Annotated in this window: 50 protein-coding genes and 2 rRNA genes (2 of these 52 only partly in view); 27 read left to right on the forward strand and 25 right to left on the reverse strand. The window is 58.4% G+C overall.

The features are described 5' to 3' along the window. The 3 genes from ACTG2G_RS11450 to tcdA form a co-directional block, all read left to right on the forward strand. Positions 1 to 2,003: ribosomal RNA gene (locus ACTG2G_RS11450) — 23S ribosomal RNA — on the forward strand (it extends 887 nt beyond the left edge of the window). Positions 2,004 to 2,121: 118 nt separating this feature from the next. Further along, positions 2,122 to 2,236: ribosomal RNA gene (rrf, locus tag ACTG2G_RS11455) — 5S ribosomal RNA — on the forward strand. A gap of 195 nt (positions 2,237 to 2,431) precedes the next feature. After that, positions 2,432 to 3,268, forward strand: a complete 837-nt coding sequence (tcdA, locus tag ACTG2G_RS11460; RefSeq protein WP_421197034.1) for a tRNA cyclic N6-threonylcarbamoyladenosine(37) synthase TcdA — start codon at positions 2,432 to 2,434, stop codon at positions 3,266 to 3,268. Positions 3,269 to 3,289: 21 nt separating this feature from the next. Here the strand turns inward: tcdA and ACTG2G_RS11465 are convergent, their stop codons facing one another. Together ACTG2G_RS11465 and ACTG2G_RS11470 are read right to left on the reverse strand one after the other, a co-directional pair. Beyond that, the gene (locus ACTG2G_RS11465; protein WP_058056434.1) at positions 3,290 to 3,724 is read right to left on the reverse strand and encodes a SufE family protein; all 435 of its coding nucleotides are present in this window, start codon (positions 3,722 to 3,724) and stop codon (positions 3,290 to 3,292) included. A 13-nt stretch (positions 3,725 to 3,737) separates the two neighbouring features. Further along, a complete protein-coding gene (locus ACTG2G_RS11470) occupies positions 3,738 to 4,958 on the reverse strand; it encodes an aminotransferase class V-fold PLP-dependent enzyme (RefSeq protein ID WP_421388157.1) in 1,221 nt (406 codons plus the stop codon). Between the two features lie 181 nt (positions 4,959 to 5,139). Between ACTG2G_RS11470 and rep the strand changes: the two genes are divergently transcribed. Further along, complete coding sequence (gene rep / locus ACTG2G_RS11475) at positions 5,140 to 7,152, forward strand: DNA helicase Rep (protein WP_005340859.1); 2,013 nt, start codon at positions 5,140 to 5,142, stop codon at positions 7,150 to 7,152. Between the two features lie 2 nt (positions 7,153 to 7,154). Here rep and ACTG2G_RS11480 read toward each other — a convergent pair whose 3' ends face one another. The 5 genes from ACTG2G_RS11480 to ACTG2G_RS11500 form a co-directional block, all read right to left on the reverse strand. After that, positions 7,155 to 9,431 carry a putative bifunctional diguanylate cyclase/phosphodiesterase gene (locus ACTG2G_RS11480; protein ID WP_439985443.1) on the reverse strand — a complete coding sequence of 759 codons (2,277 nt, stop codon included), beginning with the start codon at positions 9,429 to 9,431 and terminating at the stop codon, positions 7,155 to 7,157. Positions 9,432 to 9,515: 84 nt separating this feature from the next. Then, a complete protein-coding gene (locus ACTG2G_RS11485) occupies positions 9,516 to 9,971 on the reverse strand; it encodes a c-type cytochrome (protein ID WP_041234042.1) in 456 nt (151 codons plus the stop codon). Between the two features lie 197 nt (positions 9,972 to 10,168). Further along, a complete protein-coding gene (gene tdh, locus ACTG2G_RS11490) occupies positions 10,169 to 11,197 on the reverse strand; it encodes an L-threonine 3-dehydrogenase (protein ID WP_005340852.1) in 1,029 nt (342 codons plus the stop codon). 55 nt (positions 11,198 to 11,252) lie between these two features. After that, positions 11,253 to 12,443, reverse strand: a complete 1,191-nt coding sequence (locus ACTG2G_RS11495; protein WP_127007235.1) for a glycine C-acetyltransferase — start codon at positions 12,441 to 12,443, stop codon at positions 11,253 to 11,255. Between the two features lie 115 nt (positions 12,444 to 12,558). Continuing rightward, complete coding sequence (locus ACTG2G_RS11500) at positions 12,559 to 13,203, reverse strand: TetR/AcrR family transcriptional regulator (RefSeq protein WP_100644767.1); 645 nt, start codon at positions 13,201 to 13,203, stop codon at positions 12,559 to 12,561. 158 nt (positions 13,204 to 13,361) lie between these two features. On the opposite strand from ACTG2G_RS11500, the gene rfaD reads away from it, so the two are divergent. The 11 genes from rfaD (at position 13,362) to ACTG2G_RS11555 (ending at position 24,872) form a co-directional block, all read left to right on the forward strand. Continuing rightward, the gene (gene rfaD, locus ACTG2G_RS11505) at positions 13,362 to 14,318 is read left to right on the forward strand and encodes an ADP-glyceromanno-heptose 6-epimerase (protein WP_005340846.1); all 957 of its coding nucleotides are present in this window, start codon (positions 13,362 to 13,364) and stop codon (positions 14,316 to 14,318) included. 118 nt (positions 14,319 to 14,436) lie between these two features. Next, positions 14,437 to 16,197: a polysaccharide deacetylase family protein gene (locus ACTG2G_RS11510; RefSeq protein ID WP_421388164.1), complete on the forward strand. Its 1,761-nt coding sequence runs from the start codon at positions 14,437 to 14,439 to the stop codon at positions 16,195 to 16,197. Positions 16,198 to 16,200: 3 nt separating this feature from the next. After that, on the forward strand, positions 16,201 to 17,445 hold the full coding sequence (locus ACTG2G_RS11515; protein WP_421388165.1) for an O-antigen ligase family protein: 1,245 nt from the start codon (positions 16,201 to 16,203) through the stop codon (positions 17,443 to 17,445). A gap of 31 nt (positions 17,446 to 17,476) precedes the next feature. After that, the gene (locus ACTG2G_RS11520; RefSeq protein ID WP_421388167.1) at positions 17,477 to 18,385 is read left to right on the forward strand and encodes a glycosyltransferase family 2 protein; all 909 of its coding nucleotides are present in this window, start codon (positions 17,477 to 17,479) and stop codon (positions 18,383 to 18,385) included. Positions 18,386 to 18,628: 243 nt separating this feature from the next. Next, positions 18,629 to 19,840 carry a 3-deoxy-D-manno-octulosonic acid transferase gene (locus ACTG2G_RS11525; protein ID WP_202003574.1) on the forward strand — a complete coding sequence of 404 codons (1,212 nt, stop codon included), beginning with the start codon at positions 18,629 to 18,631 and terminating at the stop codon, positions 19,838 to 19,840. Between the two features lie 198 nt (positions 19,841 to 20,038). After that, positions 20,039 to 20,860: a helix-turn-helix transcriptional regulator gene (locus tag ACTG2G_RS11530; protein WP_139399884.1), complete on the forward strand. Its 822-nt coding sequence runs from the start codon at positions 20,039 to 20,041 to the stop codon at positions 20,858 to 20,860. 40 nt (positions 20,861 to 20,900) lie between these two features. Further along, entirely contained in the window at positions 20,901 to 21,536 is a 636-nt protein-coding gene (locus ACTG2G_RS11535; RefSeq protein WP_429204467.1) for a LysE family translocator, read from the forward strand. A gap of 57 nt (positions 21,537 to 21,593) precedes the next feature. Continuing rightward, positions 21,594 to 22,724 (forward strand): ABC transporter substrate-binding protein, encoded by a 1,131-nt coding sequence (locus tag ACTG2G_RS11540; protein WP_439985444.1) that lies wholly within the window; start codon positions 21,594 to 21,596, stop codon positions 22,722 to 22,724. A gap of 390 nt (positions 22,725 to 23,114) precedes the next feature. Continuing rightward, complete coding sequence (locus ACTG2G_RS11545; RefSeq protein WP_040069930.1) at positions 23,115 to 23,771, forward strand: DUF3313 domain-containing protein; 657 nt, start codon at positions 23,115 to 23,117, stop codon at positions 23,769 to 23,771. Positions 23,772 to 23,871: 100 nt separating this feature from the next. Further along, positions 23,872 to 24,234: a cystatin domain-containing protein gene (locus ACTG2G_RS11550; RefSeq protein ID WP_439985445.1), complete on the forward strand. Its 363-nt coding sequence runs from the start codon at positions 23,872 to 23,874 to the stop codon at positions 24,232 to 24,234. A 125-nt stretch (positions 24,235 to 24,359) separates the two neighbouring features. After that, the gene (locus tag ACTG2G_RS11555) at positions 24,360 to 24,872 is read left to right on the forward strand and encodes a cupin domain-containing protein (RefSeq protein ID WP_408134098.1); all 513 of its coding nucleotides are present in this window, start codon (positions 24,360 to 24,362) and stop codon (positions 24,870 to 24,872) included. Positions 24,873 to 24,973: 101 nt separating this feature from the next. Here ACTG2G_RS11555 and ACTG2G_RS11560 read toward each other — a convergent pair whose 3' ends face one another. Further along, entirely contained in the window at positions 24,974 to 25,474 is a 501-nt protein-coding gene (locus tag ACTG2G_RS11560; protein ID WP_439985446.1) for a DUF1993 domain-containing protein, read from the reverse strand. Between the two features lie 311 nt (positions 25,475 to 25,785). Between ACTG2G_RS11560 and ydfZ the strand changes: the two genes are divergently transcribed. From ydfZ to ACTG2G_RS11590, 6 genes are all read left to right on the forward strand, one after another. Beyond that, positions 25,786 to 25,983, forward strand: coding sequence for a putative selenium delivery protein YdfZ (gene ydfZ, locus ACTG2G_RS11565; RefSeq protein WP_005342516.1), 198 nt, complete (start codon positions 25,786 to 25,788; stop codon positions 25,981 to 25,983). Between the two features lie 198 nt (positions 25,984 to 26,181). Continuing rightward, positions 26,182 to 26,619, forward strand: coding sequence for a DUF2846 domain-containing protein (locus ACTG2G_RS11570; RefSeq protein ID WP_216952615.1), 438 nt, complete (start codon positions 26,182 to 26,184; stop codon positions 26,617 to 26,619). Between the two features lie 58 nt (positions 26,620 to 26,677). Further along, on the forward strand, positions 26,678 to 26,977 hold the full coding sequence (locus ACTG2G_RS11575) for a hypothetical protein (RefSeq protein WP_439985927.1): 300 nt from the start codon (positions 26,678 to 26,680) through the stop codon (positions 26,975 to 26,977). 45 nt (positions 26,978 to 27,022) lie between these two features. After that, positions 27,023 to 28,003: an IS5-like element IS5 family transposase gene (locus ACTG2G_RS11580; RefSeq protein ID WP_232093577.1), complete on the forward strand. Its 981-nt coding sequence runs from the start codon at positions 27,023 to 27,025 to the stop codon at positions 28,001 to 28,003. A gap of 283 nt (positions 28,004 to 28,286) precedes the next feature. After that, positions 28,287 to 28,981, forward strand: a protein-coding gene (locus ACTG2G_RS11585) for an IS1 family transposase (RefSeq protein WP_270657729.1) whose coding sequence is annotated in 2 segments (ribosomal slippage) — positions 28,287 to 28,533 and positions 28,533 to 28,981 — 696 coding nt in all. Because the reading frame shifts where the segments join, the coding sequence is not laid out codon by codon here. Between the two features lie 302 nt (positions 28,982 to 29,283). After that, positions 29,284 to 29,973, forward strand: a complete 690-nt coding sequence (locus tag ACTG2G_RS11590) for a hypothetical protein (RefSeq protein WP_421231168.1) — start codon at positions 29,284 to 29,286, stop codon at positions 29,971 to 29,973. Between the two features lie 100 nt (positions 29,974 to 30,073). Here the strand turns inward: ACTG2G_RS11590 and ACTG2G_RS11595 are convergent, their stop codons facing one another. Then, positions 30,074 to 30,469, reverse strand: coding sequence for a hypothetical protein (locus tag ACTG2G_RS11595; RefSeq protein WP_439985447.1), 396 nt, complete (start codon positions 30,467 to 30,469; stop codon positions 30,074 to 30,076). 216 nt (positions 30,470 to 30,685) lie between these two features. Between ACTG2G_RS11595 and istA the strand changes: the two genes are divergently transcribed. Continuing rightward, entirely contained in the window at positions 30,686 to 32,227 is a 1,542-nt protein-coding gene (gene istA / locus ACTG2G_RS11600) for an IS21 family transposase (protein WP_059296349.1), read from the forward strand. 14 nt (positions 32,228 to 32,241) lie between these two features. Further along, positions 32,242 to 32,997: an IS21-like element ISAs29 family helper ATPase IstB gene (istB, locus tag ACTG2G_RS11605; RefSeq protein WP_059296348.1), complete on the forward strand. Its 756-nt coding sequence runs from the start codon at positions 32,242 to 32,244 to the stop codon at positions 32,995 to 32,997. A gap of 21 nt (positions 32,998 to 33,018) precedes the next feature. On the opposite strand, the gene ACTG2G_RS11610 is transcribed toward istB, so the two are convergent. Next, a complete protein-coding gene (locus tag ACTG2G_RS11610) occupies positions 33,019 to 33,246 on the reverse strand; it encodes a hypothetical protein (RefSeq protein WP_439985448.1) in 228 nt (75 codons plus the stop codon). A gap of 141 nt (positions 33,247 to 33,387) precedes the next feature. Then, complete coding sequence (gene uvrD / locus ACTG2G_RS11615) at positions 33,388 to 35,559, reverse strand: DNA helicase II (protein ID WP_216952619.1); 2,172 nt, start codon at positions 35,557 to 35,559, stop codon at positions 33,388 to 33,390. Between the two features lie 507 nt (positions 35,560 to 36,066). Here uvrD and ACTG2G_RS11620 point away from each other — a divergent pair. From ACTG2G_RS11620 to ACTG2G_RS11635, 4 genes are all read left to right on the forward strand, one after another. Then, positions 36,067 to 37,065: a BMP family lipoprotein gene (locus tag ACTG2G_RS11620; RefSeq protein WP_005340803.1), complete on the forward strand. Its 999-nt coding sequence runs from the start codon at positions 36,067 to 36,069 to the stop codon at positions 37,063 to 37,065. Between the two features lie 85 nt (positions 37,066 to 37,150). Further along, positions 37,151 to 38,716, forward strand: coding sequence for an ABC transporter ATP-binding protein (locus tag ACTG2G_RS11625; protein ID WP_005342527.1), 1,566 nt, complete (start codon positions 37,151 to 37,153; stop codon positions 38,714 to 38,716). After that, positions 38,716 to 39,834 carry an ABC transporter permease gene (locus tag ACTG2G_RS11630; protein ID WP_005340798.1) on the forward strand — a complete coding sequence of 373 codons (1,119 nt, stop codon included), beginning with the start codon at positions 38,716 to 38,718 and terminating at the stop codon, positions 39,832 to 39,834. The genes ACTG2G_RS11625 and ACTG2G_RS11630 overlap by 1 nt, the downstream gene beginning before the upstream one ends. Positions 39,835 to 39,836: 2 nt before the next feature. Beyond that, on the forward strand, positions 39,837 to 40,802 hold the full coding sequence (locus tag ACTG2G_RS11635; protein ID WP_021230728.1) for an ABC transporter permease: 966 nt from the start codon (positions 39,837 to 39,839) through the stop codon (positions 40,800 to 40,802). 85 nt (positions 40,803 to 40,887) lie between these two features. Here the strand turns inward: ACTG2G_RS11635 and mgtE are convergent, their stop codons facing one another. From mgtE to argS, 14 genes are all read right to left on the reverse strand, one after another. Further along, a complete protein-coding gene (gene mgtE / locus ACTG2G_RS11640) occupies positions 40,888 to 42,312 on the reverse strand; it encodes a magnesium transporter (RefSeq protein ID WP_421387059.1) in 1,425 nt (474 codons plus the stop codon). Positions 42,313 to 42,458: 146 nt separating this feature from the next. Next, positions 42,459 to 43,859, reverse strand: coding sequence for a siroheme synthase CysG (gene cysG / locus ACTG2G_RS11645; protein ID WP_439985449.1), 1,401 nt, complete (start codon positions 43,857 to 43,859; stop codon positions 42,459 to 42,461). A gap of 12 nt (positions 43,860 to 43,871) precedes the next feature. After that, positions 43,872 to 44,684 (reverse strand): nitrite transporter NirC, encoded by an 813-nt coding sequence (nirC, locus tag ACTG2G_RS11650; RefSeq protein ID WP_439985450.1) that lies wholly within the window; start codon positions 44,682 to 44,684, stop codon positions 43,872 to 43,874. 57 nt (positions 44,685 to 44,741) lie between these two features. Then, complete coding sequence (nirD, locus tag ACTG2G_RS11655) at positions 44,742 to 45,059, reverse strand: nitrite reductase small subunit NirD (protein ID WP_041202829.1); 318 nt, start codon at positions 45,057 to 45,059, stop codon at positions 44,742 to 44,744. Next, positions 45,059 to 47,605: a nitrite reductase large subunit NirB gene (gene nirB, locus ACTG2G_RS11660; protein ID WP_439985451.1), complete on the reverse strand. Its 2,547-nt coding sequence runs from the start codon at positions 47,603 to 47,605 to the stop codon at positions 45,059 to 45,061. The genes nirD and nirB overlap by 1 nt, the downstream gene beginning before the upstream one ends. Before the next feature lie 296 nt (positions 47,606 to 47,901). Further along, positions 47,902 to 48,990, reverse strand: coding sequence for an ABC transporter permease (locus ACTG2G_RS11665; RefSeq protein ID WP_421387064.1), 1,089 nt, complete (start codon positions 48,988 to 48,990; stop codon positions 47,902 to 47,904). Positions 48,991 to 48,993: 3 nt separating this feature from the next. Continuing rightward, on the reverse strand, positions 48,994 to 50,103 hold the full coding sequence (locus ACTG2G_RS11670) for an ABC transporter permease (protein WP_439985452.1): 1,110 nt from the start codon (positions 50,101 to 50,103) through the stop codon (positions 48,994 to 48,996). After that, positions 50,100 to 51,869: an ATP-binding cassette domain-containing protein gene (locus ACTG2G_RS11675; protein WP_439985453.1), complete on the reverse strand. Its 1,770-nt coding sequence runs from the start codon at positions 51,867 to 51,869 to the stop codon at positions 50,100 to 50,102. The genes ACTG2G_RS11670 and ACTG2G_RS11675 overlap by 4 nt, the downstream gene beginning before the upstream one ends. Next, complete coding sequence (gene hlyD / locus ACTG2G_RS11680) at positions 51,866 to 52,834, reverse strand: secretion protein HlyD (RefSeq protein WP_439985454.1); 969 nt, start codon at positions 52,832 to 52,834, stop codon at positions 51,866 to 51,868. Before hlyD ends, ACTG2G_RS11675 begins: the two co-directional genes overlap by 4 nt. 85 nt (positions 52,835 to 52,919) lie before the next feature. Further along, complete coding sequence (locus ACTG2G_RS11685) at positions 52,920 to 53,561, reverse strand: TetR/AcrR family transcriptional regulator (protein ID WP_439985455.1); 642 nt, start codon at positions 53,559 to 53,561, stop codon at positions 52,920 to 52,922. A 255-nt stretch (positions 53,562 to 53,816) separates the two neighbouring features. Next, positions 53,817 to 55,145, reverse strand: coding sequence for an HslU--HslV peptidase ATPase subunit (gene hslU / locus ACTG2G_RS11690; protein WP_005340773.1), 1,329 nt, complete (start codon positions 55,143 to 55,145; stop codon positions 53,817 to 53,819). A 66-nt stretch (positions 55,146 to 55,211) separates the two neighbouring features. Beyond that, a complete protein-coding gene (gene hslV, locus ACTG2G_RS11695) occupies positions 55,212 to 55,745 on the reverse strand; it encodes an ATP-dependent protease subunit HslV (protein WP_005340772.1) in 534 nt (177 codons plus the stop codon). A gap of 187 nt (positions 55,746 to 55,932) precedes the next feature. After that, the gene (locus tag ACTG2G_RS11700; RefSeq protein WP_005340771.1) at positions 55,933 to 56,778 is read right to left on the reverse strand and encodes an SPOR domain-containing protein; all 846 of its coding nucleotides are present in this window, start codon (positions 56,776 to 56,778) and stop codon (positions 55,933 to 55,935) included. 3 nt (positions 56,779 to 56,781) lie between these two features. Beyond that, on the reverse strand, positions 56,782 to 57,326 hold the final stretch of the coding sequence (gene argS, locus ACTG2G_RS11705) for an arginine--tRNA ligase (protein WP_267529178.1). 1,201 nt of this gene lie beyond the right edge of the window; 545 of the gene's 1,746 nt are visible here — the last part of the coding sequence; its start codon lies beyond the right edge, outside the window; it ends in the stop codon at positions 56,782 to 56,784.

Consider the following 57,326-nt stretch of genomic DNA (forward strand, 5'->3'; position numbering starts at 1 on the left):
AACCCCATGCAAACTCCGAATACCAGTAAGTAATATCCGGGAGACACACGGCGGGTGCTAACGTCCGTCGTGAAGAGGGAAACAACCCAGACCGCCGGCTAAGGTCCCAAAGTTCTGGTTAAGTGGGAAACGATGTGGGAAGGCTCAGACAGCTAGGATGTTGGCTTAGAAGCAGCCATCATTTAAAGAAAGCGTAATAGCTCACTAGTCGAGTCGGCCTGCGCGGAAGATGTAACGGGGCTCAAACCAGGCACCGAAGCCGCGGATTCACACTTATGTGTGAGTGGTAGGGGAGCGTTCTGTAAGTCTGCGAAGGTGTATCGAGAGGTATGCTGGAGATATCAGAAGTGCGAATGCTGACGTAAGTAACGATAAAGGGGGTGAAAAGCCTCCTCGCCGGAAGACCAAGGGTTCCTGTCCAACGTTAATCGGGGCAGGGTGAGTCGACCCCTAAGGCGAGGCCGAAAGGCGTAGTCGATGGGAAGCAGGTTAATATTCCTGCACGACTTGTAATTGCGATGGGGGGACGGAGAAGGCTAGGTGGGCCAGGCGACGGTTGTCCTGGTGAAAGTGCGTAGGTGGTGTTTCTAGGCAAATCCGGAGACACAACACTGAGACACGAGACGAACGCACTACGGTGCGGAAGCCATTGATGCCCTGCTTCCAGGAAAAGCCTCTAAGCTTCAGATTACAAGTCATCGTACCCCAAACCGACACAGGTGGTCGGGTAGAGAATACCAAGGCGCTTGAGAGAACTCGGGTGAAGGAACTAGGCAAAATAGAACCGTAACTTCGGGAGAAGGTTCGCTCTTGATGGTGAAGTCCCTTGCGGATGGAGCTGTCGGGAGTCGCAGTGACCAGATGGCTGGGACTGTTTATCAAAAACACAGCACTCTGCAAACACGAAAGTGGACGTATAGGGTGTGACACCTGCCCGGTGCCGGAAGGTTAATTGATGGGGTTAGCGCAAGCGAAGCTCTTGATCGAAGCCCCGGTAAACGGCGGCCGTAACTATAACGGTCCTAAGGTAGCGAAATTCCTTGTCGGGTAAGTTCCGACCTGCACGAATGGTGTAACCATGGCCATGCTGTCTCCACCCGAGACTCAGTGAAATCGAATTCGCCGTGAAGATGCGGTGTACCCGCGGCTAGACGGAAAGACCCCGTGAACCTTTACTACAGCTTGGCACTGAACATTGAACCTACATGTGTAGGATAGGTGGGAGGCTTTGAAGGCGTGACGCCAGTTGCGCTGGAGCCGTCCTTGAAATACCACCCTTGTATGTTTGATGTTCTAACGCAGGGCCCTGAATCGGGCTCGCGGACAGTGCCTGGTGGGTAGTTTGACTGGGGCGGTCTCCTCCCAAAGAGTAACGGAGGAGCACGAAGGTTGGCTAATCCTGGTCGGACATCAGGAGGTTAGTGCAATGGCATAAGCCAGCTTAACTGCGAGACGGACAGGTCGAGCAGGTACGAAAGTAGGTCATAGTGATCCGGTGGTTCTGAATGGAAGGGCCATCGCTCAACGGATAAAAGGTACTCCGGGGATAACAGGCTGATACCGCCCAAGAGTTCATATCGACGGCGGTGTTTGGCACCTCGATGTCGGCTCATCACATCCTGGGGCTGAAGTCGGTCCCAAGGGTATGGCTGTTCGCCATTTAAAGTGGTACGCGAGCTGGGTTCAGAACGTCGTGAGACAGTTCGGTCCCTATCTGCCGTGGGCGTTGGATGATTGAAGGGAGTTGCTCCTAGTACGAGAGGACCGGAGTGAACGAACCTCTGGTGTTCGGGTTGTCACGCCAGTGGCACTGCCCGGTAGCTAAGTTCGGAATCGATAACCGCTGAAAGCATCTAAGCGGGAAGCGAGCCCTGAGATGAGTCATCCCTGACCCCTTGAGGGTCCTAAAGGGCCGTTGGAGACCACAACGTTGATAGGCGGGGTGTGTAAGTGCAGCGATGCATTGAGCTAACCCGTACTAATTACCCGTGAGGCTTAACCATACAACACCCAAGAAGTGTTCTAAGGCTTGTAGCAAACCTAAGCGAACTACTAATTCAGTGATAGCGAAGCCAATAGGCAACCTCGTTATTCACGTCAGCTTTCTAGATTAAGAATTTGCCTGGCGGCCATAGCGCCGTGGAACCACCTGATCCCATGCCGAACTCAGAAGTGAAACGCGGTAGCGCCGATGGTAGTGTGGCATTCGCCATGCGAGAGTAGGACACTGCCAGGCACCCAATACAAGAAACCCCGCTCAATGAGCGGGGTTTTTTATTGCCTGAAAATCAGAAAATCGTCTGATTATTGACCTTTTATTACCTCTTCTTTTGCTGTTTAGTCTGTTTTCACTCCTCAATTTTCTCCGCAACTGCCATCGCCGCTGGCGGTGGTTGTCGCTATAATGGCCGCCCTCAAGCAAGGTGGTGGTATGAAAGCAGAATATCTACAGCGATTCGGGGGCATTGCCCGTCTTTATGGTCAGAATGCCCTGCGTTCCTTTAGCCAGGCGAAAGTCTGTGTTGTGGGGATTGGCGGAGTGGGCTCCTGGGCGGCCGAGGCGCTGGCTCGTGCCGGCATCAACCAGATCACCCTGATCGACATGGATGATATCTGCATCACCAACACCAATCGCCAGATCCACGCCATGCAGGGTACGGTTGGTCGCCTCAAGACCGAGGTGATGGCCGAGCGTATTCGCGCCATCAATCCGGATTGCGAAGTGATCGAGGTGGATGATTTCGTCACTGCCGATAATCTGGCCGAGCATATCAAGCGGGAGTTTGACTATGTGGTGGATGCCATCGATTCGGTCAAGGCCAAGGTGGCGCTGATTGCTTTCTGCAAGCGCAACAAGATCCCGGTGATTGTCGCGGGTGGTGCTGGCGGGCAGATGGACCCGACCCAAATCACCGTAGCCGATCTGGCCAAGACCATTCAGGATCCGTTGGCCGCCAAGGTGCGCTCCGACCTGCGCCGGTTGCACAACTTCAGCAAGAATCCGGCGCGCAAATTCGGGGTGGAGTGTGTCTTCTCAACCGAGCAGCTGAGTTATCCGGATGGCAATGGCGGTACCTGTCAGGCCAAAGCGGCCAGCGATGGCACCATGAAGATGGATTGCGCCTCCGGTTTTGGCGCCGTGACGCCGGTGACGGCAACCTTCGGGCTGGTTGCCGCGTCCCGGGTATTGAAGAAGATTGCCGAGCGGGGCGCCCGCGCCGAGAAAGATAGCGGGAATGAAGAAGCTGGATCGATTGGCGAAGCCTAATCGACCACTGAACAAGGCGGGTTAGACAGCCTGTTCCCGGATCGCCAGTACGATCGCTCTGAGCCCGTTACCCCGTGACGGGCTCAAGTGTTTCTCAAGTCCCAGTTCGGTGAAATACCCTTCCATATCAAATGCTTGGATCGCCGCAGACGATTGGTGGTTGAGTGCTGCCAGCACAATGACGATGAGGCCACGCACGATGCGGGCATCGGAATCACAGGCAAAGTGCCAGCAGCCATCCTCGCTTTGTTCCCCCTTCAGCCAAGCCTGGCTTTCACACCCCTTGAGGCGGAACTCCTCCTGCTGCCATTCGGCGGGTAGCGCTGGCAGCTGCTTGCCGAGCTGGATGATGAGCCGATACTGGTTCTCCCAGCCGTGGGCGGCGGCAAACTGCTGGCGGATGGTGTCGGCGTTGGGCTCAAGGCCAATCTGGGTATAGCTTGCGAGGTCACTCATTCGGTTGTCTGCCTTAGAAGAAGTCACAGAGTTTGTGCAGGGCGGCCAGCAGGGCGTCGACATCATCCCGATTGTTGTAGCAAGCCAGCGAGGCGCGCATGGTGCCGCCGATCCCGAGCGATTCCATCAGCGGCATGGCGCAGTGATGGCCGACTCGCAGGGCGATACCCTGCATGTCGAGCAGGGTAGCAGCATCTTGCGGGTGGATGTCGTCGAGCAGGAAAGAGACCGCACCGGCGCGTTGGCCGGGTTCGCCGACCAGACGCAACCCCGGCACTTGTTGCAGGCCAGCTACCAGATAGTCGGTCAGTGCCTGCTCATGTTGGGCGAGCCATTCCCTATCTTGCGCCATCACAAAGTCGATGGCGGCGGCGAGGCCGATAGCGCCAGCGATATGGGGGGTGCCCGCCTCGAATTTGAAAGGCAGGGTATTGAAGGTGGTGCCGCTGAAACTGACCCGATCGATCATCTCGCCACCGGCTTGCCAGGGCGGCATCCGCTCCAATAGCTCGGTGCGGCCCCACAACACACCGATGCCGGTCGGGCCGTAGAGCTTGTGGCCGGAGAAGGCGTAGAAGTCGCAACCGATGGCTTGCACATCGACGTCGAGATGAGCCACCGCCTGAGCACCGTCAATCAGCGTCACGGCGCCAACCGCCTTGGCGGCAGCCACTATCTCTTTGACTGGATTGACGGTACCGAGGGCATTGGAGACGTGGGCCACGCTCACCAGCCGGGTGCGTGGCCCCAGCATGGCGTGATAGGCGGCCAGATCGAGATCGCCCCGCTCATCGAGGGGGATCACCCGGATCACCGCGCCGGTACGCTGGGCGACCAGTTGCCATGGGACGATATTGGCGTGGTGCTCCAGCGTACTGAGGATAATTTCGTCCCCCGCCTTGAGCTCGCTCATCCCCCAGATCTGGGCCACCAGATTGATCGCCTCCGTGGTGCCACGGGTCCAGATCACTTCGTGGCTGCGGGGCGCATTGATAAAGCGGGCGACCGTCTCGCGGGCCGCTTCGAAGGCGCGGGTAGCGCGGTCACTCAGAGCGTGGGCGGCGCGGTGCACATTGGCATTGTCGGCCCGATAGTAGTGAGCGATGGCATCCAGTACCGCGCGCGGCTTCTGGGTGGTGGCGGCGTTGTCCAGATAGACCAGAGGGTGGCCGTTTACCTCCTGCGCCAAGGCCGGAAACTGGCTGCGCAGTTGGTCATGCTGTTGCTGATTCATGCTCCCCTCATCATCTGGAAAAAGTCATCATCTCGAAAGGTCGGCCATGATCCTGAAAATAGCGCTCGAACACAAGGCGCGATAAGCCCGATTGGCGGTTGCCTGCCGTGCAGCAGGTACGGCTCGTCGGGTGATTTCTGGTACAATGCCGCCCCTCATCATAAGCCAAGAGATCCGGCCCATGAAGCTCAACCCCAATCAGAACGAAGCGGTCAAGTATGTCTCCGGCCCTTGCCTGGTGCTGGCGGGTGCCGGATCGGGCAAGACCCGCGTCATCACCAACAAGATTGCCTATCTGGTGCAGCAGTGCGGCTACAGTGCGCGCAATATCGCCGCCGTCACCTTTACCAACAAGGCGGCGCGGGAGATGAAAGAGCGGGTCGGCCAGACTTTGGGTCGCAAGGAGGCGCGGGGGCTGATGGTCTCCACCTTCCATACCCTGGGCCTCGATATCATTCGTCGTGAGCACAAGAGTCTGAATCTCAAGGCCAACTTCTCCCTGTTCGATGATACCGACCAGCTGGCGCTGCTGAAAGAATTGACTGAAGACGAGCTCGACAACGACAAGGACAAGCTCTCGGCCCTTATCAGCCAAATCTCCAACTGGAAGAACGACCTCATCCTGCCAGCCCGCGCCATGCGTATCGCCCGTGGGCCGGAAGAGGTGCTGATGGCCCAGCTCTATGAGCGCTATCACCGCCAGATGGTGGCCTATAACGCGCTGGATTTTGACGACCTCATCGTGATGCCGACCCTGCTGCTCAAGAGCAATCAGGAGGTGCGCGAGCGTTGGCAGAACAAGATCCGCTATCTGCTGGTCGATGAGTATCAGGATACCAACACCAGCCAGTACGAGCTGGTGAAGCAGATCGTCGGTGAGCGAGCCCGTTTTACCGTGGTGGGGGATGATGACCAGTCCATCTACTCCTGGCGCGGTGCCAAGCCGCAGAATCTGGTGCTGCTGAGCGAAGATTTCCCCAGCCTCAAGCTGATCAAGCTGGAGCAGAACTACCGCTCCAAGCGGCGTATCCTTAAGTGCGCCAACATCCTGATCGCCAACAATCCCCACGTCTATGACAAGGCGCTCTTCTCCGAGCTGGATGAGGGGGTGAAGCTCAAGGTGCTGTTCGCCAAGAACGAGGAGCACGAAGCGGAGCGGATCGCTGCCGAGATGATGGGCCACAAGTTTATGAACCGCACCCGGTTCAAGGATTACGCCATCCTCTATCGGGGCAACCATCAGTCGCGCATCTTCGAGAAGGCGCTGATGACCAACCGGATTCCTTACCGTATCTCCGGCGGCACCTCGTTTTTCTCCCGCACCGAGATCAAGGACATCATGGCCTATCTCAAGCTGCTGGTGAACCCGGATGAGGACACTGCCTTCCTGCGGGTGGTCAACCTGCCGCGCCGCGAGATCGGTCCCACCACGCTGGAGAAGCTGGGCCAATACGCCAACCAGCGCGGCAAGAGTCTGTTTGCCGCCAGCTTCGAGCTGGGGCTGGAACAGCACCTCTCCGGCCGTGGCCTCGTGGCCCTGCAGGCATTTACCAACTGGCTGGTTCGTCTTGGTGATCAGGCGCTGCGCGGCAATCCGGTGGAGGCGGTGCGGGACATGATCAAGGAGATCCACTACGAAGAGTGGCTCTACGAGACCTCGCCCAGCCCGAAAGCGGCCGAAATGCGGATGCAGAACGTCTCCACCCTCTATCGCTGGATCACCGAGATGCTGGAAGGGGATGAGCTGGAGGAGTCGATGACGCTGGCTCAGGTGGTCACTCGCCTCACCTTGCGCGACATGATGGAGCGCAACGAAGGGGAGGATGATGCGGATCAGGTGCAGTTGATGACCCTGCATGCCTCCAAGGGGCTGGAGTTCCCCTATGTCTACATGGTGGGGATGGAGGAGGGCTTGCTCCCCCACCAGACCAGCATCGACGAGGACAATGTGGAGGAGGAGCGGCGTCTCGCCTACGTGGGGATCACCCGGGCCCAGACCGAGCTGACCTTTACCCTCTGCAAGGAGCGGCGCCAGTTTGGCGAGTCGGTACGGCCAGAGCCGAGCCGCTTCCTGCTGGAGCTGCCGCAGGATGACCTTGAATGGGAAAACCAGAAGAAGGTGACTGCCGAGGAGCGCCAGCAGAAGGGGCAGGTCGGTGTTGCCAACCTGCGGGCGTTGTTCAAGAAGGATTAACTCTAAGGATTGGCTGGGGTCAGTAGCGGTACTATATCTGCTCCCGGCATGGGCGGAGAGATATAGCGCCCTTGCCCCATCCGGCAGCCGATATCAATCAGCTTCTGCAATTGCTGCTGGTTCTCGATCCCCTCGACTACCAGGGTGTAATCGAGATCCTGACAGATATCCCGCATGGCGCGGATCAGCGCCAAATCTTTGGGCGATTGCAGCATCCGCTGGGTAAAGCTGTCATCCACCTTGATGTAATCCACCGGGAAGTGGAACAGGGCGTTGAGAGAGGAGAAACCGGTGCCGAAATCATCGAGGCTGATCTGGATACCCTTGGCCCTCAGGTCATGAAGGGATGCCAGCGCATCGGAATCTTGTCGCGACAGCTCCCGCTCGTTGAATTCAAAAATCAGATAGCTGGGGGCGACCCCTTCCTCTTCGATAATTCCCATCAGCCGCATGATGTGGTCATGGTTGACCAGATGCTTGCCCGACAGATTGATGGCGATCTTGAACTTGCCCTGCCCGGAGATTGGCAGCCAGTTCTTCAGCTGTTGGCAGGTGTGGCGCAGGATCTGGTAATCCAGCTCCAGAATCAGGCCGCACTGCTCCGCCAGCGGAATAAAGTCGAACGCATCCTTTAGAATCCCCTCCTCGGTCAGCCAGCGCGCCATCACCTCCAGTCCGGTCAGGCGGCTATCCTGCAGCCGGATTACCGGCTGGAAATAGGGGACGATACGCCCCTCCCGCAGGGCTCTGGCCAGCATCTCTTCCGGCGAATTCCAGTTCTGGTTGATGCAATCATCCGAGTAGCTGACGATGCGACTGCGACCATTGCGCTTGGCCTGATACATGGCCAAATCGGCCTGATGGAGCAGCTGGCTGATATCTGAGGTTTGCTCGGAGACGCTCGATACCCCAAGGCTGACGGTAATGCTCAATTCGTTGCCGAGTAGCCGGAACGGGTAGGAGAGGCGGCTGATAATGCGGTTGAGCACCGGGCTGATGTCATCGTCGCTCTTGCTGCTGTCCAGATAGATGACAAACTCGTCGCCCCCCAGTCTGGCCACCAGATCGTTTTGCCGGATGCAGGTTTGCAGGCGGCGGCTCACCTCCTTGAGCAGCTGATCGCCAGCGCTGTGGCCCAGGGTGTCATTTATCTGCTTGAAATGATCCACATCGATAAAAATCACCGCGAATCCTGGTGACTTGTAGCGGTTGTAGTGGGTCATGGCGTGGTTGAGGTGGTTCATCAACAGCGCGCGGTTGGGCAGCTGGGTCAGCGGGTCGTGAAGCGCATCGAATTGCAGCCGCCGTTCCAGCTCCTGATGCTGCTTGAGCTGCTTTTGCAGCCTGAGGTTGGTCTGACGCAGCTGTTGCAGCCGTTGGTTGATGGAGTCTTCGGTATTGATGTCGTTGAGCTGCTGGCGGATCCGTCTCAGCTCCAGCAGCAGGGTGAGCTGGCCACGCAGGAAGTCGAGAAACAGCTTGTCGTCGGTTTCCAGCGGTTGAGCCGTGCTGATGATGAAGTGGGCGAAGTACTGTTGTTGCAGCCGCAGCGGCATGCTGTGCCAGTAGCGTGACTCCCTGCTCACCTCGATATTGCTGGTGCTGTGGCACAAGCCGCTGATGAACTCGTCTCCCTGATGGGGATGGGCAGGGTAGATCTTTTCCAGCTTCTGACTGGTTAGCCTGACCAGCAGCATGTCCTCGATGGTGAGCATCTGGCGCAGTACCGCTTCCAGTTGGGAGAAGAGCGCCTGGGCCGGCAGGGTATTGGCGAGCCGCATGATGCGGCTGATGCTCTCGATTTTCTTTTTCCAGTTCGGGTCTTTGCGGATCAGCGGTGAAGGGAGCTCGGTGAGATGGGATCCCGCCTGGGTTTCGGTCAGCCGTTTGGCCAGACACTCCAGTAGCAGACGCAGGGTCGGCAGGTCGGCTGGTGTGCCACGCGCCAGCAACCACTGTATCTGGCCATGCTCGATGGGGAAGACGCACCACCCTTCGGCCTCATCCAGCTGGGTGAGCTGATCGGTTATGCGGGACTGCTCACGGCCCAGCTGTTGCTTGAAGATGTCGCTGACCTTGTAGGCGTAAAGCCAGTTCAGACCGGTATCGGAAAGGCCCAGCATGCCGAAATGTTGCAGTGGGCAGAGTTGGTCAATCTGCTGGATCAGGGAATCGTAATCGTCAGACGTGGCGGTTTGTGGCGCCGGGAAGTCCATAATGGCAGAGACCAACGCCAACAGAGGAGTTGAGTAGTGGGGTTCGATGGATTGGGCCGACATGTGTAACTCCCGATATGTCTACCTTACAAGAGTAGTCGGAAGCCGATAGATTGAAAGGGCCGCAATTGCGGCCCTTTCAAATACTTACAGCTTGTCGATCATGTAGTGGATGGCGTTTTCAATCTCTTCATCACTACAGTTCGCACAGGTGCCGCGCGGAGGCATCATGCCGGACTTGCCGGTAAAGCCTTCAATGGCATGTTTCTTGAGAGTATCAATGCCCTGGGCGATGCGAGGATCCCAGGCGGCCTTGTCACCCCGTTTGGGGGCACCAGCGGCGCCGGTGTCGTGACAGGCAAAGCAGGCGCCCTTGTATACCGTTTCGCCATCGCGGGGACCGGAAGAGGCGGCCGCCGTCGGTGCAGCACTCGCGCCGGCAATACCTTCCAGATCCTTGGCGGTATAGACCTGACCGATTGGTTTGATCCGCTCGGCAATGGCCTCCGGTGACATCTCATCGGCAGCAAGCACTGCCCCAGACAAGCTGGCGGCCGTCATCCCGACAGCCAGCAAATAGCTCAGTTTTTTCAACACGCTCATATACTCCCAGCAGTCTTTTATTATCCATGTAAACGACGGGATTATAACCGAATAGTTACAGCCATTTAAACGCTTGTGTGTGAAGTGTTAAACACTCTGCGTGCAAAGTTTTGGCCGATATCACGGCAATTCGGGTGGTGGAGATAAAAAGAAACCCGGCATTCGCCGGGTTTCGGGTAACCAAGGGGTGAAACGGCCTATTTATCCCAGCTCAGGATCACCTTGCCGGAGTGGCCGGAGCGCATCGCATCGAACCCCTGCTGGAATTCGTCGATGTGGAATCTGTGGGTGATGATGGGGGAGAGATCCAGCCCGGACTGGATCAGGCTGGCCATTTTGTACCAGGTCTCGAACATCTCGCGGCCATAGATCCCTTTGATAAACAGCCCCTTGAAGATCACCTTGTTCCAGTCGATGGCCATGGTGGAGGGCGGGATGCCAAGCATGGCGATCTTGCCGCCGTGGTTCATCTTGTCGAGCATCTCCTGGAAGGCGCTCGGGACGCCGGACATCTCCAGCCCCACATCGAAGCCTTCGGTCATGCCCAGCTCGCTCATCACGTCGGCCAGCTTCTCCTTGGCCACGTTGACCGCGCGGGTGGCGCCCATCTTGCGGGCTAGCTCCAGCCGGTATTCGTTGACATCGGTGATCACCACGTGGCGCGCACCCACATGGCGGCAGACGGCGGCAGCCATGATGCCGATAGGACCTGCCCCGGTAATGAGCACATCTTCACCCACCAGATCGAAGGAGAGGGCGGTGTGCACCGCATTGCCGAACGGGTCGAAGATGGCAGCCAGCTCGTCCGGGATGTTGTCCGGCAGCTTGAAGGCGTTGAATGCGGGGATCACCAGATACTCGGCAAAGGCGCCCGGGCGGTTGACGCCAACGCCAATGGTGTTGCGACAGAGGTGAGTGCGGCCAGCGCGGCAGTTGCGGCAATGACCGCAGGTGATGTGCCCTTCGCCGGAGACCCGATCGCCGATGGCGAAGCCGCGCACCTCCTGACCGATGGCGACCACTTCGCCGACATATTCGTGGCCGACCACCATGGGTACCGGAATGGTCTTCTGGGACCACTCGTCCCAGTTGTAGATGTGGATATCGGTGCCGCAGATGGCGGTTTTGCGGATCTTGATCAGCAGATCGTTGTGGCCGAGCTCGGGGGCCGGCACATCCGTCATCCAGATGCCGACCTCTTTGTGCAGTTTGGAGAGTGCTTTCATGGCTGTTCCTTCAATATGAATGCAGAAAAAAGGGGCTGCAGCCCCTTGATTCAAATCAGATAACGCCGAGTTCACGGCCGATGCGGATAAAGGCGTCGATCGCCTTGTCCAGCTGCTCGCGGGTGTGAGCGGCAGACATCTGGGTACGAATGCGGGCCTGCCCCTTGGGCACGACCGGGAAGGAGAAGCCCACCACATAGATGCCAGCTGCTAGCATGCGGCTTGCCATTTCGGAGGCCAGTTTGGCATCCCCCAGCATCACCGGAATGATGGCGTGGTCGGCGCCAGCCAGAGTGAAGCCAGCGGCGCTCATCCGCTCGCGGAAGTAACGGCTGTTCTCTTTCAGGCGGGCGCGCAGGTCGTGACCCTCGGCCAGCATGTCGATCACCTTGATGGTGGCGGCAACGATGGAGGGGGCCAGCGAGTTGGAGAAGAGATACGGGCGGGAGCGCTGACGCAGCCAGTCGATCACCTCTTTCTTGCCGGAGGTATAGCCACCGGACGCGCCGCCGAGCGCCTTGCCCAAGGTGCCGGTGATGATGTCGACCCGCTCCATCACGCCGCAATATTCGTGGGTGCCACGACCGTTTTCGCCGATAAAGCCGACGGCGTGGGAATCATCCACCATCACCAGCGCATCGTATTTGTCCGCCAGATCGCAGATGGATTTGAGGTCGGCGATGACCCCATCCATGGAGAAGACACCGTCGGTGGCGATCAGCTTGAAGCGGGCGCCGTCAGCATCAGCCTGCTTGAGCTGGGCTTCCAGCTCGGCCATGTCGTTGTTGGCGTAGCGATAGCGCTTGGCCTTGCACAGCCGCACGCCGTCGATGATGGAGGCGTGGTTGAGGGCATCGGAGATGATGGCATCTTCGGCGCCGAACAGGGTCTCAAAAAGACCGCCGTTGGCATCGAAACAGGAGGAGTAGAGGATGGTATCTTCGGTGCCGAGGAAGGCAGACATCTTCTGCTCCAGCGCTTTGTGCTGATCCTGGGTGCCACAGATGAAGCGCACCGAGGCCATGCCGAAGCCATGGCTGTCGAGTCCCTGATGGGCGGCAGCGATCAGATCCGGGTGGTTGGCCAGCCCAAGATAGTTGTTGGCACAGAAGTTCAGTACCTGCTCACCGCCGACGGCGATGCTGGCCTGCTGGGCGGAGGTGATGATGCGCTCCTGCTTGTACAACCCTTCAGCTTGCACCTGGTTCAGTTGCTCGGTCAGGTGACGATAGAATCCGTTAGACATCCTCGATCCTTAGTGGCTATTTCAGCTGCGTATCAACAGAGGGCGACATTTTACTGCAATCTGTTGCGGTAAATTCAAATGATTGTGCTGATATTCAACAAATGTGAAACAGATCTCACCCAGCTGGTTGGGCCAGCTGACGGTAGTGTTGTTCCAGCTGCTGGATCTGTCCGGCAACCTGGGGTTGCACATAGGGGCGCAGCAGGAACAGCACCTTCAACACGCCCTGATAGAGCAGAGGTTTGGTGATGCGGGTGTTGGGGGCTTGGGCAATCTGGAACGGGATCCAGCAGGTCACCACCATCTTGATGGTCTGGCCTAGATCCGGCAGGTCGTCATCGCTGACATCGATAATGCCCCCTTCGCGCAGGCTTCTGAGCAGCGCGACCACGGAGGAGCGCATCTGCTCCTGGGCCTTGAGGTACTTCTGTTGCAGCGGTTCGTCACGGCTCAGGATGTCCGGCAGGTTGGCGTAGAAGAAGCGGAACTGCCACATCAGATAGAAGATGGCGTCCAGATAGCCCATCAGGTCCTGCAGGGTGATTTCACGGTTGCGGGTCGGGACGAAGCTCTCGCTCAGGTGACGGGCATACTGGTCGAAGATGGAGTGGATGATGTCTTCTTTATTGCGGAAGTGGTAGTAGAGGTTGCCCGGGCTGATGCCCATGTGCGCCGCAATATGGTTGGTGGTGATGTTGCGTTCACCCTGATCGTTGAACAGCTCGGTCGCGCTGTGAATGATCCTGTCTCTGGTTTTCATCACTCATTCCTCCAACAGGTTCCGCTCGGGGCAGTTTTGAACAAGGTCGAATCCCCGGACGGCCCGTGATAAACTTTTCGGCAATTTCAAATTGGCTCACTATACACAGCTTTAACAAGCAGTCACATGTAGCCATCAACGTACGAGAGGCAAACTCCATGATCGTAGTAACTGGCGGTGCTGGCTTTATCGGCAGCAATCTGGTCAAGCAGCTGAACGCTCAAGGACGGACCGATATCGTGGTCATTGATGACCTGACCGACGGCACCAAGTTCGTCAACCTGGTCGATCTGACCATCGCTGACTACATGGACAAAGACGAGTTTCAGGCTCGCATCGTCTCCGGTGACGAGTTTGAAGAGTGGGACAACGGCATCGAGGTGATCTTCCACGAAGGCGCCTGCTCTGCCACCACCGAGTGGAACGGCAAGTTCATCATGGAGGTCAACTACGAGTACTCCAAGGATCTGTTCCACTACTGTATCGAGCGTGAAATCCCGTTCATTTACGCCTCTTCTGCCGCGACCTACGGTGGCCGCAATGACAACTTCATCGAAGATCCCAAGTTCGAACAGCCGCTCAACGTCTACGGCTACTCCAAGCAGCTGTTTGACCAGTACGTGCGCCGCTGGATGCCGGAGATCAACTCTCAGGTTGTTGGCCTCAAGTACTTCAACGTCTACGGCCCGCGCGAGCAGCACAAAGGCTCCATGGCTTCCGTCGCCTTCCACCTCAATACCCAGGTGAAGAAGGGCGAGAATCCCAAGCTGTTCGAAGGCTGTGACGGCTTCCCCAACGGTGGCCAGATGCGTGACTTCATCTATATTGACGACGTCTGCAAGGTAAACCTCTGGTTCTGGCAGAACCCGCAGCACTCCGGCATCTTCAACTGCGGTACCGGCCGTGCCGAGCCATTCCAGAACGTGGCCGAAGCGGTGATCAAGCATCATCAGAAGGGCGCTATCGAGTACATTCCCTTCCCGGATCATCTCAAGGGTCGCTACCAGAGCTTCACCCAGGCTGACATGACCAAGCTGCGCAGCGTGGGTTATGACGCCGAGTTCAAAACCGTTGCCGAAGGGGTAGCGGATTACATGGCTTGGCTCAACCGCTAACAGGTGAGCACAACGCGGCAGTTTGAGCGCAAAACCGGAAGTGGGCACTCGCCTGCTTCCGGTTTCTGGTCTCTGTGGCTGCTTGCCGTTCCTCTCTTCTCTACCGGGTAACCGCGCGATGAATATATTGATGGCACTCTCCCAGCTCGAGGTAACGGGAGCTGAGGTCTATGCCACCACGGTTGGTAACGAACTGACCCGGCGTGGTCACAACGTCTTTTATGTATCAGATACCCTGACCAAGCCGACTCTTGGCCCAGTCTTCAAGCTGAGATTCAACAAGCGCAGCATTCTGCGCCGCTTCTGGCACGTCTTCTACCTTATCTATCTCATCAAAAAGCACCATATCCAGTTGGTGCATGCTCACTCCCGCGCCTCCGGCTGGAGCAGTTATGTGGCCTGCAAGCTGACTGGCACCCCGATGATCACCACGGTTCATGGTCGCCAGCCGGTGCACGCTTCGCGCAAGGCATTCCATGCTCTCGGCTATCGGGCAGTTGCCGTTTGTGAGGATATTGCCCATCAGATTGTCGACAATCTGGGGGTCGATCCCGCGATCGTGCAGGTGCTGCGCAACGGTATCGAAACCGACAAATTCCAGCCTGTGCCAGCGCCGGACAACCCAAAGCCGGTGATTGCCATCATTGGCCGTTTGAGCGGCCCCAAAGGGGAGCTCTGTTACCGTCTGCTCGACGAGGTACTCGATCTGGATGCCTACAAGGTGCGGATTGTCAGTGGTACCAAGGTGCCTGAGCGCTTTGCCCGTTTCGAAGGCCGTGCCGAGTTTGTTGGCTATGTTGACGATGTGCCCGCTCTGCTGGCGAGTTGCGATCTGGTGATCGGCGCCGGTCGGGTGGCGATGGAAGCACTGCTCTGTGGTCGGCCCGCCTTTGCCATTGGTGAAGCCAAGGCAGTTGGTCTGGTAACCGAACAGAATCTGGACGAGGCGCTGGCCAGCAATTTTGGCGATATCGGCCCCAAGGATCTGGCCATCGATTTTGCCGCACTGAAGGGCGAAATCGAATCCGCCCTCGCAAGCAAGGTGGTGCCGGAAGCCATTCGCCAACGCATTCAGGATGAGTATGGCTTGCAGGGGGTAGTATCCGGCCTCGAAACCATCTATCAGGATGCCGTAGTCGAAACCCTGCGCCGCGAGATGCCCGTCATCATGTACCACCGTTTTATCGAGCAGGATAGCGAGAAAGGAGTGCATGGCACCTGGATGCCGGTCACCATGTTCGAGAAGCATCTGCGACTGATGAAGTGGCTAGGCTACGAAACCCTGACTTTCCGCGATTTGGCGGACAAAGGCTTTATCCACCGTCTGCAATACGGCAAGAAGTATCTGATGATCACCGCCGATGACGGCTATCAGGACAACCTGACCCGCATGCTGCCACTGCTGGAAAAATATGGTTACAAAGCTGTGGTGTACGTAGTCACCGGCGAAGGTTATAACCGTTGGGATGTGGAGCATCCGACCAATCCGGATACCAAGGTCTCATTGATGAGTGGTGAGCAGGTCAAGGCGTTGGCCGCCAGCGGTCATGTGGAAATTGGTGGGCATACCCTGACCCATCCCCGCTTGAGCAAGCTCACACCCGAACAACAAGCCCATGAAATTCAGGAGAATAAACGCCAACTGGAGGCCCTGCTTGGCCATCCGCTGCTCTCATTTGCCTACCCTTACGGAGATATGAACGAGAGTGCCAAGGAGCAGGCTATCGCCGCCGGGTATCGTTTTGCCGTCGCTACCAATAGCGGCCCCAAAGCGATGCACCAGGACCCTTTCCAGATCCGCCGGATTGCTATCTTCCCCCGAACCGATGTGTTCGGATTGTGGCGCAAAATTCGCGGTAATTATGTATTCAGGAAGTAATGAATGGCCATCTGCTCACCACTGATCATGCCTTTTCGCAGCCATCTGACTCATAACTTAGTACAAACATCAGCATTTTTGTTTGGTGCTCTTTGCTTAGCTATTCCTAGTGGTTATTCATATGGTCCAGTTTTATTATCAATAATGAGCCTGTTTATTTTTTGGCGAGCTGATTATTGGTTAGCCATGTCACGAGAGGCGAAGATCCTTTTCTGGATATTTATTTTTTATTTTATGGTTCAGGCCATATCGATTTCCTTGGATAATGGTGCACTCAAAGAACTAGACAGACCCAGTAGAGCCTTAATGGCGGCCATTATTTTACCATTATTATCCAAACATCGAGTACACCTCGTTTCCATCATATCCGGATTCGCTTTGGGTGCTATCATATCCGGTTTCATTGCAATATATGACAAAATATATATTGGCATGGAGCGTGCATTTGGTGATGGAATGCCTATTCAATCAGGAAATATAAGTATGACACTCGGTCTATTTTGTCTGTGTGGATATTTTTGGCATAGAGAAAATAATGAGTACGTTTTTTCTAAAATTATGCTTGCGGCATGTCTGATGGGGATGTTGGGGAGTTTTCTATCTGGTACTAGAGGAGGATGGGTGCTGCTTCCAGTCATTATCACCACAATAGTTATGCATTATCAAAGATCAGGTCGTCGTTATTTGTTATGGGTATTTACATGCATTGTTATTGGTGGTTTTGGTATTGTTTCAACTCCTCAGACCGGTGTGTTAGACAGAATTAAAACAGCAAAAAGTGATATAGTTCAGTTCATTGATGGTGAGAATCTGGATACATCTTTAGGTATTAGATTTCAATTGTGGTCAAGTGCTTGGGATGCTTTTCAAAAAAAACCAATATTTGGCTGGGGTAATAATGGTATTCGGCAGATACACAAGCAACAGTTAGAGCAGGGTAAAATTTCTGAGTTTATATATAACTTCAACTATCATGCTCACAATCAGTTTTTGGATGAGATGGCGAAACGTGGCATAATTGGATTGTTTGCACTTTGTTTAGTATATTTTTATCCAATATCAGTTTTTTATAAGTATAAAAAAAGTTTATCGATGAAGTATATTTTAATGGCTGTGGCATCGCTAACACTCATAGATTACAGTCTTTCCCAAGCATTTATTAGCCATAATTCTGGGATTGTATTTTTCTTTGTGTGTTTTTCATTATTAATTACTTCACTAAATGAAGCACATAGAGAAGAAGTGTAACAAGCTGGAAAGTCTTTTACTTGGGGGAGATATGATTTCAATAGTTTTATTGAACTACAACTCATCAATATACACTATTAAATGTATTGAGAGCCTGTTGCAAAGTGATTATCAAGATTTTGAAATTATTGTTGTCGATAATAGTTCATTATCTGCAGATGTTGAACTGTTGGCAGCAGGCTTAAATAAAATAAATTGCAGTCATATTCAGCTCATAAAGAATAAAATAAATCATGGTTTCGCTATGGGGAATGTTATTGGCGCAAATAATGCTGTTGGTGACTATATTTTATTTTTAAATAATGATACAACAGTAGAAAAAAACGCTCTGAAAGAGTTGGTTTCCTACATGGAAAAAAATAATCAAGTGTCTCTTTCGATTCCTTCTATTTATGAAGTTGATGGTAGACGAACGGCATCATTTGCTTATCTACCAGGAATAATAAATTCTATTTTTGGTGATAAAGTATATTGTGCTTTTAAAGGGCGTAGATTTCCTGATCGTAAGAAAGATTACTGTGAGCCTATTTATGTCGAGATGGGCTCTGGGGCTGCAATGTGTTTTAGAAAAAGTGATTACTTTAAAGTCGGCGGCTTCGATAGCAACTATTTCTTATATTGTGAAGAAGAGGATATTTGTTTGAGGTTGCAGCGTGAGAATATGAAGGTGAGTTATGTACCCTCTTCTAAAATAGTGCATCTTGGTGGTGGAAGTACGACAAGAAATATTAATATAGAAAAAGAATTTTACATATCGTTATTTTATTTTTTAAGCAAGAATTATTCCTGGCTTAGCGCATCAGTCATTAAGTTTAAATTTATTTTAAAAGAACTGATACGTTGTGTCAGGTTCAGGGGCCGCTGGAGAGTACTTTTTTTTATGATCTGCTCGGCAAAGCTGGGGAATTCTATGAGGCATCACCAGAGGAACGTATGTTAATGTGGTAACTAGGTTGGTAAATGGCATGGCAAGATAGCTGTGTTAGTATTATAGACATGGAAAACTTGGTGGGTTATATATCCATATTAAGTGGTTTTAATAAGCGTGTTGGAGATGTCCGTGTTAAAAAATAATTATAATTCAAAATCAAGTCACGGAGTTTTATGGGGGGGGGTATTATTAGGTCTATTTTGTAGCGCATTGTTCTTATGCCACCAACTCCTCACCGGCGACCAGACCCAGATGCTCTACAAGGGTTACCTTGGAGCCTATGAGGGGGTCTGGCTCAGCTATGGCAATGCTGCGAGTGCGGTGGGCAATGTGCCGGGGAGCTTGTCGGCCTGGCTGATTGGTGGGCCGCTGCTACTGTGGGATTCTCCCTATGCCCCCATGGTGTTGCTGCTGGTGATGCGGTTGGTCGGTTTTCTGCTATTTGATGCGGTTATCCGCCAGGTGTTTGTTGACCCCGTATCGAAGGGCAATGCGCGGTTGCTGTTTCTGGTGCTCTGCTGGCTCAACCCCTGGTTCCAGTACGAGAGTCTGCTCTACAACCCCTCCTATCTCTTTCTCTTCTCGGCCATGCACTGCTGGTCTGCCTGGCATATGCGCGAGCGGGCCTCCTTCTGGCACATGATTGTTCACCTGCTGGCCATCGGCATGGCGATGCAGTTGCACTACTCCTGGCCGCTGTTGGCGGTAATGTCCACCTATCTGTTCTGGCGCCGCATTCTCAAGGTGAGCTGGAGCGGGGTGGTGGTGGCTGCCCTGTTGATCGGTGCATCTCTGATCCCTTACGCCATGGAAGTGATGAGCAACAGCCATATCACCCAGAACGTCGATCCCGAAGCGCGTCAGCGCTATATCGGATGGGGGCTGGTGCATGTCTATCCGGTGCTGAAATCGGTGATCTACTGGCTGCGTTACGGCTCCTGGCTGTTTGCCAGCAAGCTGGTCAACGACACCCAGTTCATCTGGCTGGCGGGTCATGAATATTTGCAGATGACAGCAGTCTGGCTGTGGCGGGTGGTGATCTACGGGGTGGGCTCTGCCACCGTGCTGCTGGCGGCCAAGGCCAACTGGCAACTGTGGCGGGATCTCAAGCCGCGTCTGCTGCGCAGCGACCGTGCATCAGTGGACGGCACGAGCTGGCTCGGCCTCTATGCGCTGGCGGCCGTATTGGCTGTGCTGGTGAGTGCGGCGCTCTCGCCCATCATCTTCAACTATTGGCACCTGATGCTGATATTCCCCTATGCCCTGTTCCCGATCCTGCTGTTGCTGGTTAGCTGGAGCCGCAACCATCCTCAGTGGGTTGGCAAGGGGTTGCTGGCTGCCACCCTGTTTTGTACAGCGGTGAACCTGATTGCGGCGAGCGACAGCACCAAGTTCTCCTATCAGGCGGACTACAAGCAGCAGGTGCAGGAGTATTTGCAGGAGATGAAGCTGCAACCCAAGTAACTGGGTTGTGTGATCAGTCGAAGGGAGGCGTAATGCCTCCCTTTGCTTTTTCCGTAGCTCAATAAGCGGGTTGTGGTTGCCGGTTATCGCTGGTGGCGTAGCCGACCTGCTTTGGTGGCCATTGCACCAGCTGCAAGGGCATAGCCGGAATGCAATAATCTACAAGTCCAAGGCCCGCTTCTGGTGTATCTATAAGCCATGAGTACCACCGATTCCCTCATCCGCTATTGGCAATCCCCGCACCTGCCGGGGGTCGAGCTGTCACACTCCCACCACAGGGCGTTCAGCTACGGCCGCCATGTCCATCTCGACTACCATATCGGGCTGGTGCAGCGGGGTGGCCAGAAGTTTATCCACAAGGGGAACAGTCACCATCTGGTGCGCGGGGTGCTCTCTACCGTTAACCCGGACGAGGTGCACGACGGCCTCAGCCTGCTGCCGGAAGGGTACGAGGTGCGGGTCTTCGCCATCGATCCGCAGCAGCTGGCGCTTTGGCTGCCGGAGCAGCCGGAACCCTTCTTCGACAAGGGATTGCAGAGCCGCCCAGACCTCTATCAGGGCTTTGCCCAGCTGCACGGCTATCTCGACAATCCCAAGGCCGATGGCCTGCTGATCGAGAGCCAGCTGCTCGCCCTGCTGGGGGAGCTGCTGCATCTGGCCCCTGAGGTACACCAGCTGGCCGATCCCCAACTGCGATTCCTGCGCGACTACCTGATGGCCGCCCTCGACGAGCCCCACTCGCTGGAAGAGCTGGCGGGGCTGCTCGGGCTCGATCGTTTCGCCTTCCTGCGCCAGTTCAAGAAGCGCAGCGGCATGACCCCCTACGCCTGGCTGAAACGGCTGCGGCTGGAGCAGGGCAAACGGCTGCTGGCGAGCGGGATGGCGGTGAGCGAGGTGGCGCTGGCGGTCGGTTTCTTCGATCAGAGTCACTTCCACCACGGCTTTCGCCAGGCATTCGGTCTGACGCCCGCCGAATTTCGTGCCCAGATGCAATCTTTTACAAGCCGCGCCCCCCGCTGATCCGCCATGCTGGCTCTCCGTCGTTAAAGCGAGAGTTGTTATGCTGACCAGTCTGTTCGTTACCCTCGGCCTGATGCACCTGATTGCACTGGCCAGCCCCGGCCCCGATTTCGCCCTGATCCTGCGTACCAGCCTGCACCGGCCGACCGCCCTTGGCGCGGCGCTGGGCATCTCGCTGGCGATCATGGTACACGCCATCCTTAGCCTGACCGGGATCAGCATGCTGATCGCCAGCCACCCGCTGCTTTTTATGGTGATCAAGTGCTGCGGTGCCCTCTATCTGGGCTGGTTGGGGTGGGGCGCCCTGATGGCGGCTCGGCAGCAGAGCAGCACCCTGATGGCCAGCGCCGCCAACGAGCTGCGCGGCTGGGGCAGGGGTGTGCGCACTGGCCTTGCCACCAATCTGCTCAACCCCAAGGCGCTGGTGTTCTTTATCGGTCTGCTGGCCGCCATGGTGACGCCAGAGGTGGATGGAATGACCCGCAGCCTGCTGGTGGGCGAGCTCTTCATCATCTCCCTCTGCTGGTTCGGGCTGTTGGCGTGGAGCCTCTCCACCGATCGTGCCCAGCGCCTGCTGCTGCGGGTGCAGCGGCCGCTCAATCTGGTGACCGGCGTGCTGTTTGCGGTGGTCAGCCTCTCCATTCTGGCGAGCATGGGCGCCGAGCTGATGGTCTGACGAGTCGGCGCATGGGCCTATACTCCAACAAGGTTTACCTGTCAGGAGTACCCGGCCATGCGTCTACTGCCTCTTTGCTGGTTGTTGGGGATGACCCCGGCGCTGGCGGCCCCGGTTCAGCTCAAATTGCTGGAGTGGGGCTATCTGCCAGTGGGTTATGAACAACAGTTTGCCGACTACGCCAAAGCCCATGGGGTGGAGGCGACGGTCAGCCGGATCGAGCCGCTGCTGACCGATTTCGACAGCGTCTACCGCGCCCTGCGCACTCGCAGCGCCGATGTGGTGCTGCCGACCAGCTACTTCTACAAGGCCCATCACCAGCCGCTGTTCAAGCTGCTGCTCCCCATCGATTTCAGTCGCCTGCAGCACTACCCCGAGGTGAAGCCCGCCCTCAAGAACACCGAGTATGACAAGCAGGGGGAGCGCAACTACTCGGTGCCCTTCTCCTATGCCATGTTCAGCCTCGCCTATGACAGCAAGCAGGTGCCGCAAGCGCCCACCAGTTGGCAGGTGCTCGCCAACAGCTCGCCGCCGGGCCAGTTTGCCGAGTTCTGCGACCAGTTCGAGCCGCTGCTCTTTTCGGTGCTGCTCTCGCTGGGCAAGTCACCCGCCCTGTTTGCCAGTGGCGAGATGCTGGCCGACAAGACCTTGCAGCAAGAGGTGGAGCAGCAGCTCTCGCAGCGGCTGCGAGCCAGTCGCGGCTTCTGGTTCAATCAGGCCAACCGCTGTGAGGATCTGCGCCAGCAGACCTTTGCCACCACCTGGGGGCTGGAGTTGGTGGAGTGCAACAAGCAGAACGAGCAGCAGTGGCGGATCGCCATGGTGCAGGAGGGGGCCATCTATGCCCTCGATGCGATCTCCATCGCCCGCCATGTCGGGGATGATCCCGCACGGCTCAAGGCCGCCTACCTGCTGGTGGATTTTCTGCTGAGCGCGCCGCTGCAACGTCAGATGCTGGTGGGCACGCCCACCATCTCGGCCAGCAATATTGCCTCCCGGCCGCCCCTCAGCCCGCAGGAGCAGGCGGTGCTGCCGGATCGCCCGCTGCCGGAGTTTGACGAGCGGCTGCTGGTGCCCGCGTTGCCCGCCCATATCAAGAATCGCTACAAACGGATGGTGCAGCAGGCGATCGTCGCCAGCGGCAAAGAGGGGCTGGTCAAGCAGTGTCCCTGGGATCTCGATAACTGATGAATGAGCCTGCTGCTTCTCCGGCGGCAGGCAAGTTTGCGCAAGATGGATGATGATCGGTCATCGCCCGTTCCAGGGCATTCCCCCGGTCAATTCACGCCGCTCGCGGGCCCCCATCGTTTGAAAAAACTGAGTGCTTACCGCAGCCCCATTTAGCCGGATTAAACAACCGAACCCTCGCCAGATTGCCGTTCGTACCCTGGCTGGCCCTGTATAAAAGCACCTCAATTGTGACAACTTGGATGTGAGCTGAACAATCCTGATCTGTCCCTTGTGGGAAGGTGATGAATAGGTTATTTCTCTGTGACATTGGCGGCATCCGGCACGGGTTCTCCAGCCATGTGGTGCGAAATCCACAGCAAAAACAAACAGTAAAATGCAGGAGCAAATATGAAAAAGGTCGTGATGGTTGCCGTGGCTGCGGCCCTGCTGGGTGGCTGCGCCGTCAAGAATCAGGTATCCCACAGCTTGCAGGCGATCCCGCTGACTGCCTTCCAGCAGAGCGAGAGCAACCCCAATCAGCGCGTCTACAAGGAGCCAGGCGTTGATCTGCGCCAATACAATGAGGTGCTGCTCGATCCGCTGCAGTTTATCCGGCAGGAGAATGGTCAGTGGTATCTGCTGACCGCCAATGAACAGAACCAGATTGGCCGCTATTACCACGACAAGTTCCAGAGCGAGCTAATCAAGCAGGGCGTCAAGATTGCCACCGCCCCCGGCCCGAAAGTCATGCGGATCCAGGCCGCCGTCACCAACTTCGACCTGACCCGCCCCGACCCCAAGCTGCGTGACCTGCTGCCCGCCAAGATCGCCATCAACGTCACCCGCGAAGTGATCGGCAAGGAGCCTTACCTGCTCAAGGTGGGCAGCATGGCCCAGTTGCTCGACTCCCAGAGTGGCAAGCTGCTGGTGCGAGTGATGGATGCCCGTGAGAGCACGGATACCACCCACAAGGATGAGCCCATCACCGCCGAGGAGATGGAGAAGATGATCGACCAGTGGGCGGCCAGCCGCGCCAAACAGCTGGCGGACAATCTGGGGCGCTGATCGATTGGTGCGTCCAAGCGGGGCGCAGCGGGAGCCTTTTGGGCTGCAATAATGGCAAGATGTTGATAAGGTGGTCATTTTGCAGGCAGGAGAAAATGATATGAAACGCGTGTTGTTACCCATCCTTGTTGCTGGCCTGTTGAGTGCCTGCAGCACCTCGTCACCCACGCCTGAGTGTGCACCGATGGCGGGGGGCTGGCAGAGTCAGCCGTTGCCCAATGCTGAAGGAGAGGCTGCGCTGGCCAGCGTGCTGGCTCGCATGAACACGGCCGCCAAACTGCAGAGCATCCGCGAGGTGCGCAGCCAGGTGGTCTCCGGGGTCAACTACGACATCGAGTTCCAGCTCGACAACGGAGAGGTGTGGAACACCTGTGTCTATCGGGATCTTGCCGGCAACTACCAGATGACCCGCACGGCTGCACAGGGCGAGCTTCCTCCCTTGCCTTGCGTCAAGGCCAAGTAATTCCTGCTTGTTGAGCCCCTCGTCAGAGGGGCTCATCTGACCAGAAAATTTCTGCTTTTCTCCCCGCATTCTGACAGTCAGGATGACCCCTCCCGTGACTGCATCCTCATAGAAAAGGAACCGCTATGAATCGCCACCCCTGCATCAAACACTGGCGCGAGCTGCAAGAGCAGACGCCGCGCTACTACTCCGGCAGTCAGGAGCCCCTTTCTCGCGGCTGCGCCCTCGGCAAGCACTTCGGCTTTAGCCGCATCGGCATTCACCACGAGATTGTCGAACCCGGCCATCGCACCAGCTGGCCCCATGCCGAGAAGACCGAAGACGAGTTTGTCCATGTGCTGGAAGGGACTCCGGATGTCTGGCTCGACGGCGTGCTCTATCGGCTGCAACCGGGTGACTCGGTCGGTTTCAAGGCCGGTGACGGGCTGTCCCACGCCTTTATCAACAACACCGAAGAGACTGTCCGGCTGCTCTGCATCGGCGATACCGATCGGGAGGACAACCGCATCCACTACGCCGTGCACCCCGAGCGCAATATCACCCTCGGCAAGCTGCACTGGGATGACGTGCCCGAGCGTGAGCTGGGGGATCACGACGGCCTGCCCGACAAGCTGCGCGAGAGCAACGGCCCCTTCTAGAGCGCAGCCCTTCTGCGCACCAGATCTGCACCACCCGATATAAAAAAGCCTGCCGCGTGGCAGGCTTTTGCTATCTGTTTGCCGCCTGTAGCGAGCGGCGCTTATTGCAGGTTGAGCCCGCCCAGATAGTCGCGCTTGCCGAGATCGACCCCGGCGCGGCGCAGCAGGGCGTAGGCCATGGTGAGGTGGAAGTAGAAGTTGGGAATGCCGTACTCATGGACGCAGGTATGGCCATCCATCCCCTTGCCGCCCGCCCAGTGGGGCACGTAACGGCCGCTGGCGTACTGGCTGTAGTCCGCGTCCAGCTTGCCTTGCAGATAGCTGATGGTCTTGCCGATATGGGCGCGCAGATCCGCGATGGTTTTGGGGTCATCCCCCAGCACCGGCAGCTCGCTGTGGCTGGCGGTGGCGACCACGGCGCGGGCCGAATCGCAGCAGATCAGCACCTGCTTGGCCAGCGGCAGCATATCGACGATCAAGCGCTCGCCGAAGAAGTTATCCACGTTGAACTGCTTCGCCGCGGCGTGGGCCTCGGCCTTGGCCAGACAGTGATCCAGATTGGTCAGCATCTTGATGAACTGGGCGGTGATATCGCGATTCATGAGCACTCTCCATCTTGTTGAAACAGCGGCCCGCTTGCGCGGCCACGGTGAATGAGACTGGCTAATCGGCCACCAATATACCCCAACCGCTGCCGGGTTCGAGCCCGCCACGATGAAAAGGGCAGGGCAGCGCTACTTCGCGCGACAACCGTTGGCCAAGGGGCCATGCTCGCTTTCTGAACCTGTGAGTCCCTTATCGCCCCTTTTTTGATCTGTGACATAAATCACCTTTTTTCAGGGGCGTAGGCTGAATGCCGTTGTCCTGGACAGACGCCTGCGCATTCGCCAGGACACAAGAAAAGGAGAATGAAATGAAGATCTATGACCGTAACCGCAATGTGCTGAACCTGGGTCAGCGCGTCATGATTGCCGCCACTGGCGCAGTCGATTTTCTGAAAGAGGCCCACACCGACAATATGACCCCCTATCAGGCGGAGCATGAGAAGTGCGTGCTGCTGGCAAACTCCGGGGAGCGCTACGCCCCCATCGAGTTGATTAGACTAGGCTGATCCCTTTCCCTGTCACCCTACTCTTTACAATTCACCCGGCCGCCGCGCCTGACGGCCGGGTTTCTGATCTCCCCCCTTTATCCCACCAAATGCCGAAAAATTGAGCTGGGTCACACCCCGCTCGATTTGAGCGATTGTCAGTCAGTGCAGGCTCATGCGAACCTTTAAGCCCCGTTAACTCACTAAAAAATAACGACTATGTTCAGGCGAATAATGATGGGCGCCGCCCTGCTGTCGGCGGCGCTGCTTTCCGGTTGTGCTTCCGTGCCCATGGCCGATGCCACCGCAGACGCGCAGGCCAAGCAGTTTGTAGCCCCCAAGGATGCGGCCAACCTCTATATCTATCGCAACGAGACCTTCGGTGCGGCGGTGAAAATGCCGCTGCTGGTGGATGGTATGGCGGTCGGCGATACCGTGGCCCACACCTACATCCTCAAGCAGGTGACACCGGGCAGCCACACCATCACCTCAAAGTCGGAGAACGATGCCACCCTGACCCTCAGCACCGAGGCGGGTAAAAACTACTACGTCTGGCAGGAGGTCAAGATGGGCCTGCTGATGGCCCGCTCCAAGCTGAGTCAGGTCAGTGAGGAGGAGGGCAAGCAAGGGGTGATGGAGAGCAAGTTGGTCAAGTGATCAGATGCTTCCACCTAAAGAGCTGGACGTAATCGAATAATCGGAGAACAGAGATCAAATGAAACTGAATAATTCTTTAGTTCGTCGTGGTGGAAAAACATCATCAACGTGGTCTGGTAATACAGAGAAAATTTCAGCCTACACAGACAATAAAGGCCTACGCTTCCGTTTTTCCATTCCATCAAAGGGTGGCGGAGATACTGATATTCTGCTCAGCGTGGGTAACGAAGATATGGCGGAGCTGCTCAAAGTTCTTGCTAGAACATGCCCAGATTTGGCTAGCGCATTTGCTGAAGCAGGAGGCATCGCAGTTGCTGAGTCACTCAAAGCTTTAGGGAAGGTGCGAACAAGTCCCTGATATGAGATCATGTTTGTCATCTGGAGCCATGGAACAGGGTTCATCATGAGTCATCAGCTCACCTTCGCCGACAGTGAATTCAGCAGTAAGCGCCGTCAGACCAGAAAAGAGATTTTCTTGTCCCGCATGGAGCAGATTCTACCATGGCAAAACATGGTGGAAGTCATCGAGCCGTTTTACCCCAAGGCTGGTAATGGCCGGCGACCTTATCCGCTGGAAACCATGCTACGCATTCACTGCATGCAGCATTGGTACAACCTGAGCGATGGCGCGATGGAAGATGCTCTGTACGAAATCGCCTCCATGCGTCTGTTTGCCCGGTTATCCCTGGATAGCGCCTTGCCGGACCGCACCACCATCATGAATTTCCGCCACCTGCTGGAGCAGCATCAACTGGCCCGCCAATTGTTCAAGACCATCAATCGCTGGCTGGCCGAAGCAGGCGTCATGATGACCCAAGGCACCTTGGTCGATGCCACCATCATTGAGGCACCCAGCTCGACCAAGAACAAAGAGCAGCAACGCGATCCGGAGATGCATCAGACCAAGAAAGGCAATCAGTGGCACTTTGGCATGAAGGCCCACATTGGTGTCGATGCCAAGAGTGGCATGACCCACAGCCTAGTCACCACCGCGGCCAACGAGCATGACCTCAATCAGCTGGGTAATCTGCTGCATGGAGAGGAGCAATTTGTCTCAGCCGATGCCGGCTACCAAGGGGCGCCACAGCGCAAGGAGCTGGCCGAGGTGGATGTGGACTGGCTGATCGCCGAGCGCCCCGGCAAGGTAAGAACCTTGAAACAGCATCCACGCAAGAACAAAACGGCCATCAACATCGAATACATGAAAGCCAGCATCCGGGCCAAGGTGGAGCACCCATTTCGCATCATCAAGCGACAGTTCGGCTTCGTGAAAGCCAGATACAAGGGGTTGCTGAAAAACGATAACCAACTGGCGATGTTATTCACGCTGGCCAACCTGTTTCGGGCGGACCAAATGATACGTCAGTGGGAGAGATCTCACTAAAAACTGGGAATAACGCCTTAAATGGCGAAGAAACGGTCTAAATAGGCTGATTCAAGGCATTTACGGGAGAAAAAATCGGCTCAAACATGAAGAAATGAAATGACTGCGTCAGCCGAGAAGAATTTCCCCGCTTATTCGCACCTTCCTTAGCACAGAAGGGGGCTGGCACGTAATTCGGAACAACAAAACGTACCTTACGACGCATTTATTGGTGTTTCGATACGGGGTGATGCATCCGATCGGTTGAGTTGATATGATGAACTCTTTTGAGACCGACAGCTTCATGGCATCCATCACCGTTCACTGCCCTCGCTGCAACTCTGACCACGTATATCGCCATGGGAAGACCCCTGCCGGCCATGTTCGCTATCGTTGCCCCGTCTGTCCGCACGTGTTTCAGCTCACCTACACCTATGAAGCCCGCAAGCCTGGCGTCAAAGACAAGATTGTTGATATGGCGTTCAACGGCTCAGGTGTTCGTGATACTGCTCGCGTCCTCAAGATTGGCATCAACACAGTCATACGCACCCTAAAAAACTCACCCCAAGGCAAGTAACCTCCGAAAAGGTGGTGCTCGATGACGTGGCACTTATCTGTGAACTTGATGAGCAATGGGCCTATGTTGGCAACAAACAGCATCGACATTGGCTTTGGTATGCTTTTGATACCAAGAGAAAACGAGTCGTGGCATATACCTTTGGCCCACGCAACGATGAGACATGCCGTCGGTTGCTGAGCCTGCTTTCTCCGTTCCAGATAGGCTTTATCACCAGTGATGATTGGGGAAGCTATGCCAGAGAGGTGCCGAGCGAGATGCATCTGACCGGGAAGATATTCACCCAGCGTATCGAGCGTAACAACCTGACGCTCAGAATGCGCATCAAGCGATTGGCTCGCAAGACCATCTGCTTCTCTCGTTCCGTTGAGCTCCACGAGAAAGTGATTGGTGCCTTTATAGAAAGACACCATTTCAACTGATTGGAGTCATTACCCGATACGGAAATTCTGAAACTTAGCTATGGCGTTATAGGGTCCATCGGTTCGTATAGCGAGGGGAGGGAATGATGGCTCGGCGTGTCAATCTGCTGGAGCGGCGCAACAACAGGTTACTGGTGGGGCAAATTGACCTGTTGAGTCGTCATGTAGTTGGCCGATTGGCCTTATTCAACCTGCCTTCTTTACGCGTTCATTTCAATGGGCTTTGCTAATCAAACCCGTTCTTCTTGAAAAGAACTGAGATGATAAATTGAATTTTCTCAAATTTTTATAGGGAGAATATTATGTCTGATAAAATAAACTACCCTGATCTTATTTACTCTTTGAGTACGAACTCCTTAGGTCTTAACAATGGCGGTGACTTGCCAATAGGCATCTTAATAATTTTTGTTTTCGCAGTAGTGCTATTTAAAACAATAAGCAATTTAAATCTTTCAGAATTAGCTCATACATATGAAATGATGAGGAAGAGAAATATTGTTGAATTGGTTGAACGATTGAATGATAAAAGTGAGAATGATGATTCATATATGCCATTGAAAGAAAAAATCGAAGCCTATGATTTTAAATTGGCAACAGGCATATATACGAGTGAAGCAAGAAGAAAAGTTTTAATTGAACTGCATAGCATGAACCCTAAAATAAATACGTGGGAAAGATTAAATAGTGCTATGAAATTTATGGGCGAAGATGACTCTATCAGAGACTTTACGAAGCGAGATGTTCTTGAGAAAAAATTATTTACACTACTCGGACATCTCTGTGAAATGTTAGCGGTGCTCTCTCTATTATTTACTGGGTTATTAGGTGTGTTCATTTCAGACACGAATTTCCAAGAGCTAATATGGTTGCTATATACAATTATTTTCGCTTTTTCTGGTGTATTTTTTCATCGTCAAAATTGGCCGTATATTTCAGCAGAAAAGATAAAAACAGTGATAAAAAACACCATGAAACACAATGGCGAAAATTAGAGTTTATTTGCCAAGCCTCAATGATAGGCTCAGTAAATAATAGAGGTTATGCCCATATCCTCGAATATCAGAATACGAGTCATATTACGCTAACGTCCGATCACGCTTCGCTAATCGAACCTACAGACCTATTTATCTTTAAGGTACGCATGAATTCCAACGCATCTAAAAATAAATCAGAAAGTTCTTGTCGAGAAATCACCATATCTTCATTAACTTTCCAAGCTATACCGACATCATAATCAAAACCTGGATACGCTATCTGGAAGTCTGTTTTCTTGTGGTCTCTAGCGGGTTCCAGTTTCGCCAGTGGTATCCGCAAACGAGCGAATCGGGTTCTTACGGCCTGGAATCGATGCAATACTACAATTGAATCGTCACTTCTTTGTTCTTTAAGGAACTGAGTAAGTGTTCGCACAACCTCATATGCACCTAAAATCCACAAATAAGAATGTGTAAGATGGCGTTGTATCAAGTTATAATCGTTATTGTGCATATTCCGGCCGATCATGAACACCGATTCCGGTTCAACGTGAACACCATTTCCGGACCAATGTGAACGCTCATTCCGGCTCAACCTGAACACTTTGCTCCTCCTTTCCGGAAACAGTGTTCAACATCCCGGAATCACTGTTCACATTCACCGGAATCATCCTTAACGCATTGATTTAACAACCTTTGATACGCTCTCCCTTTTGCCAGGGAAGAGCCTATGTCTGCCAAGAGGATTGCAATGCGTAAAATTCGTGAAGTGCTGCGACTGCGGCTGGAAGCTGACCTCTCTGTTCGCCAGATAAGTTGCTGCACCAAGGTCAGCGTTGGCTCCATCCAGAAACTCCTCAAAAGTGCCCAGACGCTCGGCCTGACCTGGCCCTTACCTAGCCAGCTTGATGATGGCCAACTGGCGGCCCTGTTCTATCCGCAGGCCGATACCACCATCTCGGCCCGCCATGTTGTACCGGATTGGCCCTCTGTCCATCAGGAGCTCAAGCGTAAGGGGGTCTCCAAACAACTGCTCTGGGAGGAGTACACCCAGCGCTATCCCAACAGCTGTTACAGCTACTCCCAGTTCTGCGACCGTTACAAATCCTGGTGTCAGTTGCAAAAGCGCTCCATGCGCCAGATCCACAAGGCGGGGGAAAAGCTCTTTATCGACTACTGCGGGCCCACGGTGCCCATCGCCTCGCCCTCCACGGGGGAGGTCCGTCAGGCCCAGATCTTTGTCGCCGTGCTTGGTGCGTCCAACTACACCTTTGCCGAGGCTACCTGGTCACAGTCACTGCCGGACTGGTTGCAAAGCCATGTCCGTGCCTTTGAGTTTTTCGGCGGTACACCTGCACTGCTGATCCCCGACAACCTCAAAAGCGGTGTCAGCAAGGCTTGCCGATACGATCCCGAGCTCAACCCCAGCTACCAGCAGTTGGCCGAGCACTATCAGGTGGCAGTGATGCCAGCTCGCCCTTACAAGCCCAAGGATAAAGCCAAGGCTGAGGTGGGTGTGCAGATCGTCGAGCGCTGGATCCTCGCCCGCTTGCGCCACCAGACCTTTTTCTCGCTGGCCGAGCTCAACCAGTGCATCCGGGCCTTGCTGGACGAACTCAACGAGCGCCCGTTCAAGCAACTGCCCGGTAACCGGCGCGAGGCGTTTGAGCAGTTGGACCGCCCGGCGCTGGGACCACTGCCGGTGCATCCCTATCGCTATGTCGCCATCAAAACGGTCAAGGTCAACATCGACTATCACGTCAGCTATGAGCAGCACCACTACTCGGTGCCACACCAGTATGTGGGCCAGCAACTGGAGCTCCATGCTGGCGACACTTTGCTTCAGGTCTATCACCAGCAACAGCTGGTCGCGAGCCATCCGCGTAAAACCATCCCGGGGATGAGCACGATCCCGGAGCACATGCCGGAACGCCACAGCAAGCAGCAACGCTGGACGCCAGGCCGTCTCAAGCAGTGGGCTGCTGATATCGGACCGGGCACCTTGTGCTGGGTGAGCGAACGGCTGGAAGAGAAAGCCCATGTCGAGCAGGCATACCGACTCTGCCTGGGGCTACTGAGTCTTAGCCGGGAGTATCCGCCATCACGGGTCGAGGCCTGCTGTCAGTTGGCTAATCGGGAAGGACTGGTGCGACTCAAACAGCTCAAGTCGGTGCTGACCAGTGGCCGCGACCAACTGCCCGAAAGCCCGCTGAGCTACCCAGAGTTACCGCAAGAGCACGAGAACATCCGTGGCCCCCAGAGCTTCCACTAAAGAGGATACGCCCCATGACCCAACAAACCCTGACCCGCCTGAGAAACCTGAAACTGACCGGCATGGCGGATGCAGTGCAACAACAACTGGAACAGGCCAGTACCTACGAAGGGCTGCCCTTCATCGAGCGTCTAAGCCTGCTGGTCGAACACGAACAACTGAGCCGGGAGCAACGTAAACAAGCTCGGCTAGTCAAGCAGGCGCGGCTCAAACTCCAAGCCACGGTGCAAGAGGTGGACTACCAGTCTGCACGCAACCTGGAGCGGTCACAGGTTGCAAACCTGGCCCAAGGAGAGTGGCTGCGCCGAGGCCAGAACCTGCTCATTACCGGCCCCTGTGGCTGTGGAAAAACCTACCTGGCTTGTGCGCTGGGCTACCAAGCCTGTCAGCAAGGGCATAGCACTCGTTACTACCGGCTGCCGCGTCTGCTACTTGAGCTGAGCCAGGCCAAGGTAGATGGCAGTTACGCCAGACTGCTGGGTCAACTGGCCAGGATAGAGCTACTGGTCCTCGATGACTGGGGACTGGAAGCGGTGAATGCCGAGCAGCGCAACGCCCTGCTGGAGATCATGGATGATCGGTACGGGAAATACTCGACGGTAGTAGTCAGTCAGCTGCCAACTGAAGAGTGGTACGCGAGCTTGGGTGACAACACCCTGGCAGATGCGATCCTGGACCGGCTGATGCACAACGCTCACCGGCTGTCACTGAAGGGAGAATCGATGAGAAAGAGGAGAAGTGAGTTGACCCAATCTGAACAGTCGAGTTAGAAACGGGATGACGTGAGCGCGTTAAGGATCAGGGTGTTCACGTTGGCCGGAATGGCTGTTCAACTTCGCCGGAATACGCATATTGGCATCACCACCATTCTTGTATTTCTGAACCAAGTCAAAATCTATCTCACATAGGTTTGCATCCATCTCTCCAAGATTTTGCACAAGGCTCATTAAAAAAGGCTCAAATCTCATCAATCCAATTGATACTTTAAGCCAGCGTTCAAAACGTAAATCACTATTCATTATCTGTTCCATGGAAATGAAAGTTTAAATATTCGTAGGTTCGAATGGCGAAGCGTATTCAGACGATCGTGTTATTAAATATGTCGCTATAACGGATATACAAACCAGCCCGGCTTAATGCCGGGTTGGTTAAGTTAATAATCAAATAGCTTCCAGTCTGGCATACGCCGTCACCAGCCACTTGGCGCCAACGTCGTCGAACTGGATCTGCACCCGGCTCTGCTGGCCGACCCCTTCGAAGTTGAGTACCACCCCTTCGCCGAATTTTGGATGGAGCACCCGCTGGCCGAGCTTGATGCCGCTGGCGTCGAAGCTCTGCTGCACCTCGTTCTGGCTAAAGCGGCCGTACTGGGTGGGGCGGCTGACCTGAGTGCGCAGCCGGATCTCTTCCAGACACTCGGCGGGCATCTCGCGGATAAAGCGGCTCGGCTTGTGGAACATCTCGCGGCCGTAGATGCGGCGGCTCTCGGCATAACAGATGTAGAGCTTCTCCATGGCGCGGGTCATGCCGACGTAACAGAGGCGGCGCTCCTCTTCCAGCCGGCCCGACTCCTCGGTGGATTGCTGGCTGGGGAACATGCCTTCTTCGACGCCGACCAGCAGTACCAGCGGGAACTCCAAGCCCTTGGCGCTGTGCAAGGTCATCAGCTGCACCGCGTCGGCATATTCGTCGGCCTGATTCTCGCCGGATTCCAGCGCCGCGTGGGCGAGGAAGGCGGAGAGATCGCTCATATCTTCCAGCTCGTCCGGGCGCTGGTACTGGCGGCAGGCGGTGACCAGTTCGTCCAGGTTCTCTACCCGCGCCTGGGATTTCTCGCCCTTTTCCGCCAGATACATCGCCTTGAGGCCGGAGTTCTGGATGGCGATATCCGCCTGCTGGTGCAGCGGCAGCAGGGACACCTGCTCCTCCAGCGCATCGATGAGATCGACAAAGCCGCGCACCGCATTGCCGGCGCGACCGGTCAGCACCTTGTCGTTGAGCAGGGCCTTGGCCGATTGCCACAGGTTGAGCCCCTGATCCCGGGCGTTGCCGCGCAGGATCTCGAGGGTGCGATCGCCGATGCCGCGGGTCGGGGTGTTGACCACCCGCTCGAAGCTGGCGTCGTCGCCGCGGTTGTTGATAAGCCGCAGGTAGGCCATGGCGTCTTTGATTTCCTGCCGCTCGAAGAAGCGCAGGCCGCCGTAGATGCGGTAAGGCATGGCGTCCTGCATCAGCGCCTCTTCCAGCACCCGCGACTGGGCGTTGGAGCGATAGAGGATGGCGCAGTCGGCCAACAGGCCGCCCTTTTCCTTCCAATCCTTGAGGCGGCCGACCACGAAGCGCGCTTCGTCCACCTCGTTGAAGGCGGCGTAGAGCGAAATCGGCTCGCCCTCGGCCCCTTCGGTCCACAGCTCCTTGCCAAGGCGCTCGGCGTTGTTGGCGATGACGCTGTTGGCCGCTTTGAGGATATTGGCGGTGGAGCGGTAGTTCTGCTCGAGGCGGATGGTCTCGGCCCCCTGATAGTCGGTCAGGAAGCGCTGGATGTTCTCGATCTTGGCGCCGCGCCAGCCGTAGATGGACTGGTCATCGTCGCCGACGATCATCACCTTGCCGCTGTTGCCCGCCAGCATCCGCAGCCAGGCGTACTGGATGCCGTTGGTATCCTGAAACTCGTCCACCAGAATGTTCTGGAAGCGGTCGCGGTAGTGCTCGAGGATGTGCGGCTTGTTCAGCCACAGCTCGTGGGCGCGCAGCAGCAGTTCGGCAAAATCCACCAGACCGGAGCGATCGCAGGTCTCCTGATAGGTCTTGTAGATCTGCTGATAGGTGCGGGTAACGGGGTCGCCGTAGAGGTCGATGTCACCGGGGCGCAGCCCCTCGTCCTTCTTGCCGTTGATGTAGCCCATCACGGCGCGCGGGGCCCAGTGCTTCTCGTCGAGGTTGAGCGCCTTGAGCACCCGGCGGATCAGCCGGTACTGGTCGTCTGAGTCGAGGATCTGGAAATCCTGCGGCAAGCCCGCATCCAGATGGTGGGCCCGCAGCAGGCGGTGGGCGATACCGTGGAAGGTGCCGATCCACATGCCGCGCACGCCGTCGCCGATCACCTTCTCGACCCGGCCGCGCATCTCGGCCGCCGCCTTGTTGGTAAAGGTGACCGCGATGATGGAGAAGGGTGAACAGCGTTCCACCTGCATCAGCCAGGCGATACGGTGCACCAGCACCCGGGTCTTGCCCGAACCGGCACCGGCCAGCACCAGCAGGTTGCTGCGGGGCGCCGCAACGGCATCTCTTTGCTTGTCGTTGAGCCCGTCGAGCAGGGTTGAAACGTCCATCACCACTCCTGTTTATTTATACAGGCGGGGATTATACGGCCATCCCCCCTGCCAGACCAAATCCAAACTCGGGGGGAGGGGCGAGATGGGGGCTTGCAGGGGCGCCGGTGCGGCCAATTTTGGCTGGCGCAGAGAGAACTGGACGGGGAGGTTTCCAGCTGTAGCCAATCCTTGCTCACGCGGTTTGTGGGGATTTTGCGAGCCGGATCACGTGCTTGCCGGGGGGCTGGATGAATAACAGGGGAAAACGGTTTACAGTAACTTGCTGAACAATAAGAGAAATGTCGTTTGGGTCTTTTGGTTGTTAGCATAAAAAACTGAAAAGTAGCTAAAAAACAACTGCTTATAAGGTTATTTGCTTAGAATTCAAACCGTTAACGCAAACGTTTTTCCCTTATCATTTGCTTGACCCGCATCGGGGCTGACTTAGAGTAAGCCTGCGTGCTAGATAGCCTGCTCTGACAGGCAAGCAAGTTCCCTCACTTAATAACAATCAAGGATACGATCGTGACTAAAGTGCTCAAGCTGGCCACCGTGGCCTCCCTCACTCTCGCTGCTCTCTCTGCTCAGGCTGCTTCCGAGCCAGCCGTCATTTATGACACCGCGGGCAAGTATGACAAATCATTCAACGAAGCCGTGTTCCGTAACGGCGTCGAGCTCTACAACAAGGACAAGGGCGTCAAGGTCAAAGAGTTTGAACCCCAGAACGAAGCCCAGCGCGAGCAGGGTCTGCGTCGTCTGGCCAGCCGTGGCAACGGCCCGATCGTGGCGGTCGGTTTCAATATGGGTTCTGCGGTAGAGAAGGTTGCGACCGAATTCCCGAAAACCCAGTTCACCATCATCGACATGGTGGTCGACAAGCCGAACGTCCAGTCCGTCATCTTCAAGGAGCATGAAGGTTCCTTCCTGGTGGGCGCACTGGCTGCCATCGCTTCCAAGAGCGGCAAGGTCGGCTTCGTGGGCGGCATGGATATCCCGCTGATCCGCAAATTCCAGTGCGGCTACGAGCAGGGTGCCAAGTTCGTCAATCCGAAGATCGAAGTGTTCCAGAACATGGCGGGCTCTACCCCGGCCGCGTTTGCTGACCCGGCCAAAGGTGCCGAGCTGGCCAAGTCCCAGTTCGCCAAGGGCGCTGACGTGGTTTACGCCGCAGCTGGCGGTACCGGTATCGGTGTCTATCAGGCAGCCAAGGACAGCGGCAAGTTCGCCATTGGGGTGGACTCCAACCAGAACCACCTGCAACCGGGCACCATGCTGACCTCCATGGTCAAGTCTGTGGGTCTGGCCGCTTACCAGACCTGGGATGACGCTGCCAAAGGCGAGTGGAAGCCGGGTATCAAGAACCTGGGTCTGGCTGAAGGCGGTGTGGATTGGGCGCTCGACAAGGACAACGAGAAGCTGATCACCCCGGAAATGAAAGCCAAAGTGGATGCCATCAAGGCTGAAATCATCGCTGGCAAGGTCAAGGTTCATGACTACATGAGCGATAACACCTGCAAATACTAATTAGATAGTTGCTACGACTCTCAACGCACCACCGGCCCGCACGGGCCGGTTTTTAGTCTTATTTCATGAAACGCAGGGCTGCATCATGGACCAGACAGATCGCTATGCCATCGAATTAAGAGGTATCGATAAGCGGTTCGGCGAAGTGTACGCCAACAAGCTGATCGACCTTAAGGTTCGCAAAGGCAGTATCCACGGCATTGTCGGCGAAAATGGCGCCGGTAAGTCCACCCTGATGAGCATCATTTATGGTTTCTACCATGCCGACAAAGGCGAGATGCTGATCGACGGGAATCCTTTCAAACCCCATGGCTCACAAGATGCGATTGCCGCAGGGGTGGGCATGGTTCACCAGCACTTCATGCTGGTCAACAACTTCACCGTATTGGAAAACGTCATCCTCGGCGCTGAGAACGGCTGGCACCTTCAGCAGAGCGTGGCGTCAGCCGAAAAGTTGCTTGGCGAACTGGCGCGAGACTATGGCCTCGACGTGCCGTTGCACGAAAAGGTCGAAGATCTGCCGGTTGGCTTGCAACAGCGGGTCGAAATTCTCAAGGCGCTCTATCGCGGCGCCCGCATCCTGATCCTCGACGAGCCGACCGGGGTGCTGACCCCGCAAGAGGCGGATCACCTGTTCGAGGTGCTGAAAAAGCTGCGGGATCAGGGGGCGACCATCATCCTTATCACCCACAAGCTGCGGGAGATCCTGGCCATTACCGATCAGGTTTCCATCATGCGCCGTGGCGAGATGGTGGCACACGTCGCTACCAAGGATACCGACAAGGAGCAGCTGGCCGAACTGATGGTGGGCCGCAAGGTGCGCCTCAAGGTCGACAAGGGGCCAACCCAACCCGGTGAAGCCAAGTTGAAGATCGAAGGGCTCAGCTATTTCGACGCCAGCAAGGTGGAGCGGGTCAAATCAGTCAGTTTCGAAGTGCGGGCCGGTGAAGTGGTCGGCATCGCCGGGGTCTCCGGCAACGGTCAGTCCGAACTGCTCAGCCTGCTTGGCGGCATTCTCAAGCCGAGCAAGGGTGGCTTCACCATCAGCAGCCGCAGCGGCGTGCACAAGGTGAGCGCTGAGCACCCGGCCGATCCCGAGCTGGTGCGCAACTACGGCCTCGGCCATGTGCCGGAAGATCGCCACAAGATGGGTCTGATCAACCGCTTCGAGGCCAAAGAGGCCTTTATTCTCGGTTATCACCGTCGCCCGCAATACAACAAGGGGTGGCTGCAGAACAAGGAGGCGATCCAGCAGGATTGTCAGGCCAAGATGGAGAAGTGGGACGTGCGCCCGCCCCATCCCGATCACAAGACCGCCAACTTCTCCGGTGGCAACCAGCAGAAGCTGGTGATTGCCCGTGAAGTGGAGCAGGACCCGGATGTGCTGTTGATCGGCCAGCCGACCCGCGGGGTCGACATCGGCGCCATCGAGTATATCCACCAGCAGATCATCGCCATGCGTGACAAGGGCAAGGCGGTGCTGCTGGTCTCGGTGGAGCTGGACGAGATCATGAGCCTCGCAGACCGGATTCTGGTCATTGCCGATGGGCGTATCGTCGGCGAGCTGGATGGTGCCAAGGCGGATGAGCGCACCATTGGTCTGATGATGGCAAACATAGTGCCGGACGAAGTTGCCAAGGAGGCCCACTGATGAGCCAAGTACGTATTCCTGCCTGGGTCTCCGTAGGCGTCTTGTCTGCGGTCAACATCCTGCTGGCCTTCCTGGTGTCGGCCATTCTGTTCTACTACCTCGACATCAACCCGGTCGATGCCGCCAAGATCATGTGGTACGGCGCGTTCGGCACCGGTGAAGGGGTCGGCTTCACCCTCTACTACGCAACCGGCTTTATCTTTACCGGTCTGTCGGTGGCGGTCGCCTTCCACGCCGGTCTGTTCAACATCGGTGGTGAAGGTCAGGCCTATATCGGTGGGCTCGGTGTCGGTCTGGTCTGTCTGATGCTCGGCGATGTGCTGCCGTTTGCCCTGCTGTTGCCGCTCTCCATCATTGCCGGTGGTCTGTTCGGTGCGGCCTGGGCCTTTATTCCGGCCTGGCTGCAAGCCAAGCGCGGCAGCCATATCGTGATCACCACCATCATGTTCAACTTCATCGCCGCCTCGCTGATGGCCTATCTGCTGGTGGAGGTGTTCAAGCCGCCCGGCTCGATGGCGACCGAGAGCAAGGTGTTTGCCGAAGCAAGCTGGCTGCCCAAGATGAGCGGGCTGGCTAGCCTGTTCGGGATGGAGATCCCCAACAGCCCGCTCAATATCAGCTTCTTCTGGGCGCTGATCTGTGCGGCGCTGGTGTGGGTCTTTATCTGGCACACCCGCTGGGGTTACGAGATCCGCTCGGTCGGGGCCAGCCAAAGCGCCTCCGCCTATGCCGGTATCTCCTATCCCAAGGTGGTGATCCTGGCGATGGTGATCTCCGGCATGTTGTCGGGCTTCTTTGCCCTCAACGTGCTGCAGGGGGAGCTGCACCAAATCAAGCTCAACTTCGTGGAAGGGTTCGGCTTCACCGGTATCGCGGTGGCGCTGATGGGGCGCAACCATCCGGTCGGCGTCATCATCGCCAGCCTGCTGTTCGGTTTCCTCTATCAGGGGGGCGCCGAGCTCAGCTTCGAGTTCGGTGTCGACCGCAACATCGTGGTGGTGTTGCAGGGTCTGGTGATCCTGTTCTGTGGCGCCCTTGAGCACATGATGCGCCCGCGCATCGAGCAGCTCTATCTGGCGTTTGCCAACCGCTCAGCCGCGCAAGCTAAAGGAGTCTGATCATGTTTGAAATTCTGATCCTGATGCTGGATGCGACCATTCGTACCGCGCCGCCCCTCATTCTCGCCGCCATGGCTGGCATGTTCTGCGAGCGCTCCGGGGTGGTCAACATCGCGCTGGAAGGCAAACTGCTGGCGGCGGCGTTCGCCAGTGGTGCGGCGGCGGCGGTCTCCGGTTCTGCCTGGATAGGTTTGGGTGCCGGGGTGGGTGTCTCCATCCTGTTTGCCCTGATGCACGGCTTTGCCACCATCACCCACCGCGGTGATCAGGTGGTGAGCGGCATGGCCATCAACATTCTGGCGGCCGGTCTGACCGTCACCCTGGGCCGTTACTGGTTCGATCAGGGTGGCCAGACTCCGGCGCTCTCCGGTGATGCCCGTTTCGCCCCCATCGATCTGCCCTATGCCAAGGAGCTGTGGGATGTGCCGGTGATCGGCCAGCTCTACAGCGAGCTGTTGAGCGGCCACTCCCTGCTGGAGTACGTGGCGTTCGCCTGCGTACCGCTGGCCTGGTGGGTAATGTTCCGTACCCGCTTCGGTCTGCGTCTGCGGGCGGTGGGCGAGGCACCCGCAGCGGTCGATACCGCCGGTATCTCTGTGGTGCGGATGCGCTACACCGCGCTCCTCATCGGCGGCCTGCTGGCCGGTATCGGTGGCACCTATCTGGCGGTGGCCCAGACGGCCCAGTTCATCCCCAACATGAGTGCGGGCAAGGGCTTTATGGCACTGGCGGCGCTGGTTTTCGGCAAGTGGCGCCCCTGGAATGCCATGGCTGCCTGTCTGCTGTTCGGCTTCCTCGATGCGGTCGCCATCCGCCTGCAAGGGGTCAGCATCGGTGGCTTCGCCATTCCGGTGCAGGCCATCGAGGCACTGCCCTACATCCTGACCGTGTTCCTGCTGGCCGGTTTTATCGGCCGTGCGGTGGCCCCCAAGGCACTTGGTACACCTTATGTGAAGGAGCGGGAGTAGCGCCCTTTAGCGCGATATTCCCGATCACGCAGATAACAGCAGGCCCACTTCGGTGGGCCTGTTTTTTTATGGTTTGAGTGGCTGATTACAGCAGGAACAGGGTCGCCAGCCCGAGGAAGATAAAGAAGCCGCCTGTGTCGGTGATGGCGGTGATCATCACGCTGGCCCCCACTGCCGGGTCGCGGCCGAGGCGGGTCATGGTCATGGGGATGATGACCCCCATCAGGGCGGCCACCAGCAGGTTGAGCATCATGGCCAGGGTCATCACGGCGCCAAGCGCCGCATCCTGATAGAGCAGATAGGTGGCGATGCCCATGGTGCCGCCCCACACCAGCCCGTTGATAAAGGCGACCCCGAGTTCCCGCAGCAGCAGGAAGGAGAGGTTGCCCGCCTGAATGTGCTGCAGCGCCAGCGCCCGCACTATCATGGTGATGGTCTGGTTGCCGGTGTTGCCGCCGATCCCGGCGACGATGGGCATCAGGGCCGCCAGCGCCACAAGCTGGGAGATGGTGTGCTCGAACAGGCCGATCACCCGCGAGGCGACAAAGGCGGTGCAGAGGTTGATGGCAAGCCAGGCCCAGCGGGTCTTGACCGCCTTGGAGACGGGCGCGAATACGTCTTCATCCTCGCTGATACCCCCCATCCGGCGCAGGTCGGTGTCACTCTCCTCATAGACCAGATCCACCACCTCTTCGACGGTGAGGCGGCCCATCAGCTTGCCCTTGCCATCCACCACGGCGGCGGAGAGCAGGTCATCCCGCTCGAAGGTGCGGGCGGCCGCTTCGTCGTTATCCTCCGGATCGAAGGTGACCGGATCCCGCTCCATCACGTCGCTCACCAGGATGGCGGGCTTGTGCAGCAGGACAGTGGTGAGGGCCAGCTCCCCCAGCAGGTGGTTGCGCCGGTCGATGACGAACAGCTTGTCGGTGTTGGCGGGGATCTTGCCGCGCAGGCGCAGATAGCGCTGCACAGTGGCGAGCGTCACCTCGGGGCGGATGGTGATGATCTCGAAGTCCATCATGGCGCCGACGGTGTGCTTGCCGTAGCGGATCACCTCCCGCACCCGATCCCGCTCGGCGGGGGCCATGTAGGTGAGCAGCCGCCCCATCAGGTTGCGCGGCAGGTACTGGCCCAGATAGATTTGGTCGTCGATATCCAGGGAGCGCAGGGCGTGCAGCAGCTCCTTGTCGCTCATCCCGCTGATGAGGCTGTCCCACACCGTCTCCGACGCTTCGACCAGGATCTGGCCGCGCTTCTCCTCCTCCACCAGCGCCCACAGGGCATGACGCTCATCGGGCGGCAGCGACTCCAGCGCATCGGCGACGTCGGCGGCGGGCAACCCGTTGACCAGCGTGGTGAGTTCGCTGGTCTGATCGCGCTGTTCGGCATCCTGCACCACCTGCGGATCGAGCAGGCTGTCGGTGAGGGCATCATCGCGCAGCAGCAGGGTGAGAATGCGGGATCTGTCATCCGCGCGCTGCCGGGCGCTGTTCTTGATGGGAAGAGACATGGGATGAATTCCTGAGATGGTAGCCAAGGGCTCAATGCCCATAGGATACCAGACTTAAAACAACAGGTTATGACCGTGATGGGAGAAGAGAGAGGTAAAAGTGAGGCCACCTGCTGGTGGCCTCATGGTGAGTTGCCGAGTCTCTTTCAGGCAAGGGCTCGCTGGCGCTGTGGTGCCTCGCCAAACCAGGCGAGCCGGTCGGCCAGGGTCACCACGGATCCCACCATGATGAGGGCAGGACTCTCGACCCCCACCGCCAGTGCGGGTAGCTGATCGAGAGTGCCGCGAATGACCCGCTGGCAGGGCTGGGTGCCGCGCTCGATCAGCGCCACCGGGGTGTCGCCTGCCTTGCCGTGGGCCAGCAGCTCTTCACGGATGGTGGCGCAGGATGAGAGCCCCATGTAGAACACCAGAGTCTGTTTGTCCTTGGCGAGCAGCGGCCAGTCGAGATCCCGGGCGCCCCCCTTGCCGTGCGCGGTGACGAAGCGAACGCTCTGGGCGTGATCGCGGTGGGTGAGCGGAATACCGGCGTAGGCGGCGCAGCCGCTGGCCGCTGTGATCCCCGGCACCACCTGAAAGCCGATGCCTGTGCCGACCAGCGTCTCCAGCTCCTCGCCGCCACGGCCGAAGATAAAGGGGTCGCCCCCCTTCAGCCGCACCACCCGCTGGCCCTTCTTCGCCTCTTCCAGCAACAGCTGGTTGATCCCCTCCTGCGGCACGCAGTGGTTGCCCGCCTGCTTGCCGACGAAGATGCGCTTGGCATCCCGGCGCACCAGCGCCATCACCTCATCCGAGACCAGCCGGTCATAGACCACCACGTCGGCCTGCTGCATCTGGCGCAGGGCGTGCAGGGTGAGCAGACCCGGATCGCCGGGGCCAGCTCCCACCAGCACCACTTCGCCAGTGCTCTGGCTCTCGTCGGCAAACAGGCTGTCGGCCAGCTGATTGGCAGAGGCACTATCACCGCGGGCCAGCGCCTGACCGAGCCGATCCGCTCCGAGCAGCCGCTCCCAGAAGCGGCGCCGCTCCCCCATGCTGGCGAAGCGGGCTTTGACCCGCTCCCGCAGGCTGCCGGCAAAGGTCGCCACGGCACCCAGATGCTCCGGCAGCAGGGCTTCGAGTTTTTCCCGCAGCAGCCGGGCCAGCACCGGCGCCTTGCCACCGGAGGAGATGGCTACCATCAGCGGTGAGCGGTCGATGATCGACGGCATGATGAAGCTGGAGCGTTTCGGGTCATCCACCACGTTGGCAAAGATCCGCGCCTGATTGGCGCTCTGGTAAACCAGCGCATTCACCTCGCGCCGATCGGTTGCTGCCACCACCAGCCACTTGCCCGCCAGTTGCTGCGGTGCAAATTCACCCGCCAGCCACTCGATGCTCCCGTTGGCCGCCAGTTCCGCCAGCTCGGGGTCGAGCTCGGGTGCTACGACTGTGAGGTGGGCACCGGCATCCAGCAGCAGGCGCGCCTTGCGCTCCGCTACCTCGCCGCCGCCGACCAGCAGCACGGGTTTGTTGTCGAGTCGGCAAAAGATGGGCAAGTAGTCCATGGGGCCTCCGGATCAGGCGGTTCGGGTCTGGTTGGCGGTGCTGGTGGTCTCGCTCATTGCGACCGGGCGCTCCGCCTTGGGGGTGGCATACCAGTAGCCGAGGCCCATAAAGAGGACGCCGGAGACGGTGTTGCCCAGCGTTACCCACAGCAGGTTGTGGCCGATGCCGCTCAGGGTGTAGGCCTCCGAGTGGGCGCCAAACCAGGAGAGGGCGAACAGGGTCATGTTGGCGATGGAGTGCTCGTAGCCGGAAGCGATAAAGGCCAGCAGGCACCACCAGATGGCGATGAAGCGGGCCGCCCCTTCGGTGCGCAGCGCCATCCAGATGGCGAGGCAGACCAGCCAGTTGCAGAGGATCCCCTTCATAAACAGGGTCAGCGCCGGTGCCTGGGTTTTGGCCAGCGCCACCTTGTGGGCCAGACTGTCTGCGTCCGGCAGCAGGCTGCCGCCGTAGGAGTAGATGAGCGCCACCACGATGGAGCCAATCAGGTTGCCCGCCCAGGTCTGCGGCAGGATGCGCAGCAGGTCGGCCATGGTGATCTTGCCCGTTTTCACCCCGAAGGTGAGGAACATGGTGTGGCCGGTAAACAGCTCGGAGCCGGCGATGATCACCAGTGTCAGGGCGATGCCGAAGGTGGCCCCCATCACCAGCGGCCGGATGGCGGGATCCACCAGATTGCCGAGGGTGAAGATGAGGATGATGCCGAGGCCCACATAGGCCCCCGCCATGGCGGAGCTGAGCCAGAAGCCGAGCTTGTCGCTGCGCTCGAAGCGGTTGATGCGGGCCGCGTTGGCGGCGCACTTGTTAATGGTTTCCGTGTACATCTTGTGAGTCCTTGAAAGGGCTGCCCTCAGGCAGCCAGAAAGAGAGTGAAATCGGCTTTAGACGGCGACCCAGACCTGCTGGTCGCGCACTTCTACGGGATAGCTTTGAACCGACATGGCTGGGTTGTCGAAACAGTGGCCGTCGCTCAGGCGAAAGCGCTGCTTCTTGAGCGGGCTGGCCACCCAGAGCTCGCCGTCGTGTTCGCAAATCAGGCCCCGCGACAGCACGTTGGCGGCGAAGAAGGGATCCCGGTTGTCGATGGCGAACACCTCGGCCGCCGCGCTCGGGCGGAACAGGGCAATTTGGCGGCCTTCAATGAGTGCGCAGACACCGGTTCCCGGCAGAATGTCGTTGAGTTGACAGGCAAGTTTCATCATTTGGTCTCCACCTCGATCTGGTAGACGGGGATGCGCTCGGCCGGAGTGGCGGGTCTGTGCTGGTCACGTTCGCTGACGAACTGAACGTCCGGGTCGCGCTTGTCGCTGTTGATGAAGTGGCTGAAGCGCTTGAGAGCTTCCTCTTCGTTGAGGGTGCGCGACCATTCGCACTCGTAGCTGTCGATGAGAGTCTGGATATCGCGCTCCAGGATCTCGGCCAGCCCCAGCTTGTCATCGACGATCACCTCGCGCAGATAGTCGACGCCCCCTTCCAGGTTGCCGAGCCAGACCGAGGTGCGCTGCAGTTTGTCGGCGCTGGTGACGTAGAACATCATAAAGCGGTCGATCAGCTGGATGAGGGTCTCGCGGTCGAGGTCAGAAGCCAGCAGGTCGGCGTGGCGCGGTTTCATGCCGCCGTTGCCGCCTACATAGAGGTTCCAGCCCGCGTCGGTGGCGATGATGCCGACATCCTTACCTTGGGCTTCCGCACATTCGCGGGTACAGCCGGAGACGCCGAACTTCATCTTGTGCGGGGTGCGAATCCCCTTGTAGCGGTTCTCGAGGAAGACCCCGAGGCCAACGCTGTCCTGCACGCCGAAGCGGCACCAGGTGCTGCCGACGCAGGTCTTGGCCATGCGCAGTGCCTTGGCGTAGGCCTGACCGGTCTCGAATCCCGCCGCCAGCAGCTTGCGCCAGATGGCGGGCAGATCATCCTTCTGGGCCCCGAACAGACCGATGCGCTGGGCGCCGGTGATCTTGGTGTAGAGCTTGTAGTCGCGGGCCACTTCGGCCACCGCCAGCAGCCCTTCCGGGGTCACCTCGCCACCGGCCATGCGCGGGATGACGGAGTAGCTGCCGTCCTTCTGCATGTTACCGAGGAAGATGTCGTTGGTGTCCTGCAGCGGGACGTTGCGCGGGCTCAGCACATGCTCGTTCCAGCAGGAGGCGAGGATGGAGCCGACGGTCGGTTTGCACACCTCGCAGCCATAGCCCTGACCGTGTTTGGCCAGCAGTTCGTCGAAGCTCTTGATCCCCTCCACCTTGACCAGATGGAACAGCTCCTGACGGGAGTGGGGGAAGTGGGCGCAGAGGTGGTTGTTGACCTCGATGCCCTGCTTCACCAGCTCGGCGTTGAGCACCTGACTGATGAGCGGCACGCAGCCGCCGCAGCCGGTACCGGCCTTGGTGTGCTGCTTGATGGCGGCAAGGGTGGTGTGCCCCTCGGCTACCGCCTTGGCGATGTCGCCCTTGGAGACGTCGAAGCAGGAGCAGATCTGGGCGCTCTCCGGCAGGGCATCCACCCCCAACGTCGGTTTGGCACCGGCGTAGGCGGGCAGGATCAGGGTATCCGGGTGGCTCGGCAGCGGCAGGGCGTTGAGCATCATCTGCAGCAGGTTGCCGTAATCTTCCACGTCACCCACCAGCACGGCGCCGAGCAATCGGCTGTTGTCCTCGCTCACCACGATCTTCTTGTAGACGCCAGCCTGGTCGTCCTGAAACACATAGCTGTGGCTGCCCGGGGTGCGACCATGGGCATCACCGATGGAGCCGACGGAGACGCCGAGCAGTTTCAGCTTGGCGCTCATGTCTGCCCCCTCAAAACGGCTGTCGCCGCCGAGCAGATGGTCGACGGTGATCTGGGCCATCTTGTAGCCCGGCGCCACCAGCCCGAAGAAGCGGCCCTGCCAGGCGGCGCACTCGCCGATGGCGTAGATGTCGGGGGCGGAGGTGAGGCAGTGATCGTCGATGACGATGCCGCCGCGCTCGGCGATGGCGAGATCACCGTAACGGCCGAGGGTATCTTGCGGGCGAATGCCGGTGGAGAAGACCACCACGTCCACTTCAAGCTGGCTGCCGTCGGCGAAGGCGAGGCGGTGCTTCGCCTGCTCACCGCCATGCATCAGGATCTCGCTGGTGCTCTTGCTGGTGTGTACCTGCACGCCCATGGATTCAATCTTGCGGCGCAGCAGCTGGCCACCCTGACCGTCGAGCTGCTCGGCCATCAGCACAGGAGCAAACTCCACCACGTGGGTCTCGAGACCCAGCGCCTTGAGGGCACCGGCGGCTTCGAGGCCAAGCAGACCGCCCCCGATCACCACCCCGCTCTTGCCGCTCCTGGCGGCGCTGCGGATGGCTTTCAGATCCTCGATGGTGCGATAGACAAAGCACTCATGGTGCTGACTGCCCAGGATGGGCGGCACCCAGGGGTAGGAACCGGTGGCCAGCACCAGCTTGTCGTACTCGACCACAGTGCCCTTGTTGGAGTGCACTTCGCGGTTGGCCCTGTCGATTTTTTTCACCGCTTCGCCGAGCAGCAGGCGGATGCCGTGCTTGTCGTAGAAGCCGGGTTTGACGAGGGAGAGATCTTCGCTGGTGTGATGGGAGAAGTAGGAGGAGAGATGGACGCGATCGTAGGCGGGACGGGGTTCTGCACCGAAGACGGTGATCTCGTAGCGGCCCGGGTCGGCCCGCTCGATCAACTCTTCGATGAAGCGGTGCCCCACCATGCCGTTGCCCACAACGACCAGTCTGACTTTGCTCATGATTGCCTCTAGTTTGGAGTAATAAAACATCATTCTGGGGCTAGGCTACCCAGTCAGTCGTGGCGGGCAATTGATGCAAATCAAGTGTCTATTTATATATCTCGTCAGGGGTAATTCGATAAAATTCAAAGATATACAAAAATAGGTATACCAGTTGATGATTTCTGCGCTGGCTTGGGGTGAGGGATGGTGGAGGGAAAACCTAGTTTAACAACTGCCGGGGAGTGAAAACTTCTGGCGGAAAAAGGCCGGCCTCGCACTGGGCGAGACCGGCATCAGCTGATCAAGGCGGCGCGTCAGGCGATATGGCGGCGGAACATGGCGAGCGCCAGCGACAGGGTGACGCCGGCGATGGCGAGCAGGGGCCAGAGCAGGGGCCAGGCGGCCGACCAGTCAAACCCCTTGAGGAAGACCCCCTTGAGCAGCACGATAAAGTGGGTGAGGGGGTCGATGGCCGCCAGCCACTGGAACACCTGCGGCATATTCTCCACCGGCGAGATGTAGCCCGAGAGGATCACCGCCGGTACGGTGAAGGAGAAGACCCCGAGAAAGGCCTGCTGCTGGGTCGAGCAGAACGACGAGATGAAGAGCCCGATCCCGGCCAGTGCCAGCCCGTAGCAGACCATGCCCGCCATCAGCAGGCTGAGGATGCCGGCAAAGGGGAGGTGAAAGACAAAACGGGCGGCCAGCGCGACTATGCACCCTTGCCCCACCGCCACCATGATGCCGGGCACCGCCTTGCCCGCCATGATCCAGCCTGCGGTGAGGGGCGAGACCAGCAGCTGATCGAAGGTGCCCTCTTCCCGCTCCCGCGCGACCGAGAGGGCGGTAACGATCAGACAGCCGGTGGTGGTGATGATGGCCACCAGCGCCGGCAGGATATGCCAGTGGAACTCGACGTTGGGGTTGTAGAGGTTGCGCACCGCCAGCTCGGGTTGCCCCTTGCCCTCACTTTGCCAGCGGGCGATCACCTGACTGATGTAACCCGCCGCCACCTGACCACCGTTAGAGCGACGGCCGTCGATAATCAGCTGCACCTTGGCCGGTTCGCCCCGCGCCAGCCGGCGCGAGAAATCCCCCGGAATAATCAGCCCGAGCAGCGCCTGCTGCCCGGTGATGGCCTCGGTCATGCCCGCCTCGCCCTGCACCGGGATGATGGTGGTAAAGGCAGGCATATGGGTGAGGCGCTCCAGCAGCTCGCGGCTCTGGGCTCCGCCATCCTGGTTGTAGATGGCCAGCGTGTTGCCGGTCACCTCCAGAGTGGCGGCGAACGGGAAGAGGGCGGTCTGCAACAGCACCGGCATGATGAGCAGAAAGCGCCCCTGGGTATTGCCCATCAGGGCCTGCAGCTCTTTTCGGATCAGCCACCAGAGTCGGATCAGCATGGGTTACTCCAGAGTGCGCCGCGTCTTGCGGGCGGTCAGGGCTAGCCAGAAACCGGCCAGCAGCAGCAGACAGAAACCGTTGACCAGCAGGATCGAGAAGACGCTGCCCGCCTGATAGAGGGTCTGCAGGGAGCTCGCGAAGTAGCGGGCCGGAATGAGGTGGGTGATGGCCCGCAGCAGCGGTGGCATGCTGGCGATTTCGAACACGAAGCCCGACAGCATCACCGCGGGCAGAAACGCAGCGATCAGCGCCGCCTGCGCGGCGTTGAACTGGCTGCGCATCACGGTGGAGAGGAACAGCCCGAGCCCGAGCGCGCTGCCGAGAAAGACGCTGGTGACCAGAAAGAGCAGCAGCAGGGAGCCGCGCCACGGCACGCCCATCACCGCCACCGAGAAGAGCAGGCAGAGCAGCATGGCGATGATGCCAAGGCCATAGTAGGGCAGCAGTTTGGAGAGCAGCAGCTCCCCCTTGGTGACCGGGGTGGCAAGCAGCGCCTCCATGGTGCCGCGCTCCCACTCCCGCGCCACCACCAGCGAGGTGAGCAGGGCACCGATGATGGTCATCACCACCGCAATGGAGCCCGGCACCAGAAAGTTGCGGCTCACCAGCGCCGGGTTGAACCAGGCGCGGCTCTCTATCGACACCGGCATGGCGACCCCCTCGCCAGCGAGCCACCCCTGCCAGATCCCCTGCACATAGTTGGTGACGAAGTTGGCGGTGTTGGGCTCGGAGCCGTCAGTCAGCAGCAGCGCCTGCGGCGTGCCATTGCTCTGACCGGCCATGGCGCGGGAGAAGCCGTCATCGATCACCAGCAGGCCGCGGATCTCGCCGCGGGCCAGACTGGCGAGCAGGGACTCCTTGCTCGGGCCGCTGTGGATCTCCAGCGCGGTTGAGCCGCGCAGGGCCTGCTCCAGCCGCACCGCCGGGGCGCCGCTGTCGGTGCGCCAGATGCCGAGGCGCAGATGGTCCACATCCAGATTGATGGCGTAACCCATCACCACCAGCAGCACCACCGGCATGATGAAGGCGATGAGGATGCTGCTCGGGTCACGGACGATTTGCAGCGTCTCCTTGCGGCAGAGGGCCAGCAGTCGCCGACGGTTGATGCTCATGCGTCCTCCTCGCTGGCCCGCTCGACTAGCGTGATAAAGGCCTCTTCCATTGTTGGCAAAGAACAGGTCGGCAAGGAGCCTGTTGGCAAAGAGGTCGCCGCCTCTTTGGCCGCCAGCCCCTTGAGATCGTCCGGGGTGCCGAGCGCCAGCAGCTTGCCGCGATAGATGAGGGCGATGCGGTCGCAATACTCCGCCTCATCCATAAAGTGGGTGGTGACCAACACGGTGACGCCGTGGTCGGCCAGCGCGTTGATGTGCGACCAGAACTCGCGACGGGTTACCGGGTCGACCCCGGAGGTGGGCTCGTCGAGAAACAGCAGCGGCGGTTCGTGCAGCAGGGCGCAGGCGAGTGAAAGACGCTGGCGCAGGCCGAGCGGTAGGGATTCCGCCTTCTGATCGAGCCAGGGGGTGAGGGCAAAGGCAGTCACCATGGCGTCGATCCGCGTCTGCTGGTGGCGGCCGAACAGGCCGTAGATACCGGCGAAGAAGGAGAGGTTCTGCGCCACGGTGAGCTGCTTGTAGAGGGAGAACTTCTGCGCCATGTAGCCGAGGCGCTGGCGTGCCGCCGAGGGGCTGTGAGCCAGATCGATGCCGGTCACCAGCGCCTGCCCCTCGCTCGGACGCAGCAGGCCGCACTCCATCTTGAAGGTGGTGGACTTGCCCGCCCCGTTGGGGCCGAGCAGGCCGAAGATCTCGCCGCGGCTCACCGCAAAGCTGACATCATCGGTGGCGGCAAAATCGCCGAAGCGCTTGGTGAGGTGGCGCGCCTCGATCACCGCCTCGGGGGAGACCCCCTGCGGCAGTTCGGCTTCCCGCATCCCCGCCGCCAGACTCGACTCCCCGCCGGGGCCGCCGCCGAGCAGGTCAATAAAGGCATCCTCCAGCCGGGGCTGGGCCGGTTGAAAAGCGCCGTTGGCGAGATGCAGCTCCGGGAGCGGCGGTGGCGTCATACCCGGGTGCAGCAGCAGGCGAACCCGCTCCCCCGCCACCGCGCCATCCATCACCGCCGGGTGAGCCAGTGCCTGGCGCAGCAGGGCGCGCCGCTCGCGGCCATCCATTTGCCCCGCCTCCAGCAGCCAGCAGCGGCTGGCCATGGCCCCCATCAGAGCGGCTGGCGTGCCACTGGTGCGCACCTCGCCATCTGCCATCAGCAGCACGTGGTCGCACAGCTCCGCCTCGTCGAGATAGGCGGTACTCCAGAGCACCGTCATCCCTCCCTTGGCCAGCTCGCGTACCATCTGCCAGAGGGCGCGGCGGGAGATGGGATCGACTCCGACCCCCGGTTCGTCGAGCAGCAGCACATCCGGGGTGCCGAGCAGGGCGCAGGCCAGCCCGAGCTTCTGCTTCATCCCGCCAGAGAGCTTGCCTGCCGGTCGTGCTGTGAAGCGGGCAAGATCGGTGAAGGCGAGCAGCCGCGCGAAGGTAGGCGTGCGTTCGGGCTCCAGTACGCCGCGCAAGTCAGCGTAGAGGGTGAGGTTCTCCAGCACGCTGAGATCCTCGTAGAGGCCGAACTGCTGGGGCATGTAGGCGAGGCGCTGACGCAACAGGTCTCCCTCGCTCACCGGATCCAGCCCCAGCACCCGGATGGTGCCCGCTTCGGGGATCAGCAGACCGGCCAGCAGGCGCAGCAAAGTGCTCTTGCCCGCGCCGTCGGGGCCGACCAGCCCGGTGATGCCGCCGGCCGGAATGGTGGCCGAGATGGCGTTGAGGGCGACCCGCTCGCCAAAGCGTTTGGTGAGCCCCTCGAGGGAGATGGCGCAGCTCATGGGGCCAGCCTGACGGTGACCGGCATCCCTTGGCGCAGGGCCGGGTCGGGGTCCTGCACCACGATGCGCAGCCGGTAGACGAGGTGAGTGCGCAGGTCCGGTGTCTCCACCGATTTCGGGGTGAACTCGGCGGTGGGCGAGACAAAGCCCACCACCCCGTGATAGGGCTGGCCCGGCCGCGAGTCGGTGGTGAGGGTCACCTTGGCGCCGCTCGGGAAGTGGCCGAGCCAGGGCTCCTCCACATAGGCGCGCACCCAGACTGGCGCGGTCAGGGAGAGGTTGAAGGCGGTCGCTCCGCTCTGCACCATGCTGCCGTTCTCGACGGCGCGGCTGATGATGATGCCGTCGCTGGGGGCGGTCAGGCTGGCATCCGCCAGCGCCAGTTCGGCACTGGCAAGCGCCGCTTTGGCCCCTTCCAGCTGGGCATCGGACTGGGCGATTTCCTCCGGGCGGTAGCCGGTTTCGAGCTGGGCGAGCTGTTCGCGTGCCGAGCGTACCTGCGCCTGGGTTTGGTCTCGCTGGGAGCGGGCGGTATCGAGCTGACCGCGGGAGATGGCGCCGGTGGCTGCCAATGCGCTCTGGCGGCGCCACTGCTGGTCGGCCTCCAGTGCAGCGGCTTCGGCGGCGGCCAGTGCTGCCCGGGCCCGGTCAGTCTCTTCGCTGCGATAGCCCTTGTGAATCAAGGCGTTGGCGGCAGTGAGCGCAGCCAGATTGGCCCGTGAGCTGTCGCGGCTGTGGGTGAGGGGGGCCGGATCCAGGCGTGCCAGCAGTTGACCGGCTTTTACCCTATCCCCCTCGTCTACCAGCACCTGATCGACGCGGCCGCCGACCCGAAAGGCCAGATTGACGTCGCGAATATCGACATTGCCGTAGAGGATGGAGCCGTCGGCCGGGCGCCCCTGCCACCAGAGGTAGCCGCCGATAACGGTTAGCAGCAGGGCTACGATTGCAATGCGTTGCTTCATACCGCTTCTCCTTGAGGATGGCTCTGCAACCAGAGGTAACCACTGAGAGCGGCCAGCAGCAGAGCTGCCATCGCGATGCGTTGTTTCATGCAGCGTCTCCTTCTTTGATGTCGGTGGGGCGCAGGCCGCGCAGGGCCCATACCAGCCGCTGTCTGGCGGCCTCGGGGTTGTCTATCTGGCTGAGAAAGGGGGCGGCCTTCTCGGGCAGCCAGCCGAGTTGGCGACCGCTGCCGGCGATCACCAGCGGCAGGCCGACCGACCCCATGATGAAGATCATCAGCTGGAGCGGGTGACCGGCGACCAGTGACCCTTCCGCCTGCGCCATCCGCACCTGTTCGATCAGCAGCAGGGGATGACGGCGCGGCAGGCTGAGCAGAAAACGCTGGGCCGCCCCTTCGCCTGCCAGCGCATCGCCAAACAGGTGGTTGATAAAGCCGCGCTGGCGCGCCACCAGCCCGATCAGCGCCTCCATGGTCGCCTCGAACATGGCGATGGCAGAGGGGTAGGAACCTTTGGCTGCCACCGATTTGAGCTCGTCATAGAGGGGGGCGTACCAGAGCTCCACCAGCTCGTCGATAAAGGCGTCGCGGTTACCGAAGTGGTAGACGAAAGAGCCAAGGTTCACCTCGGCCGCAGCCGCCAGCTCGCGCACCGTCAGGCCGCGCAGCCCCTTCTCGGTGGCGATGGCGAGGCCGGTATCGAGCAGTTTCTGCCGGGTTGGATTCATCGTTCTGGTTCCTGTTGCACAGATTTTGATCTGATTTATACGCATGTATAAATCAATCGCGCAGAAGTGAACAGATCTTTTTTTGAGCAAATCTCAGCAGGGATGAAAAACGGCGGGCATTCGAAAGAGATGGTTTGAAAACGTCCTTTGATTGAATGGGTTGCCGCAGATAAGGGCCAGAATTCGTGTAGATGACGGAGGCGGTGGAGAAATAAAAACGCCTCCACAGGGGAGGCGTTTTCAGATCAATCGCGCTTACAGAATAAAGCGGCTCAGATCCTCATCCTCGACAAGCGCACCGAGATGGGCGTTGACGTAGTCGGTGTCGATGACAAAGGTCTCGCCGGACTTCTCGGAGGCGTCATAGGAGATATCTTCCATCAGGCGCTCCATCACGGTGTGCAGACGACGGGCACCGATGTTCTCGGTACGCTCGTTAACCTGCCACGCCGCTTCGGCCAGACGGCGGATGCCATCCTTGGTGAACTCGATGTTGACCCCTTCGGTGGCCATCAGCGCCTTGTACTGATCGGTCAGGGAGGCGTTCGGTTCGGTCAGGATACGCTCGAAGTCATCTGTGGTCAGGGCGGTCAGCTCGACCCGGATCGGCAGACGGCCCTGCAGCTCGGGGATGAGGTCGGACGGCTTGGCGATCTGGAAGGCGCCGGAAGCGACAAACAGGATGTGGTCGGTCTTGACCATGCCGTGCTTGGTGTTGACGGTGCAACCTTCAACCAGCGGCAGCAGGTCGCGCTGAACCCCTTCACGGGAGACATCGGGGCCGGAGCTCTCGCCGCGCTTGCAGATCTTGTCGATCTCGTCGAGGAAGACGATGCCGTTGTTCTCGACCGCAGCGATGGCTTTCTGCTTCAGCTCTTCCGGATTGACCAGACGGGCTGCTTCCTCTTCGATCAGCGCCTTCATGGCCTCTTTGACCTTGATCTTGCGCTTCTTCTTCTGGTTCTGGCCCAGGTTCTGGAACAGCCCCTGCAGCTGGTTGGCCATCTCTTCCATGCCCGGCGGGGTCATGATTTCGACGCCCATCGGGGAGGCGGAGAGTTCCAGCTCGATCTCCTTGTCATCCAGCTGACCTTCGCGCAGTTTCTTGCGGAAGATCTGGCGGGTGTTGGAGTTGTCGGCTTTCTCTTCCTCACCCCAGGTGTTGCGCGGGTTGGGCAGCAGGGCGTCGAGGATGCGCTCTTCGGCGGCTTCCTCGGCGCGATATTTCATCTTCTCCATCTCGGTTTCGCGCACCAGCTTGATGGCGGCATCGGTCAGATCGCGGATGATGCTGTCCACTTCCTTGCCGACATAGCCCACTTCGGTGAACTTGGTCGCTTCCACCTTGATGAAGGGGGCGTTGGCCAGTTTGGCCAGACGACGGGCGATCTCGGTCTTGCCGACACCGGTCGGGCCGATCATCAGGATGTTTTTCGGGGTCACTTCATGGCGCATCTCTTCGTTGAGTTGCATCCGGCGCCAGCGGTTGCGCAGGGCAACGGCAACGGCACGCTTGGCATCGGCCTGACCAATGATGTGACGATCCAGCTCGTGGACGATTTCTCTCGGGGTCATCTCGGACATGATGGTGTTCCTGTATCCGGGGCGGGCAGTGCCCGCCCCTTGGGAAATTGGGTTTGGCTGGTGGCCTTATTTCGCCGAATAGTCCAGCACTTCGATGGTGTGGTTGCCGTTGGTGAAGACGCAGATGTCGCCCGCAATTTTGAGGGACTTCTCGACAATGGTCCTGGCATCCAGCTCGGTGTTTTCCAGCAGCGCGATGGCGGCGGACTGGGCGAAGTTGCCGCCGCTGCCGATGGCGATGAGATCGTGCTCCGGCTGCACCACGTCACCGTTGCCGGTGATGATGAAGGATTTGTGTTCGTCGGCCACGGCCAGCAGCGCTTCAAGGCGGCGCAGGGCGCGATCGGTGCGCCAATCTTTGGCCAGCGCCACGGCGGCGCGCTCCAGATTACCCTGATGGGCCTGCAGTTTTGCTTCGAAACGCTCGAGCAGGGTGAAGGCGTCGGCGGTACCGCCAGCAAAACCGGCCAGCACCTTGCCGTTATAGAGACGATGAACCTTGCGGGCGTTGCCCTTCATGACGGTGTTGCCAAGAGAGACCTGGCCATCGCCACCGATGACGACCTGACCGTTGCGGCGAACTGAAACTATGGTAGTCACTTTACTTACCTCGCTTGAGCCGAATGACGGCCTGACTGTGCATGGCAAGAAAGATGGGGATGGCAAACGGGCTTTTCAACCCTGCCTTTGGTCGGGATAAACGGGGTAGCAAACAGCGTGGGTGCGAGTGACACCAAAAGAACAGGGCCGGGTGTTGCCACCCGGCCCTGCGTCATCGGTAAGCGGATTACCCTTTCTTGGGAATGCAGCCGCTGATGCCGGAGCTCTGCAGCTTGCTGTTGGCCGCGTCGGCGGCCGCCTTGCCGTTGAAGGGGCCCACCATCACCTTGTAGACGGTGCCGTTGGCGCCATTGATCACCTGCAGGCTGGAAGAGAGGCCAGCGGTGAAGGCGATACGCGCCTTGAGCGACTCTGCGGAATCCTGCGAGCGCAGGGCTGCGCACTGCATCATATAGCGACCGCTGTCGGCGGCTGCGGTCTGGGCTGGCGGAGTGGCCGCTTTGGCCTTGGCCGCTTCGGCCCGCTCCCGTTCCAGCTCGGCGCGGATCTCCCGCTCCATCCGTTCCCGTTCAGCCTTGCGGTCGATCACCTGCTCTTGCGCACTGGCAACCGGTGCACCCGAGGTGGAAGGGGTGGTCGCCGGATTGGGCTGATAGGGCTTGGGCTGGCCGATCGGTGTTCCCGGCTGGGGAATGTCGGTCGGCACCGGCTGCGGCAGTTTTTCCGGCTGCAGGGTCATGGTATCTGCCGGCGGTGGCGGCAGCACACCCGGCTGGGTCGGCGGCTCTATGATATCGACCTGCTTGTTCTCAAGCCGTTCGATGTAGCTCCACTTCTCCTGAGGCAGCCCGTTATTCTGCGCTTTTGGCTTGTTGGCCTTTACCTGCTCCTCAATGGTGGGGGCGTCGTTGCCCTTGCCATTGATCATGTAGAGGAAGCCACCAAAGCCTGCCAGCAGTGCCACGACCAGCAGCACTGGAATAACAGGAAAGCGGCGAGGGGCCGCTTTCTTGGTATTGCGGCCACCCGCCCGACGTCGCGGGCGGCTGCCGACATAATCCCGGGTTGCCATCTATTACATGCGCTCCAGGGTATGGATGCCCAGTACGCCGAGGCCCAGTTTCAGTACCTTGGCGGTGGCGGCGCACAGCAGCAGACGGCTCTGACGGGTTGCTTCGTCCACGCCATCCTTGTTGATCGGGCAGGCTTCATAGAAGGTCATGAAGTTGCCGGACAACTCGTACAGGTAGGTACAGAGCAGGTGCGGCATACCTTTGTCGGCCACGCCGTTGACCGCGTCGGAGAACTGGATCAGCTTCTGGGCCAGCACCTCTTCGGCCTCTTCGTTCAGGGTCACGTTGCCGGTCAGCGTCTCGGCATCGATGTTGGCCTTGCGGAAGATGGACTGGATACGGGTGTAGGCGTACTGCAGGTAAGGGGCAGTGTTGCCTTCAAACGACAGCATCAGATCCCAGTCGAAGATGTAGTCGGTAGTACGGTTCTTGGAGAGATCCGCATACTTCACCGCGCCCATGGCGATGGCGTTGACCACGTTGGCCTTCTCTTCGGCAGAGAGGTCGCTGTTGCGGCTCTCCAGCAGCGCAGCGGCGCGCTCTTCGG

This window comes from Aeromonas sp. 55A (genome assembly GCF_051919665.1).
Classification (GTDB): Bacteria; Pseudomonadota; Gammaproteobacteria; order Enterobacterales; family Aeromonadaceae; genus Aeromonas; species Aeromonas veronii.

Bases quoted from the DNA above. Each gene is read 5' to 3' on its own strand.
- tcdA (WP_421197034.1), top strand. From the start codon at position 2,432: ATGAAAGCAGAATATCTACAGCGATTCGGGGGCATTGCCCGTCTTTAT.
- ACTG2G_RS11465 (WP_058056434.1), bottom strand. From the start codon at position 3,724: ATGAGTGACCTCGCAAGCTATACCCAGATTGGCCTTGAGCCCAACGCC.
- ACTG2G_RS11470 (WP_421388157.1), bottom strand. From the start codon at position 4,958: ATGAATCAGCAACAGCATGACCAACTGCGCAGCCAGTTTCCGGCCTTG.
- rep (WP_005340859.1), top strand. From the start codon at position 5,140: ATGAAGCTCAACCCCAATCAGAACGAAGCGGTCAAGTATGTCTCCGGC.
- ACTG2G_RS11480 (WP_439985443.1), bottom strand. From the start codon at position 9,431: ATGTCGGCCCAATCCATCGAACCCCACTACTCAACTCCTCTGTTGGCG.
- ACTG2G_RS11485 (WP_041234042.1), bottom strand. From the start codon at position 9,971: ATGAGCGTGTTGAAAAAACTGAGCTATTTGCTGGCTGTCGGGATGACG.
- tdh (WP_005340852.1), bottom strand. From the start codon at position 11,197: ATGAAAGCACTCTCCAAACTGCACAAAGAGGTCGGCATCTGGATGACG.
- ACTG2G_RS11495 (WP_127007235.1), bottom strand. From the start codon at position 12,443: ATGTCTAACGGATTCTATCGTCACCTGACCGAGCAACTGAACCAGGTG.
- ACTG2G_RS11500 (WP_100644767.1), bottom strand. From the start codon at position 13,203: ATGAAAACCAGAGACAGGATCATTCACAGCGCGACCGAGCTGTTCAAC.
- rfaD (WP_005340846.1), top strand. From the start codon at position 13,362: ATGATCGTAGTAACTGGCGGTGCTGGCTTTATCGGCAGCAATCTGGTC.
- ACTG2G_RS11510 (WP_421388164.1), top strand. From the start codon at position 14,437: ATGAATATATTGATGGCACTCTCCCAGCTCGAGGTAACGGGAGCTGAG.
- ACTG2G_RS11515 (WP_421388165.1), top strand. From the start codon at position 16,201: ATGGCCATCTGCTCACCACTGATCATGCCTTTTCGCAGCCATCTGACT.
- ACTG2G_RS11520 (WP_421388167.1), top strand. From the start codon at position 17,477: ATGATTTCAATAGTTTTATTGAACTACAACTCATCAATATACACTATT.
- ACTG2G_RS11525 (WP_202003574.1), top strand. From the start codon at position 18,629: ATGCTCTACAAGGGTTACCTTGGAGCCTATGAGGGGGTCTGGCTCAGC.
- ACTG2G_RS11530 (WP_139399884.1), top strand. From the start codon at position 20,039: ATGAGTACCACCGATTCCCTCATCCGCTATTGGCAATCCCCGCACCTG.
- ACTG2G_RS11535 (WP_429204467.1), top strand. From the start codon at position 20,901: ATGCTGACCAGTCTGTTCGTTACCCTCGGCCTGATGCACCTGATTGCA.
- ACTG2G_RS11540 (WP_439985444.1), top strand. From the start codon at position 21,594: ATGCGTCTACTGCCTCTTTGCTGGTTGTTGGGGATGACCCCGGCGCTG.
- ACTG2G_RS11545 (WP_040069930.1), top strand. From the start codon at position 23,115: ATGAAAAAGGTCGTGATGGTTGCCGTGGCTGCGGCCCTGCTGGGTGGC.
- ACTG2G_RS11550 (WP_439985445.1), top strand. From the start codon at position 23,872: ATGAAACGCGTGTTGTTACCCATCCTTGTTGCTGGCCTGTTGAGTGCC.
- ACTG2G_RS11555 (WP_408134098.1), top strand. From the start codon at position 24,360: ATGAATCGCCACCCCTGCATCAAACACTGGCGCGAGCTGCAAGAGCAG.
- ACTG2G_RS11560 (WP_439985446.1), bottom strand. From the start codon at position 25,474: ATGAATCGCGATATCACCGCCCAGTTCATCAAGATGCTGACCAATCTG.
- ydfZ (WP_005342516.1), top strand. From the start codon at position 25,786: ATGAAGATCTATGACCGTAACCGCAATGTGCTGAACCTGGGTCAGCGC.
- ACTG2G_RS11570 (WP_216952615.1), top strand. From the start codon at position 26,182: ATGTTCAGGCGAATAATGATGGGCGCCGCCCTGCTGTCGGCGGCGCTG.
- ACTG2G_RS11575 (WP_439985927.1), top strand. From the start codon at position 26,678: ATGAAACTGAATAATTCTTTAGTTCGTCGTGGTGGAAAAACATCATCA.
- ACTG2G_RS11580 (WP_232093577.1), top strand. From the start codon at position 27,023: ATGAGTCATCAGCTCACCTTCGCCGACAGTGAATTCAGCAGTAAGCGC.
- ACTG2G_RS11590 (WP_421231168.1), top strand. From the start codon at position 29,284: ATGTCTGATAAAATAAACTACCCTGATCTTATTTACTCTTTGAGTACG.
- ACTG2G_RS11595 (WP_439985447.1), bottom strand. From the start codon at position 30,469: ATGCACAATAACGATTATAACTTGATACAACGCCATCTTACACATTCT.
- istA (WP_059296349.1), top strand. From the start codon at position 30,686: ATGTCTGCCAAGAGGATTGCAATGCGTAAAATTCGTGAAGTGCTGCGA.
- istB (WP_059296348.1), top strand. From the start codon at position 32,242: ATGACCCAACAAACCCTGACCCGCCTGAGAAACCTGAAACTGACCGGC.
- ACTG2G_RS11610 (WP_439985448.1), bottom strand. From the start codon at position 33,246: ATGAATAGTGATTTACGTTTTGAACGCTGGCTTAAAGTATCAATTGGA.
- uvrD (WP_216952619.1), bottom strand. From the start codon at position 35,559: ATGGACGTTTCAACCCTGCTCGACGGGCTCAACGACAAGCAAAGAGAT.
- ACTG2G_RS11625 (WP_005342527.1), top strand. From the start codon at position 37,151: ATGGACCAGACAGATCGCTATGCCATCGAATTAAGAGGTATCGATAAG.
- ACTG2G_RS11630 (WP_005340798.1), top strand. From the start codon at position 38,716: ATGAGCCAAGTACGTATTCCTGCCTGGGTCTCCGTAGGCGTCTTGTCT.
- ACTG2G_RS11635 (WP_021230728.1), top strand. From the start codon at position 39,837: ATGTTTGAAATTCTGATCCTGATGCTGGATGCGACCATTCGTACCGCG.
- mgtE (WP_421387059.1), bottom strand. From the start codon at position 42,312: ATGTCTCTTCCCATCAAGAACAGCGCCCGGCAGCGCGCGGATGACAGA.
- cysG (WP_439985449.1), bottom strand. From the start codon at position 43,859: ATGGACTACTTGCCCATCTTTTGCCGACTCGACAACAAACCCGTGCTG.
- nirC (WP_439985450.1), bottom strand. From the start codon at position 44,684: ATGTACACGGAAACCATTAACAAGTGCGCCGCCAACGCGGCCCGCATC.
- nirD (WP_041202829.1), bottom strand. From the start codon at position 45,059: ATGAAACTTGCCTGTCAACTCAACGACATTCTGCCGGGAACCGGTGTC.
- nirB (WP_439985451.1), bottom strand. From the start codon at position 47,605: ATGAGCAAAGTCAGACTGGTCGTTGTGGGCAACGGCATGGTGGGGCAC.
- ACTG2G_RS11665 (WP_421387064.1), bottom strand. From the start codon at position 48,990: ATGCTGATCCGACTCTGGTGGCTGATCCGAAAAGAGCTGCAGGCCCTG.
- ACTG2G_RS11670 (WP_439985452.1), bottom strand. From the start codon at position 50,103: ATGAGCATCAACCGTCGGCGACTGCTGGCCCTCTGCCGCAAGGAGACG.
- ACTG2G_RS11675 (WP_439985453.1), bottom strand. From the start codon at position 51,869: ATGAGCTGCGCCATCTCCCTCGAGGGGCTCACCAAACGCTTTGGCGAG.
- hlyD (WP_439985454.1), bottom strand. From the start codon at position 52,834: ATGAAGCAACGCATTGCAATCGTAGCCCTGCTGCTAACCGTTATCGGC.
- ACTG2G_RS11685 (WP_439985455.1), bottom strand. From the start codon at position 53,561: ATGAATCCAACCCGGCAGAAACTGCTCGATACCGGCCTCGCCATCGCC.
- hslU (WP_005340773.1), bottom strand. From the start codon at position 55,145: ATGTCCGAGATGACCCCGAGAGAAATCGTCCACGAGCTGGATCGTCAC.
- ACTG2G_RS11700 (WP_005340771.1), bottom strand. From the start codon at position 56,778: ATGGCAACCCGGGATTATGTCGGCAGCCGCCCGCGACGTCGGGCGGGT.